The following is a 54,410-nucleotide window of genomic DNA, read 5'->3' as shown; positions in this document are numbered from 1 at the left end:
GGATGACGGCCGTGACGTCGTAGCCGACCGCGTCGTAGTCGACTCGCGGCGTGTAGCCGTCGATCACGCCCTGTTCCTCGAGATCCGAGAGGTGATTCGAGACGGTCGTCACGGAGACGTCGAGCTCCTCGGCGAGGCTCCGGAGGCTCGCCCGGCCGTCGCCGAGGAGTGCATTCACTAGTTTTGCATCGAGATTTTCGTACGTCATCACATCCTCCCTCTCATTGGAGCCTTTAGAACTTTACGAATATCCAGTTTGAAGGAGCACACCGAAGATTTGCTTGGAGCAGTAGGGTTTTAGTAGCAGAGTTACTTGGATAGCACGACGAGAAAGATGACAAGCGGAAACATCACTGAAGCCGAACAGGCTGTATTAGACGAGATCGAGGAGAAAGACGTCGATTTCCTCCGTCTCCAGTTTACTGACATTCTCGGCACGGTTAAAAACGTCTCCGTCCCGGCCCGGCAGGCCGAGAAGGCGTTCGCCGAGGGCATCTACTTCGACGGCTCCTCGATCGAGGGCTTCGTCCGCATCCAGGAATCGGACATGCGTCTGGTTCCCGACCCGGACACGTTCGCGATTCTCCCGTGGCGCCGGAAGGAGGACAGCGCTGCGGCCCGAATGATCTGTGACGTCTACAACACCTCGACGGGCGAACCCTTCGAGGGCGACCCGCGCCGCGTCCTCAAGAACGCGCTCGACCGCGCCGAGGAGATGGGGTACGAAGTCAACGCCGCGCCCGAACCGGAGTTCTTCCTGTTCGAGGAGGATGAGGACGGTCGCGCGACGACCAACACGAACGACTCCGGCGGCTACTTCGACCTCGCGCCGAAAGACCTCGCGAGCGACGTCCGACGGGACATCATCTACGGCCTCGAGGACATGGGCTTCGAGATCGAGGCCAGTCACCACGAGGTCGCCGAGGGCCAACACGAGATCAACTTCGAGTACGACGACGCGCTCTCGACCGCGGACAACGTCGCCACGTTCCGAACGGTCGTCCGCGCCATCGCGGCCCAGCACGGCCTTCACGCGACGTTCATGCCGAAGCCGATTCCGAAAATCAACGGCTCGGGCATGCACACCCACCTCTCGCTGTTCACCGAGGACGGTGAGAACGCGTTCCACGACGAGGACGACGAATTCAACCTCAGCGACGAGGCCCACGCCTTCACCGCCGGCATCCTCGAGCACGCGCCGGCGATCACGGCGGTCGCCAACCCCACCGTGAACAGCTACAAGCGCCTGGTGCCCGGCTACGAGGCGCCGGTCTACGTCGCCTGGTCGGACCGCAACCGCTCGGCGCTGATCCGCAAACCGGCCGCCCGCGTCCCGGCGGCCTCGCGCATCGAAGCGCGGTTCCCTGACCCGTCGTGTAACCCCTACCTCGCCCTCGCGGCGCTCATTCAGGCCGGTCTGGAGGGCATCGAGAACGATCTCGAGTGTCCCGACCCGGTTCGAGAGAACATCTACGAGTTCGATGAGCAGAAACGCGAGGAGTACGGTATCGACACGCTGCCGACCAACCTCGGCGAGGCCGTCGAGGCCCTCGAGGAGGACGACGTCATCTACGACGCGCTCGGCGAGCACGTCGGACCGAAGTTCGTCGAAGCGAAGAGCCAGGAGTTCGAGGAGTACCTCGTCGACGTCTCCGACTGGGAACTCGACCGCTACCTCGAGACGTTCTGAGGCCGACCGGTCGACGGTGATCGACGCCGTTTCGATCGGATTCGCTGGCGGTTCCGCTCTCCGTCTTTCGTTTTCCTTCTCGATCTCGACTCGTCCGGTGCTCGATCACCGAGAGCCGTCGCTCCCGAACTCGTGGTCGTGGCCCTCGAGTCGGAGCGAGCCGTCGACCGACTCGAGCGTGTAGTACCGTTCCCAGGCCGGCGCGAGGCTGACGACGCGCGTATCGCCGATTTCGGCCTCGCGGTGACGGTGGTGGTGGCCGACCAGACAGAGCGACGGCGAGAGCGCCTCGAGCAGGTCGTCGACGTGTTCGCAGCCGGGGTCGTAGCCGTAGGACAACAGATCGTTCGGGGCCTCGTGGGTGAGAAAGACGTCGACGTCGTCCAGTTCGGCCGCCCGGCCGACGTCCTCGTGGGTGAAGTGACGACGTCGGTCGCCCTCGAGTTCGTCGCGCGGGAGATCGTACCTCGTCGGCGAGTAGTTGCCCGAGAGGCCGGCCACGCGGATCCCGTCGACGGTCGCGACGGTGCTGGCGAGGAGGTGGACGTTCGCGGCCTCCGGCGGGTTCTCGCCCGCGCGAAACGCATCGATGACGTCGAAGTCCTCGTTGTTGCCCGCCACGAACCAGGTCGGCGCCGGGAGGTCGTAGTGCTCGAGGTCGCCGGCCTGAAGGACTCGATCGGGGTCGACGGTTCGATACAGTTCGAGAAGGGTCTCGCGGCGGTCCGGTTCGGCGGCGTGGGCGTCACCGAGAACGAGCATACGTAGACGAACGGCTCCGACAGGGAAACCCTTGTTCAGGCTTCGGCCTGTTCGATCCACTCCTCGGCCTCGCTCTCCGAGACGTCGGCGGCCTCGGAGACCGTTTCGGCGTCGGCGCGCACGAGATCGTCGACCGTCGAGATGCCGGCATCCGAAAGCTGGTCCCGGACGTCCGCGTCGATGCCCGCGACGGACTCGAGCGTGTGCTCCGGATCGGTCCGAATCTTCGTCTCCGCCTCGACCTGCTGCTCCTCTCGAAGCTGCTGCGTGACCTGTTCGGCTTGCTCCTCGAGTTGCGCTTGGAACTGCTCGACCTGTTCGGCCTGGCGCTCGAGCAGGTCGGCGACGTCGCCGGTCTGGCGCTCGAGTTGCTCCTCGAGCTGATCCTGCAGTTCCTGGGTCTGCTCGAGTTGCTGGTGGAGCTGTCCCGAGAGGCCGTCGACGTTCTCGACCGTCTGATCCTCGATGGATCGGGACATCTCGAGGAGCTGGTCGATCTGCTCGTCGAGTGCCTCGACGAACTCGTCGGAGAGTTCGGCGGCCGAGTCGACGTCTCGCTCGAGTTCGCGCTCGAGCGCCTCGTAGAACTCGGCGTGGGTCGTCTTCAGCCCGGCGAACGTCTCGTCGATGGTTCGGTGGGTGTCCGAGGACTCGTCGCTGGGGAACATCGCGGACGTCGCGCTGACGTAGCTGTGGGAGACGGCCTGCGCGAGCTCGAGTTGCTGGAGCTGGAGCGACTCCTGCCCTTTGAGGCCGGTTAGCGCCATCGTGTCCACGTTGCGCTGGGCGGACAGGCCCTGTTTGAACAGCTGCTGGCTCTGTTTGACCGCGGTTCGCTGCACGTCGAACATCGCTCGGATAGGGGACTCTGATTGGCTCATTGTCTTCACTCAATGATCGGTGCCGACCGGGGATAAATAGCGGGCTTGCATACCGCTGAATGGTTCTAATTGGTAATGAATGGTCTCGAAAGCTGAATCGTCGCCGACGCCGCGTTCGCTTCGCGGTTCGAGCGACCCCTACGGGACGGTGAGTGTCACGACGGCCCCCATTCAGTATTATGAGCGCGATCGTGGTCCGTTCACCATGGGTGACAGTCGAACCTACCCGTTCGAGGGAACGGAACCGTCAGTCGACGATGCCGCGTCGGTGAGTCGGGAAGCGACGCTGGTCGGCGACGTCCGGATCGCAGCGGAGGCGAGCGTCTGGCCGGGGGTCGTCCTCCGGGGCGACGTCGGTCCCGTTCGCGTCGGTCGACAGGCCCACATCGGCGACAACGCGACGGTTCGCGCCTCGGAACTCGCCGACCGAGTCATGGTGGGCCACGGTGCGGTGCTCAACGAGGCGACCGTCGAGGAAGGGGCGTTGGTCGGCTTCAACGCGACGGTCAACACCGACTCCACGATCGGTTCGGGCAGCGTCGTCGCGTCGGGGACGGTGATCCCCGACGCCTACGACATCCCGCCCGAGTCGTTCGTCCGCGGCGTCCCCGCTCGGATCACGCCGCTCGAGGAGACGGGAGTCGACGCGGAGGCCATCTTCGAGGAGTTCTCCTCGGGCGAGTACACGAACCTGGCCGGCCGCCACGACGAACTCTTCGACTGACGACCTCACGCGGCGTCGGCGCTCTCGGCAAACCGGCCGCCGTCCCACCCGCGATAGCGCGATCGGAGGAGGTCCTCGAGCGCCGCGGCGATCGCGAGGATCCCGAGGACGACGAGGTGAAACGGGTCGGCATGTGCACCTTCTGTACCCCGAACATCTGCGAATGGATGGTCGTAATCAAAAATAGCCCAAGTAGCGTCTTCGAACGCTATCAGGGGTTCGTCGTCCCGCTGTACCGACTCGTCGTGGACTGCAGGGCGCCGCCGCAGTCCGGACAGTTCGCGCGATAGGCGACGGGACGCACCGTCGACGAGCAGTTCCGACATTCGTATCGGTTCTCGTAGCGCGTCATTCGGCTTCACCCAGTCACGGTGACGGGAGATAGTGTGTTAAAGATTGTCACGGAAACGCTCCATCGCGGGGCTGGGGCGGCGTCGAGACGGCGGCCGTGACGGCAGCCGATCGAACGAAACCTATCGGTGCGACTCACCGGCCACGACGCCCGACTCGAGCAGCGCGTCGACGTCTTCGTCGTCGTATCCCGCCTCGAGGAGGTACTGACGGGTATGTTCGCCTTGGGCCGGGACGCGCTCGTCGCGGGCCGCCGACTCGCCGCCGAACCGGGCGGGAAATCCGATTCGCGGCGGCGCGTCCTCGGGGTCCTCGAGGAGTTCCCGAGCGCGGAACTGGGGGTGGTCGACCGCCTCGGCCGGCGCGTAGACGCCGGCGAACGCCGCGTCGACGCCTGCGAGGGCCGCCTCCCACTCCTCGCGGGTTCGCTCGCGGAAGAGGTCGCGGAGTTCCGCCTCGAGGGCGGCGCGGACGTCCGGATCCGCCGTGCCGTGTTCGTCGACGAGGTCCTCTCGGTCGACGGCCTCGCAGAACGCCCGCCAGAACTGCGGCTCGAGAGCCGCGAGGGTCACCCACTTTTCGTCGGCGGTCTCGTAGCAGTCGTACCACGGGAGCGCGCCGGTCAGCGACGTCGCGCCGGGTCGAGGTTCGTCGGGCTCGCCTGTAAAGGCCTGATGGGCAACCGACTGACTGAACGAGGCCACGACGTCGGCCATCGCGACGTCGACGTACTCGCCGCCGGTGTTTCCGAGTTCCCGCGAGAGTAGCGCTCCAACGATCGCGAAGGCGGTGAACAGGCCGCCGGCCATGTCGCCGATCGGATAGCCGGGGACCTGCGGCTTCTCGTCGGGCGCGTCGCGGGTCATGTCGAGCAGGCCGGCCAGCGCGACGTAGTTGAGGTCGTGGCCGGCCCGGTCCGCCCACGGCCCGTCCTGCCCGTAGCCGCTGAGCGAGCAGTAGACCAGTTCCTCGTTGTACTCGGTGAGCGTCTCGTAGTCGATCTCCAGCCGGTCGACGACGCCCGGTCGGAACCCCTCGAGGACGACGTCGGCCGTCTCGACGAGTCGATAGAAGGCCTCCCGCCCGGATTCGCGCTTCAGATCGATCGAGACGCTCCGTTTGCCGCGGTTCACCGCGTCGAAGATCGCGCCGACGTCGCGGGACGTGTACGGCGGCATCGCCCGCGCGTAGTCGCCGGCGTCGGTGTCCTCCACTTTCACGACCTCGGCGCCGCAGTCGGCCAGCAACTGCGTCGCGTAGGGGCCGGGCAGCAGCCGCGAACAGTCGAGCACGCGAGTGCCATCGAGTCGCATACCGTACGGGTCGACGCAGCGATACTTTACCGTACGGGCTCGAGTGCGGGACGGCGACGCGTCCCCGAAGTTCAGTCCGTCCTCGAGGCCCGGCGCGTCCTCGAAGCCCGCCGGGACGCCCAGTCGGGCACGAGACGCGTCGCCGGGCGACGAGCGTGCGTGTCGATCTCACCCAAACTGTTACCTGTCTCGGCGGAATAGCCGCTCCAGTCATGGATTTCGGACTCCAGGACCGGACCGCCGTCGTCACCGGCGGCGCCGGACGGATCGGAAGCACCGACTGTCGAATCCTCGCCGAGGAGGGCGCCGACGTGGTCGTCCTCGACGTGGACGCCGACGGGGCCGAGACGGTCGCCGCAGAGATCGACGAGACCGCCGACGGGGGCGACGCGATGGCCCTCGAGTGCGACCTGACCGACCCCGACGACGTCCGCGCGTCGATGGCCGAGGTGCGCGACGCGTTCGGCGGCGTCGACGTGCTCGTCAACAACGCCGCGATGGTCGACGCGCGCTCGCGGATCGGCGATTACGACGACGATATCTGGAATCGGGACGTCGAGATCAACCTCACCGGGACGTACAACATCAGCAAGGAGGTGTTCCCGCGGATGTGCGACCGCGGCTGGGGACGGGTCGTCAACATGTCCTCGATGGCGGGCTGGTACGGCGGCTTCGGCCAACTCTCCTACTCCGCGACGAAGGCCGCGATGATCGGGCTCGGCCGGACGATGGCGCTCGAGGGCGCTCAGTCGGGGGTCACGTCGAACGTCATCGCCCCGAACATCGTCGTCGGCGACTGGGCCGACATGGATCCCGACGAACTGCGCGAGGACGTCGACGAGTACTTCGCGCGAATCGCCGAGGCGACGCCGATGCGCCACCTCGGGACCGAGGCGGACGTCGCCAACATGGTCGCCTACCTCTGTTCGGAGCAGGCCGGTTACGTGACCGGGCAGGTGATCGGCGTCACCGGCGGCGTCGACCTCTTCAGTTTCTGATCCCGTTAGTCGGGATACGCATCGCGCCACGGCCGCCGGCGCTCGAGGGCGGCGCTGGCGGCGATGACGTCGGCGTCGGCGTGTCGTTCGCCCGCGATTTGCATTCCGACGGGGAGCCCGTCGACGAAGCCGGCCGGAATCGAGGCCGCCGGCTGGCCCGTGAGGTTGTACGGCTGCGTGAGCGCCCAGCCGCGGAGCGGTTCGATATCGACGCCGTCGATGGCCTCGGGCTCCTCCCCGTGGGGGAACGGCGTCGTGCCGACCGTCGCCGTCACGAGCAGGTCGTACTCCGCGAAGAGATCCGCGAACCCGTCGAGCACGCGCGTCCGGACGACGTCCGCGCGCTCGTACTCCCGCGTCGTCGGCTCCTCCGCGTCCACGATAAGGTCGACGAGATACGGCCGCAGGTGGCCGCGGTCGTCGCCCCGCGGATCGAACCCTTCCCGCTCCAGAGCATCGAGCAGCGACTGCCACCGGACGGTGGCCATCGTGTAGTAGGCGTCCAGACTTTCCTCGTTGTCGTGTCCGAGATCGGGGTCGACCGCGTCGACGGTCGCGCCGGCGCGTTCGAACGCCGGGATGGCCTCCTCGAGGACCTCGCGCACGTCGGGATCGACGGGGTAGATTCCCATGTCCGGGCTGTAGGCGATCTTCAGGTCGTCGACGGGACGGTCGACGGCGTCGCGGTACGACTCTCGTTTCGGGACCGAGAAGGGGTCGCGCGGGTGGGCGCCCGCCATCGCGTCCAGCGAGAGGGCTGCATCCTCGACCGTGCGGGCCATCGGCCCGACGGTGGAAAACGGCGTGTGGTTCGCGAACGCGTTCGGCCGGCTGACGTTCGGGAGCACGCCCTGCGTGGGTTTCAGGCCGTAGACGCCGCAGAAGCTCGCCGGAATCCGGACGGAGCCGCCCGCGTCCGACCCCGGCGCGAGCGGGACGAGTCGGTCGCCCAGCGCCGCGCCGGCGCCGCCCGAGGAGCCCCCCGACACGCGGTCGGGATCGAACGGCGTGCCGGTTCGGCCGGCGACGCGGTTGTCGGTCGTTACCCCGAGGCCGAACTCGGGCGTGTTCGTCTTTCCGACGACGACGGCGCCCGCCGCCTTCAGTCGAGCGACGAACGGCGAGTCCGCGTCGGCGATGCGATCCTCGAAGAGCAGCGAACCCGACGTCGTCCGGACGCCCTCGACGTCGTCGAGATCCTTGATTGCAACGGGGACGCCGTGCAGCGGCCCGAGCGGTTCGCCCTCGTCGATCGCCCGTTCGGCCTCTTCGGCCATTTCTCGGGCCAACTCGTCCGTGACGGTGACGAACGCGTTCGTCCTGTCGGCGCGCTCGCGGATGCGCTCGAGCGTGGCGTCGACGACCTCGGTGGGCGAGTACTCGCCGTCCCGGATCGCCCTCGCGAGCCCCGCAGCGGTCATCCGTGTGGGTACTGGGACCATAGCGGATCAGTCCGTGACCCCCATCGACTTCGCGATCGTGTTCAGCTGGATCTCGTCGGTCCCCTCGACGATCCGGAGGATCCGGGCCTGATGGAGGAGGTCCACGTACGGGTTCTCCTCGGCGAGGCCGTTCGCGCCGTTGACCTGCACGACGTCGTCGGCGAGTTCCCACATGACGTTCGTCGCGAACCACTTCAGGATCGACGAATCCATCACCGTCCGCTCGTCTCGCTCCATCTTCCAGGCGAGTTTCAGTCCCGCCGCGTCGGCCGCGTAGGTCTTGGCCTTCCCGCGGGCGAGCTTCGCCGAGACCTGCTGGAAGTCCCCGATCGACCGGCCGAAGGCCTCGCGCTCGGTGACGTACTCGGTCGCTCGCTCGAGCAGGTACTCCGAGTAGCCGACCGCTTCTGCACCCAGCTCGAGCCGGCCGAGCGAGAGGAACTCCATCGCGGCGTAGAACGCCTCGTCGACCGCGCCGAGGACGCGGTCATCGGGGATCCGCACGTCGTCCAGCACGATCTCGGCCTGCGACCCCTCGGCGCCGACGGCGTTGTTGTACGACCCGAGTTCGTACTCGTCGCGTTCGACGATGAAGCAGGTGATACCGCCGTAGCGACCCGCCTCCTCCTGTGGAGTAGTCCGAGCGAACACCTGCACGAAGTCGGCGTAGGGAGCGTTGGTGATCCACTGCTTGCGACCGTTGAGGACCCACTCGCCCCCGTCTTTTTCGGCCGTGGTCTCCATATTCGGCGAATCGGAGCCGTAGCCGGGCTCGGTCTGGGCGAACGCGGTCGACTTCTCGGCGCGGACCGTCGGCTCGAGGTACCGTTCGACCTGCTCCCCCTCGGCCTGCAGGAGAAGCGGTTTCGGGCCCTCGGGACCGGCGAGGGCGTAGCGCGCCAGTCCGGGGCCGTGGGACGCCAGCCGCTTCTTCGCCCGGTACCACGTCACCGCGGAGACGTCCTCGCCGCCGACCGATTCGGGCAGGTTCATCGCGTAGAATCCCGCCTCAGCGGCGCGGCGCCGAATCTCCTCGCGGGCCTCGAGCAGGTCGTCGCTCCAGCGGCCGTCCTCGCGGTGCCCCTTCCGCGGATTGGTGTACGCGTCGCCCAGCTCCTCGACGATCGGATCGACCTCCCGCTCGAGGAACTCCTCGAGGCTGTCGAGGATCAGTCCGGTCTCCTCGTCGACGGCGAAACTCACGCCAGCTGTGGTATCAGTTGGCATACGCGAACGACCGTGCGGAGCGGCTTAAGGTTCGGCCTCCTCCCCCTGCTCTGCCTCGAGCACGATATCGAACCGCTCGCGCAGCCGTTTCTTGTCGAACTTCCCGGTCGAGGTCTTCGGGATCTCGTCGACGAACTCGTAGACGTCTGGGAGCCACCAATCGGGGAACGTCTCGGCGAGGTGGTCCTCGAGTTCGGTTCCGGTCACGTCGGCGCCCGCCGAGGTGGTGATAACCGCCATCGGGCGCTCCTGCCAGCGCTCGTGCTCGACCGCGACGACCGTCGCCTCGGCGACGGCCTCGTGGGCCATCAGTTCGTTCTCGAGTTGCACCGACGAGATCCACTCGCCGCCGGACTTGATCACGTCCTTGTTCCGGTCGACGACGTCGACGTAGCCGAGTTCGTCGCGGGTGGCGATGTCGCCGGTCCGCAGGTAGCCGTCCTCGGTGAACGCCGCCTCGTTCTCCTCGGGTCGGTCGTGGTAGCCGTCCGTGACCCAGGGGCTGCGGACCTGCAACTCGCCCATCGTCTCGCCGTCGGCGGGTACCTCCTCGCCGTCGTCGTCCACGATGCGGGTCTGCATCCCCGGGACGGGGAGGCCGGCCTTGGCGCGGTACTCGTACTGCTCGTCGCTGGGTAGTTCGGCGGCCTCCTTTCGGAGCGTGCTGAGCGTGCCTAGCGGCGAGGTCTCGGTCATGCCCCAGCCCTGGATGATCGGCGCGTCGTACTCCTCGTCGTACTTCCGGATGAGCGACTCCGGCGGCGCGGACCCCCCGACCGTCAGCCGGTCGATGTTCGAGATGTCGACCTCGGGGTTCTCGTCCAAGAACTCGGCCATCCCGAGCCAGATCGTCGGCACGGCCGCCGAGAACGTTACCTCCTCCTCGTCGATCAGGCGAGCGAGGGGCTCCGGATCGGTGTGGACGGTCGGGAAGACCTGCTTCGCGCCGACGAACGTCGCCGCGTAGGGGAGCCCCCAGCCGTTGGCGTGGAACATCGGGACGACGGGCAACACGGTGTCGCGCTCGCTGACCCCGTTGGCGTCGACGTGGCCGCACATGATGCTGTGGAGGTACATCGCCCGGTGGGAGTAGGCGACGCCCTTCGGGAGCCCGGTCGTCCCCGAGGTGTGGCACATCCCGTACTCCGCATCCTCGTCGACGTCGGGCCAGCCGTACTCGGTCGAGTGTCCCTCGAGCAGCGATTCGTAGTCGGTCACCGGCTCGAGGTCGGTCTCCGGCAGTTCGTCCTCGCCGCAGAGGACGACGTACCGTTCGACGGTCTCGAGTTCGTCGGCGTTCGCCTCGACTTTCTCGAGTAGCCACGGGTCGACGAACAGCACCTCGTCCCCGGCGTCCTCGATGGTGTGGACGAAGTGGTGGTCGGGCAGCCGCATATTACACATGTGGATCGACCTCCCCGAGCAGGCTGGCCCGAAGTACAGTTCGAAGTGGCGGTAGTGGTTCGTCGCGACGACGCCGACTCGGGCCCCCTCCTCGAGTCCCAGTTCGTCGAGCGCGCCCGCGAGCTGGCAGATGCGCTCGTAGGCGTCCCCGTAGGTGTATCGGTGCATCTCTCCGTCGGGCAGTTTCGTCACCAGTTCCCGGTCGGGGAATAGGTCGACTGCCCGTTCGAGTATCTTGTCAAGTGTTAACTGTGCACCCATCATGGTCGCGGGGACTGTCAACGGCCGGAGTATTAGGTGTTTGGTCGCCCGCGATTCCGTGAGAACGGCGACGGCGCGATTCCGTGGCAACCGCGACGGCGTGACCCTGCGGCTCGAGGCGCGTCTTCCGGTGTGACGGCGACCTCGAGGCGCCGCTCGCTCGTCAGTCGTCGCCCTCGAGGCGCACCAGTTCGTCGACGTCGGGGATGTCGGCCGCGGCGTCGGTGATCTGGTGCATCCGATCGGTGTGCTTTTCGACCGCGTACTCGGCCAGCTCGCCTTCCTGCAGGCCGATGCGCTCTCCCTCCTCGGTGTCGGACTGGAACCGATCGTCCTCCGTGATGCCCTGCACGAGCGGGAGAAGCTCGTTGACCGTCTCCTCGACGAGCGTCGGATCGACGCCCTCCTCCCGAATGAGCTTCTTGAGCTGGTTCATCCCGAAGCCGACGTGTCGACCCTCGTCGCTGCGGATCTTCGTGAAGCCCTCGACGAGCCCCGGCAGGTGCGGCAACTCGTCGAACTCGCCGCCGTAGGAGGTCTGCATCCCGTAGTAGCCCGTCTGGGCGAGGATCCCCTCGACGGTGAGGTGGTAGTGACAGTACGCCTTCGCCCGATTCTCGGGGGTGTCTTCCTCGAGGAGTCGGAACTGCGCCTTTCGGTTGCGGTCGAACAGCTCGATGTACGGCTCGTTGAACCACCGCTCGTGGCGCGGGTTCGATCGCTCCCAGCCCAGCTCGTCCTCGACCGTCCAGACGACCTCGCGCCAGTAGCGATCGAAGAAGTCCGCGTGTTTGGCCTCCTCGTACAGTTGGGTCGTCAGGAACAACTGGTCGTCGATATCGTCGAGGACCGTGCCGAGCGGCGCGAGGTCCTCGGTGACCGCGTCCTCGCCGGCGCCGAACTTCGCGATCCCGTTGAGCGTCCGGTACCAGTACCCCTGATCGTACTCGTCGGCTCCTTCGATGTACTCGAGCAAGTTCCCGACGTCCCGCTCGAGGTCGATCTCTCCGGGATCCCAGTGGCGCTCGACCGCGTTCCGGTAGTAGCGGTTCGATCGGGACTCCCGATCCATCATCTCGGTAGGAGTGTATTCCGTTGACATACAACATACTACTCGCTCCGGCTATTAAATGTGATGTCGGTGATACCAGACGGGACGGGAGGCTGGGGGCGTCGACCGACGGGCTCGAGCGAGTCAGTCGTCCGGACGCTCGTCCGCGTCCCCGACGCGCTCGTGGGCGTCGAGGCTCGTCATCGTTCGATAGACCGCGATCCGGTCGACGCTCGCGAGCCGATAGCGGTAGTAGCCGTACGCGACGACGAACCAGCCGATGAGCACGACGCCGACCGTGGGACGCTGGAGCAACGTGACGATCCAGAACGCGCCGGTCACGACGGCGCCGCCGACGACCGCGAGGAGGAGCCCGCGATACCGCCGGAGCCGGAACGGGGCGTTCGCGTAGTGGTCGGGGAACTCCCGCGGGAGGTTCCAGAGACCGACCGCACAGAAGAAGTACGCGGTGAGACTGGCGAGGCCGATGAACGCGGCGAGCCCGACGATTTCGTCCGCGAGGGGAACGAGCGCGAACGGCGGGAGCCCGAGAGCCAGCACGGCGTAGTGGGGCGTCTCGAAGCGCGGGTGGATCCGGGCGAACTGTCCCGGGAAGATCCCGTCGCGACTCGCGCGCATGAGCGTCCGCGAGAAGACGAGCAACGTCGTGTTCACCGTCGTCACGACGGCGAAGAGGGCGCCGGCGGCGACGACGTACTCGCCCCACCACGGGAGAAACGCCCCGGCGGCGATCGCGAGGTCGGCCTCGCTGCCGAGTTCCGCGTAGGGGACGACGCCGACGAGGACGGCGATCAGCGCCACGTAGAACAGCGCGACGATGCCGATGCCGACGCCTAGCACGAGCGGAATGGTTCGCCCGGGATCGTCGATCTCCTCGCCGAGTTCGACCAGCAGGCCGAAGCCGAGAAACGGGTAGAACAGCGCGACCACCGCGAGCGCGAACCCGCCGTAGTCCGGGAGGAACGGGGCATAGTTCGCGGGCTCGACCGCGCCGAGGCCCGGAACGACGAAGACGAGCAGCGAGGCGACGAGGCCGGCGACGAAGACGAGCTGGACCCGCGCGACCGTCCTGAGTCCGATCAGGTTGACGACGAGGACGAACGCGAGCAGGCCGTAGACGAACAACGGCGACGGGGCGTCGACGAAGATCCGCACGTACTCGGCGAAGCCGGTCGCCGTGATGAGCAGCGACGCCCACGCGACCAGCGGGATCGTCCACGGGACGAGAAACCCCCAGAAGGGCGCCGTCAGCCGCGAGATGTAGACGTACAGGCCGCCGGCGACGGGCATCGCGGAGCCGAGCAGCGCGTTGTACAGGACGACGAAGCCCGCGGGAATCGCCGCTAGCACGGCCGCCAGCACGAGTGAGGGTCCCGCTGTCGCGGCCAGCGGCCCGGGCAGGACGAAGATCGGGACGGCGATCGCGTTCCCGACCAGCAACGCGAGTACCCCCACCACCCCGACGCTCGAGGAGAGCGTCGTCGAATCGCCCTCAGTGTCGTCGCTCATCGTCGATGGTGCGCTCGGTTCGCCGCTGTCGGAGTTTGTAGCGGCGAATTCGACGACCGACAACGAATCCGACCACGCCGCCGAGGACGGGGGTCAGTACCAGCAACGCGTCGGCGAGTACCAGCGCCAGGACGATACCGACGCCGATACCGATCACGAGACCGCCCTCGGGGTACTGGGCCGCGGCGACTTCGCGCTCGTCGTCGTCCATCTCGGCCGGTTCGTCGCGGTAACGCCCGATTGCCATGTTATGTGCTACCATACTTCGGAACAAATAAATTTCGATGTCTGACACGTTGCGCCCGTGCTCGCCGGGAGCTACTGAGATCGGACGCAACACCGTCTCGAACGGAGTCAATGAGTAATCAGCCTCGAGAACGGTTCGCGACCTGCCGAAGAATAGAGCTACTGCGACAGCGCGTGGTGAACCGGCGTTACGAGCGCTGGGTCGCGGAACCGATGTCGAAGAACTCCGCGTAGAGTCCCTTCGCGAGGGCGTCGAGGTTCTCCTCGGCCTCGCTGGCGTTCATCGCGTCGCCCATCCCCTGCCACTCGACCGAGAAGCGGCTGATCGGGACCAGCGCGAGGCCGCCGATTCGGATCTCGCCGTCGGGCGTGTGGACCGTCCACTCGGTCTGCATCCAGTCGGACGACCGGGTGACGTCTTCGATGTGGGCGCCGTCGTCGACCCATCGCTCGACGAGTCCGTCGGTGATCCGGCGCAGTTTCCGTTCGCCGAGCACGTGGGCGACGACGCCGCCGCCGACGAGCAGGCCGAACGCCGCGAGGGCCATCGGGAGCCCGCCGTAGGGGATGTTCAACGACGCCGCCAGTCCGCCCACCACGACGACGAGTCCGAGGACCCGCGCGTCGACGGCGCTGGGGACCGTCCCGCTCCAGCCCGACTCCTGCGTCGACTGCTCGACCTGGGTCGGCTGTTCGAGTTGCATGTTACCCGAGAGAGGGGACGACTACGGGGTAGCCGTTATCCTGTCCCTGTTCCGCCTTTATGGTAAAATAGTCACTCACAATCGAGTAATTCGGCGTCGCCGTGTGGTTCGTGAGGACCGCGAGCGCGCGCCGCTGGTCCTCGAGTCGGAGTCTCGGCTCGTCGTAGGCGTGATCGAACACGCCGCGCGGATCGGCCGCGACGGCCTCGGTGGCCTCGGCGCGCTCGAGGGTCCCCTGAATGCCTCCATCGTGGCAAGCCACCCACATACCGATTCCCGTCGCGGCGGGTTCGCCCGGCGAAAAACCGCACCACTTCTTTAGGGATCTCCGTCGAAGCGCGAGTATGGAGGATTCCGACGTCACCGTCGATGTCGAGGTAGAGGTCGAAGTCGACAGCGAGGAACTCGAACTCGAGGCCGCGGACCGCCGCGAGTTCGAGGGCGAGTTCGAGACCGACGGGCTGACGATCGAGGTCGAAGCCGAGATCGAGGTCGAAGGGGAAGAAGAGACGGAAGGCGAAGCGGAAGACGAGGAGTAGGCCGACGCCGGCCGATATCGGGTCGCGCCACGCGTCGCGGAATCGGGGGGAAAATCACCGCTCGGTTTCCACCGACGCCAGTTCTCGCCGAGCGGTGTCGAAAAACGCTATGTCCTGGCTCCGGAAGCCCCGCGTATGACCTGGACGGTGATGCCGTCGTTCGACACCCACGCGCAGGCCCGCGAGGAATTTCGATGGAACCTCCCCGAGGAGTTTAACCCGGCCGTCGACTTCCTCCGGAAACACGACGACACGAGTCGAACCGCGCTTCGCTACGAGGTTCCCGACGGCGGCCTCGAGACTTACTCGTTCGACGACCTCGACGACGCTTCCGACCGGATCGCCGCCGCGCTGGCCGATCTGGGCGTCGAGACGGGCGACCGAGTCGGCGTCGTCGTCCCCCAGAAGCCCCAGAACCCGATCTCGCACCTCGCGAATTGGAAGCTAGGGGCCGTCTCCGTACCCCTCACCGTGCTCTTCGGGCGCGACGCCCTGCAGTACCGGCTCGCGGACAGCGAGGCGGCGGCGGTCGTCGTCGACCCGAGCGTCCGCGAGACGATCGAGGAGATCCGCGAGGAGTGTCCCGACCTCGAGCACGTGATCGAACTCGGCGGCGCCGAATCGGTGGCTGGCGATGCCCACGCCTTCGACGACCTGCTCGCTGAGTACGACCCCGGCATCGACGTCTACGACGCGACCTCCGAGACGCCCACGGCGATCATGTACACCAGCGGCTCCACGGGGCCGCCGAAGGGCGTCCGCCACTCTCACGCGCTGTGGCTCGGCCGGGCCGCGGCGGCGTACAACTACTTCGACCAGGGGCTCGAGCCGGGCGAAACGACGCTGTGGACGCCCGCGGACTGGGCCTGGGGTGCCGCCCTCGGCGGGACCCTCTTCGCGGCGTGGCACCACGGCTGTACGATCGTCGGCTGGCCCCGCGACGGGTTCGACCCCGAGGAGGCGTACGACCTGATGGAGCGCCACGGCGTAACGAAGGCGTTCATGCCGCCGACGGCACTCCGGATGCTGATGTCGGTCGACGACCCCGAGGAGCGATTCGATCTCGACCTCGAGACGTTCGCCTCCGCGGGCGAACCCCTCACCTCGGAAGTCGTCGACTGGGTCGACGAAACGTTCGCGGACATCGCGATCAACGAGTTCTACGGCCAGACCGAACTCAACCTCGTCGTCGGCAACTCGTCGTCGTGGTTCGACACCCGTCCGGGGAGCATGGGTAAGCCGTTCCCCGGCTACGAGGTGACTGTACTCGACCCCGAGACGCGTGAGGAACTCGAGGCGGGCGAGGTGGGCGAACTCGCCGTCAAGCCCGACGACCGACGCGTCTTCTTCGACGAGTACTGGAAGCTCCCGGAGAAGACCGAAAACAAGCGGACGGAGGACGGATGGTTCCTCACGGGCGACCTCGTGGAGCGCGACGACGACGGCTACTGCTGGTTCGTTTCCCGGACCGACGACGTGATCCTCACCAGCGGCTACCGCGTCGGGCCGATGGAGGTCGAGGAGGCGATTTTGCACCATCCGCAGACCGAACAGGCGGGCGTCGTCGGCGTCCCCGACGAGACCCGCGGCGAGGCGATCAAGGCCTACGTCCAGCCGGCGACCGACGACTACGACCCCGACGCGCTCCGCGAGGAGATCCGCGACCTGGTCCGGGAGCGCCTCGCGGAGTACGAGTACCCCAAACACGTCGCGTTCGTCGACGAACTGCCGACGACGACCACCGGCAAGATCCAGCGGCGCTCGCTGCGCGACGGCGAGTAGACGCGACGCGCTAGGGGGACTCATCGACGTCACCGCGCTGACTCCGCAGCTACCGTTCCACTCCTGTGATCGGTCTCGCGTCCGCCGTTTCACCCTTGCACTCGATCTCGCGGAGGCCTTTTCATCGCCTCGCGTTCGTTCCAACGAACCGGTTCCGTGAGTCGGTTTTATTACGTGTCCGTGTGAAATTCGGTTCATGTATCGCGTTTTAGTCCCCGTCGACACCAACGAGGACCGAGCGCTCGAACAGGCGAAGTACGTCACGTCGCTACCCGACGCGGCCGAATCGGTCGAAGCGTACGTACTGTTCATCTTCGACGAGGAGAGCGCGGACCTGCCCGAAGAGTTCGAGCAGTTCAAATCCGCGTCGCGGATCGGCTCCGTCCGCAGAGCGAACGAACGCCTCGAGGCGGCGGGCGTCGAGACGACGATTCTCGAGGGCAGCGGCTCCGTCGAGGACGGCGACATTCTCGAGGCCGCGGCGGACCACGACGTCGACGCCATCGTCCTCGGCGGCCGGAAGCGCTCGCCGGTCGGCAAGGCGGTGTTCGGCAGCGTCACGCAGTCGGTGATCCTCAACACCGACCGGCCGGTCGTCGTCACGGGCGGCGGCAGCGAAGACTGAAACCGCGCCTCGAGGCGTTCTACTGACCGCTCAGACCCGCAGTGGCGACGCTGCGTCGATCGACGAGCGCCCGTTCAGCGATGGCCGTGCGGCCCGTTTCGGCGTCCTCGACGCTTCCGCACCTCCTGAGCGTCTGTCATTCCGCTTCGTTCTCGTTCGACTCCCGAGATTTGATATCGCGGCAATTAGTTTATAGTCGTGATAGTAACTGAGTCTGATTGGTATGCCGAACCGGCGCGCTGGCGGCGCCGAAGACGCGCTACGGACCGAATCGTCGCCATCCCTGCCGGTTTCACCGCTACTTATCCCCCGACAGATGAATGACAGTATATGGCACTCGAGAACCCGGACCTCTCCGGGAAGACGGCGTTCATCACGGGCACGACCCGCGGCATCGGGAAATCGATCGCGCTCGCACTGGCCGAGAAGGGCTGTAATATCGTCTCGACGGGCAAGACGAGCGAAACGGACGATGATTTCGAGGACAACGACCTCGAGGGGACGATCGAGCAAACGGCCCGCGAAGCCGAGGAGCGCGGCGTCGACGCGCTCCCCGTTCAGTTGGACGTCCGGGACCCGGCGGCCGTCGAGGCCGCGGCGGAGCGCGCCATCGACGAGTTCGGGACCGTCGAGATCGTGATCAACAACGCGAGCGCGATCCAGATCGCGACCGTCGAGGACCTCCCGCCGAAGCGCTTCGACCTCCTGACGGACGTCAACGTGCGCGGGACGTATCTGGTCGCGAGGGCCTTCGCCGACCACCTGCGGGATGTCGAGGACGCGTGGCTGCTCGCGAACGCGCCGCCGGTGACGATCGATCGCGCTCCGGGATCGGCACCCTACGCCTGGTCGAAACTCGGGATGTCCTTCGTCACGCTCTCGATGGCGGAGGAACTCGCGGCCGACGACGTGGGTTGCAACGCCTTCTGGCCCGTAACGGCCATCGACACCCGCGCGACGCGGTACTTCGGGATGGGGACCGAGGACGACTGGCGGACGCCCGAAATCGTGAGCGACGCGGTCCTCGAGATCCTCTCCCGGGACCCCGCCGAGTTCACCGGGAACGCCGTCTACGACGAGGAACTACTGCGCGAGGCGGGCGTCGAGGACTTCTCGCGGTACAACCTCACCGAAGGCGATCCGGATCCGCGGTCGGCGCAGTTGTTCGATCCCGACTATCGCCGGTCGGAGTGACGAATTCCGGACGTCGCGTGACAGGCCCGGTGGCGAGTGACGAACTCCGGGCGTCGACTGTTGGACCCCGGTGGCGAGTGGCGAATACGAGGTGATTCTACCGGATGACTCGAGGAGGTGTGACTGGTGCGATCGACTACGATTCCGCCGGCTCCCGCCTTCCGATCCGGCCGGCGACCGCGAGCGGCACCGTTCCGGCGGCGATCGAGGGGGTTTCGCCGTCGCCGCTGGCCGTGTCGCCGTCGCTCTCCTCGATGACGTAGCGCTGGCCCAGCATCGGATCGAGTAGGCTGTCGACCTCGCCGCGGTCGTCCCGGAGGACGGGCGCGTCGGTGGCCTCGAGGGCGCCCAGGCGGTTGTCGATTTGCTCCGCGAGGTCGACGGGGAGGTCGCGCTCGGCGTTTCTGTCGTCGAGTTCGGCCGCAGTGAAGTCGGTCTCCTCGTTCGTGGCCACGATCTCGATGTTCTGGATGGCGTTGGCGTCCGAGGTGCGGAAGGCGTACGTCTCGCCGAAGGCCTCGTCCATCGTCTTCCGCTGGGCGCGGTAGAACTCGCCGGCCGATCCCGTCGGCGCGGCGATGACGTTGGCGTGGAAGCGCCCGTCGTCGGCCAGGCGATCGGAGACCAGTTCCATGAACTCGACGGTGGTCAGGTGGAAGGGAACCTGATCCTTCTTGTATGCGTCGAGGACGATCAGGTCGTACTCCTCGCCCGTGTTCTGGAGGTACTGCCGGCCGTCGGTCGTGTGCGTGGTCATGTTCTCGCCGTGCTCGAGGCCGAAGTACGCCTCGGCGGTGTCGGTCACCTCGGGATCGATCTCGACGACGTCGACGTCGACGTCGTAGCTGCGTTCGAAGTCCTTCGGCCCTGTGTAGCCGCCGCCCCCGATGAACAGCACGTCGCCGACGTCGTCGACGTCGTCGGCCATGAGCATCGGCAGGTGGAAGTACGTCGTGTACTCGAAGACGTGGCGGTCGGGATCCTCGAGGTCCATCGCGCTGTGCCGGGCGCCGCCCAGGTATAGCGTGCGGACGTCGCCGTTGTCGACGACCTCGAGTTCCTGGTAGGCGGTCTGGGTCTGGTAGACGACGTCGCCGCGGTAGTCGAGCGCGACCGGGCCGACGCCGGTCGCGGCGACGAGCAGGACCGCGACGCCGACGCTCGCGAGCGTCGGTTTCCGGGGCAGCGCGGGCGCTTCGAGGAAGAGCGCGGTTCCGACGAGGGCGACGCCGAAGACCAGCCCGATCGTGTCGACGGTCAGCGCGGGGATGAGGACGAACGTGGTCGCGGCCGACCCGAGGATGCTGCCGATCGTCCCCAGCGCGTAAACGTGGCCAGACGCCTCGCCGGTGCTCTTCTTCTGGGAGAGTTCGGCGGCGTAGGGGCTGATGAACCCGAGCAGGTACGTCGGCGGTCCGAACAGGGCGATCGACGCCGGGAGGGCGGCGTACCGCGGCGACAGCGGCAGCGACGACGTCTGGAGCAACAGCAGGTCGCTGGCGAAGATCACGACGCCGATGTAGGTCGCCGTGGCGAGTAACAGCCACGTTATCTGCCGATTCGTCGCGTCCGGTGCCCGCTTACCGCCCTGCCAGTAGCCCAGGCTCAACGCCGCGAGACAGACCGTCATGATGCCCCCGACGGTGTAGATGTGGTTCCCGAACTGCGGCGCGACGATCCGGAGGGCGAGAATCTCGATACCCATGCTGGTGATCCCCGAGACGAAGACGGCGAGTTCGGGGTTCGTGGGCCGATAGGAAAGCGCGCTCCGCGCGGTCATTATCGGACGAAGGCGGCCCGGCGACGTGTACCTGTCGCCTCGGTCGCGACCTCGCGATCGGTGATCCAGGCGACGTCGTTCGGTCCCGCGGTGATGCCGTTCAGTCCCGCGGTAACGCTGTTCGGTTCCGCGGTAACGCCGCTCAGCGCCGCGTCATCACGAGCGTGAGCACGAACAGCGCGACCGCGGCGACCGCGACGGTCGGGAGGTCGTACTCGAGAGTGCCGACGATGGACGCGCCCCAGACGATCAGCGCGGCGAACACCGTCGACAGCACCGCGTTCATCGCGAGTATCACCCGCGGGTCGCCCTCCGAGGACTCGAGTCCCTCTTGGAGCCCGTCTCGCTCGCCGTTAGGGCCGGCTGACATGGCCGAATACGGGGCCGTGGATCACTTAGTCGTTTCCCACGCCGGGTCGCGAGCACGTCCACAGCATCCGTCGACGTCACCGGTATTTATGCCGGTCCCCGCGAACGTGCCCGGTATGCGCGAGGTGACGGCGTCTCGAGTCGTCGACGCGACGCCCGCGGAGCTCTCGGAGTGGCTGGATCCCCCGACGATCGTCCGCGCGGAGGGGAGTTTCGACGTCGAATCCGTCGAGAACCGCGACGACGCGGTGGTCGTCGTCGCCAGCGGGCCCGGCATGGCGCTGCCGCTGCGATTCGAGGACCGCGACGGGGCGATCTACTACACGCAGGCGGGCGAGCAGGGACCGTTCTCGGCGATGGAGACGTGGATCGAACTCGAGGACGCCGACGCTGACTCGGGCACTCGGGTCACGGTCCGGTCGTCGGCCTCGCTGGCGGCGCCGCTGCCCTTCGGCGACCGGATCGCCGCCTGGAAGCGCGGCGGCGAGGTGACGCGGCTGCTCGAGGCCGTCGAAGACGCCTTCGACTGATCGCTCTGTCCCGTCCCGCCCGCTTGCCGGGGCGACCGCTCAGCCGATCAGGACTCGCGTATCACGACGGCATCGTCGCCTTCGTCCGGAAACGGGTTCTCGAGGGCGTCCGCGCGATCCCACTCCTCGTCCGTGACCAGACAGTCCTCGAGTTCCGAGCGGAGCCGTTCCTCCTCGGTGTCGGTGCCGATGAAGACCAGTTCCGACCGGCGGTCGCCGTGGTCGTCGTGCCACTCGAGGTCGGGTCGATTCGACCGGTAGAGATCCCGTCGCACCTCGGGGAGGGCGGCGATCCACGGGCCGCGGACGCTCGCGCGAACCGAGGGGCCGGCCTGCGCGACGTCGATTTTCACGTCCCGACCGGCGACCCACGCGACGCCCTTCGAGCGCACGACGCCGTCCGGAAGCCCCCGCAGGAAGGCGGCGAACCGCTCGGGGTGGAACGGCCGTCGCTCGCGGAAGACGAACGAATCGACGCCGTACACCTCGTCCGGGTGGCGGTGGTCGTGGCCGTTATCGTGGGCGTTCTGGCCCTCGCCATCGTCGGCCAGCGCGCGCTGCCAGCCGGCGGCCTCGCCCGTCCGGCCGGGATCGAACAGGTCGACACCGAGCACGCGGTCGGGGTCGACCGCGCTGAACTCCGTGCGGATCGTCTCCGCTGAGGGTCGGAGCGCGCGGACGAGCGCTTCGGCCTCCTCGAGTTCCGCCGGATCACAGCGGTCACACTTGTTGAGCAGGACGAGGTCGGCGACCTCGAGTTGCTCGAGCAGCAGGTCCGAGAGCGGCCGGGTCTCGTCGGCGTCGCCTCCCGATTCCGTCCCGTCGGCATCGTCGCCGTCCGTGCCCGTCCCGTCGGGGGACTCGCCGCTCGCGCCCGCTTCGGCCGTTCTCTCACCGCGGCGTTCGGGAACGCCCTCGCCCGCGAAATAATCGAGGAAGAGCCGGGTGTCGAGCACCGTGACGAGCGCGTCGATCCGATAGCTCGCGGCGACTCGCGAGGTGGTCGTGAACAGGCGCGCGACCGGTTCGGGCTCGGAGATTCCCGAACACTCGACGAGCAGGTGGTCGAAGTCGCGCTCGCGGGCCAGTCGGACGACCGCCGTCTCGAGGTCGTCCTGCAGTTCACAGCAGATACAGCCGTTCGAGAGTTCCGCGACGCCGCCCTCGACCTCGAGGTCCGACCCCTCGGCGACGAGTTCGGCGTCGACGTTCACTGCACCCATGTCGTTGACCAGGACGGCGAGGTCGCGGTCGCCGGCGTTCCGCAGGAGGTGGTTGACCAACGTCGTCTTCCCCGCTCCGAGGGCCCCCGAGAGCACGGTGACCGGGATGGCGTCCGATTCGGCGTTCATGCCGGGTGGTTGGGACTCGAGGGTCAAGAAGCGTCGTATCGCCGGCGCCGCGGTGCTCGATCGGTGCTAGCCGATGCCATTATTAGCGTGCAGTTGTGACTAGTTACCACGGGAGCTTCTCGAAACAAGACACACCACCCGCTCCCGTTTTCAGGGCACGGAACCGGTGAGGAGCCGTGATGCCACCGGAGCGGGCGGACCGCGGGTCGGCGACAGGGTGTGCGCGAACTGTCGTTCCACGGCCACACTGGTAACTGTTGGGTAGACGTTCGTCTGCCGAGATTCGACCGATAAAGTGCGCACTGCGCGACAGGGGCAGCGATTTCGCGTCGAACCGCCGGACGCGATATCTTTTTGTCTCCGGGCCCGAGCATGACCGACGATGACACTCGCCGATCGGATCGCCGCGTTTCGGACCACCCTCGAGGAGTGGCTCCGGGGGCTCTACCACGGGATGTTCACCCACCCCGCCTACGAGAAGGTCGAGGCCGAGGCCGAGGACACGGAGGACGCGTTCATGCTCGCCTGCTTCCCGGACGCGTTCGGGATCCCGAGCCCCGTCTCCTACTACACGGCCGAACTCCTCCCCTACCTCGAGGACGAGTACCAGGCCTGGGAGCGCCGGATGTGGGACCGCCAGTCGGTGATCGAGCGCAAGGGCCACCAGTACCACTTCTGATCGATGACGACGCTTACCATCTAACGCGATGACACGGTTCACCTTCTTCGGCGGCAAAGGCGGCGTGGGGAAGACGACCGTCTCGAGCGCCTACGCGCTCGAGTGTGCTAACGCAGGGCTGGAAACGCTCGTGGTCTCGACGGACCCGGCCCACAGCACGGCCGACGTCTTCGACCAGGAGTTCGGCGACGACCCGCGGCCCGTCGAGGGGTACGACGGGCTCTCGGCGATGGAGATCGATCCCGAGCAGGAAGTGCAGGACCACCTGATGGAGCTGCGCCAGCAGCTGAACGCGCAGCTCTCGGCGACGATGGTCAACGAGGTCGAACTGCAACTCGAGATGGCCCACCAGACGCCCGGCGCCTACGAGGCCGCGCTGTTCGACCGGTTCGTCGAGGTGATGCGCACCGCCGACGACTACGACCGCGTCGTCTTCGACACCTCGCCGACCGGCTCGACGCTGCGGCTGCTCGCCCTCCCCGAGCTGCTCGAGCGCTGGATCGACCGGCTGATTGACAAACGCGAGCGCAGCATCGACCTCTACGAGAAGGCCGCCATCGGAAATCAGGAACCCCGGCGCGTGATGGAGGGCGACCCGATCCTCGCTCGGCTCCAGGGACGCAAGGAGCGCTTCGAGTTCGCGGGCGAGGTGCTTCGCGAGGACGCGTCGTTCTACCTCGTGTTGAACCCCGACGAACTCTCGATCCGGGAGACGGCCCGATCGCTCGAGACGCTCGCCGAGGCCGACCTGCCCGTTCGCGGCCTGGTCGTCAACCGGCTGACGCCCGAACCGGAGGCCCACGAGGAGGGACGCGGCGCGACCTACCTCCGCGACCGCGTGGCGACCGAGCGCGAGCGCCTCGAGCGCATCGAGCGCGAGTTCGAACCGCCGGTCGTGGCGACCATCGAGACGCGCGTCGAGGAGGTCCGGGGGAGCCTGCTCGAGGACGTGGCGAACGACCTCGAGATCGGAGTCGCGGACGATCGGCCCCAGACGGAGTAATCGCGCGTTCGGTTGCTCGAGTGATAGGCAATCTCTCGTAAATCGAATACCGATTACATATAGGGCGGTTTACGCGCGGTAACGAACATATGATCAGGCCTAGTACAATCCACAATAAATTATATTTATAATCCTCCCGTCCCATCGATTCCTAGAGAGAGGGTAACATGGCAGGTGTAATATGGATCGTGGCACTGGTGCTGGTGACGTTTTCCGTCTCGTACATCGGGTACGGGCGGTATCTCTCCCAGTTCGTGGGGTTAGACGACAGCCGAGAGACGCCAGCACACAAGTACCAGGACGGACAGGAGTACGTACCGGCGAAGAAGCCGGTGCTACTGGGGCATCACTACTCGAGTATCGCGGGCGGGGCACCGATCGTCGGACCGATCACGGCCGCGCTGGTCTGGGGCTGGGTGCCGGCCGTGCTGTGGGTCGCGATCGGGAACCCGCTGCTCGGCGCGGTTCACGACTTCATCTCGCTGTCGGGCAGCCTCCGACACGAGGGGAAGTCGATCGGCTACATCATCGGCGAGTACGTCGGTGAACGGGGGAAGGACATGCTGCTGTGGTTCGCCTTCCTGCTGACGATCCTCGTCGTCGCGGTGTTCGCGCTCGTCATCGGCGTCGTGCTGAACGCGTACCCGTCGGCGGCGACCGCGAGCCTGCTGTACGTCACGCTCGCGTTCGTCTTCGGGGTCTGGCTCTACCAGTTGAACCTCCCGTTCTCGGTCGGGACGGTCGTCTTCGTCGGCGGCGTTTTCGCGTCGGTCTGGGTCGGCATCCAGTACCCGCTCGCGATCGTCCCCGGCGACTACTCCAGCGGGACGATCGTCTTGCTCGACTCGGCGTCGTTCTTCCCGTCGCTGCTCGGAAGCGCCAACATCGGTGCGTGGGTGCTGGTAATGCTCCTCTACGGTGGGGCGGCGAGCGTCCTGCCGGTGTGGATGCTGCTACAGCCGCGCGACTACCTCTCGTCGTTCCTCCTGTACGCGGGGGTCGGCGGGAGCCTGCTCGCGGTCATCGTCGGCACACTCATCACCGGGATGGGAAGCGACGCCGTCCACCCCGAGACCGGTGCGCAACTGAGCCTCGACATCACGACGGGTGCGTGGTACGGCTTCCTCGGAGGGGGCGGTCCCCTCGCGGGGGACCTCCCGCTCATGCCGCTGTTCCCGCTGTTGTTCCTGACCATCGCGTGCGGGACGATCAGCGGCTTCCACGCGCTGGTCTCGTCGGGGACGACGGCCAAGCAGTTGGACAAGGAAACCGACGCCAGACTGATCGGCTACGGCGGAATGCTCGCCGAAGGCCTGCTGGCGGCGGTCGCACTCTGCGCGGTGACGGTCGTCGCGATTCCGGCCAGTAGCGGCGGGATCGGGCTCGCGTTGCCCAACTTCGCGACCGGCGGCGGCGCCATCCTCACCGCGCTCGGAATCCCGTTCGAGTACGCCGCGCCGTTCATGGCGCTCGTGCTCGCGAGCTTCCTGCTGACGAGCATGGACACGGCCGTTCGACTGGGCCGATACATGTTGGAAGAGATCGTCGGCACGCCGGAGACGACCGTCGAGCAGTACGCGGCTAACCGCTACGTCAACACGACGCTCATCGCGGTCGTCGCGTTCTTCCTGCTCGGCAGCGGTCGGTGGGAAGACCTCTGGACGCTGTTCGGCGGTGCGAATCAGCTGCTGGCGTCGCTGGCGCTGCTGACCGGCACCGTCTGGCTGGCTAACTGGAGCAAGTCCAAGCAGCTGATCTCTACCGGCGGCCCGATGGCGCTGATGGGGACCATCACGATCATCGGCCTCACCTGGACCGGGCTCTATCAGATCCTCGGCGGTCGGCTGCTCGGAATCACCGCCGACGCGGAGACCGAACTGCTCGCTCAGGCCTCGGCGGTCGTACAGCTCGTGATCATCGCCATTCTCATCGGGCTGGCGCTGTCGCTGTTCAAGATCGGCTATGACAACATGAAGACGGCCCGTCGCACGGGCGACGGCGTCGCGGCCGACGTCAGTTCGGACGACGACTGAGTCGGGTCGCGACTGCGGATCGCGATCGCCGATTGCGGACCCTTCTTTCGACGATTCGAGCCCAGAAGAGTGGGGAGCACGCAGCCGTTTCGCTCCGGTTTCGCCTCGAGTGACGCGTCGGCGGCTGGACGGCGTCGGGCTACAACTGGAGCCGCCGCGAAAGCAGTCCGAGCAGTCCCGACTCGTCCGTCTCGATCGGATCCCAGAGCCGGAAGGCGGTCGCGACGTCGGCGTTCTCGCTCGCGACCAGATCCTCCGTGTCGGGCGAGACGACGGCCAGGTTGATCTCGTAGTGACCGTGATACCCGTACTTCAGCAGCGTTCGCCCGTCGTAGCCCGCGACGCGCTCGCGGACGGCTTCGGGGATCGAGGGCGCGATCGCGACGAACGTGAAGTCCGTCGAGAAGTGTTCCTCGTCGGGGTCGATCCAGTCGTCGGCCAGTCGCTCGCCGAGGTCGACGAACCGATCGAGCGTCCGGTCGTCGACGCGGTCGACCCGCCGCACGAACAGGTGTTCGGTCGACTCGTGTTCGGCCAGCGAGAGCGCGGGGTGGAGGAAGTGCTTCTTGTTCACCAGTTCCATCCGGCCGTAGAGCGTGAAGCGCTCCCCGTCGGCAGCGTAGTCCTTCTCGAGGTCGTAGTTGTGAAACAGTCGGTCGCTCACCCGGTCGACGTACCCGTCGTCCCAGTCGGGAACGTCCTCGAGGGCGTCGTCCGCTGCCCTCGCCGGCGCCGGTGGCGCCGCGTCGGCGGTCGCATCTTCGGGCGAGTCGGTCGCGGTCTCGTCGGTATCGGTGTGCGGATCACTCATGGCTGGCCCCGGTCGAAGTATTCCGGACGTCCCGGACGAACGATCGTCGTCCGACGGTCTGATCGTTCATGCGAAGTGATGCCACGTCGCGACCAAAAGTCCGTCGGCACCGCAGCGCCGCGGCGCGCGCCGTGATTTAAGTGTCGTCGACTCCTACACTGCCGTAGATACCCATGGTAACGGACCGCGAAGCGTGTGGCCGATGTTCGACGTCCGTCGCGGTCGAGGTCGCCAACACCGACCGCGGGGACGATGAACGTGCCGAACGCAACCCGTACGGCGAGGAACGGATCGAGGTGGATGAGAACCAATTGCGCCTCTTCTCACCCGACGGGTGGATTTCGGGCCTCTCGAGTCGACTCGACGACGCGATGAGCCGATTCACGTGGCAGCGATAGTGGTAGGAACGTCAGCTTCGAGCGGCGGCGCTCCCCCGTCAGTTCGTCGTGATGACTTCGATGACGTCCCGCGACTCGACCTCGTACCCCTTCCCTAACTGGCGGTTCGACCGGCAGTCGATGGCGTGAAGGAAGCCGTCGCCGATGTCCGAGTGGAGGTTGTACGCGAAGTCCTCCGCGGTGGAGTTCGGCGGGATCAGGTAGCAGTCGGGCAGCACCTCGCCGCGTTCGTTCCCCAGTCCGTTCGCGCCGCCGGGGAACACCGGCACGACGCCCAGCACGTCGAACAGCGCGGTCTCCAGCGCCGCCTGGATGCCCGTCGCGCCGTACTCGGCGAGGAAGTCCCGAATCTGCTCGAGACCCTGTTCCTGCTCGCCCGAGACGTCGCCCGTGATCTCGAAGTCCGAATCGCCGGGTCGGTAGTCGACCACGCCCGCCTTGTCCGCGGACTTCAGGGCCTTCTCGGCGTGGGCGCTGCAGGGAACGATCGTCAGGTGGTCGTACGCCGGATCGCTCGCGATCTCCTCGTAGTTCTCCTGGGCCGCGGGCGTGTCCATCTTGTTCGCCGCGATGACCAGCGGCTTGGTCTCCTTGCGGATCTCGCGGGCGAGTTCGAGTCGGTCCTCCTCGTCCCACTCCTCGGGATCGAAACCGACCTCGGTGCGCCGGATGAGGCGCTTGATCTCGTCTTCGTTCGTCCGGAACGCGCTCATCTGTTCTGCGAGTTCCTCCTCGATGGCGTCCTCCTCGGTCGTGTAGCCCGTTTCGTAGCGCTCGATACCTTTCTCGAGGACGCCCAGGTACCACTGGTCGAGTTCCTCCTCGAGGAAGGCGATGTCCTCGCGGGGGTCGTGGCCCTCGGTGGGTTCGCCCTCGGCGTCGGTCGTGCCCGAGAAGTCGACGACGTGGACGAGCACGTCGGTCTCGTTGAGGTCGCTGAGGAACTGGTTGCCCAGCCCGTTGCCCTCGTGGGCGCCGGGGATGAGTCCGGCGACGTCGACGAGTTTCGTGGGAACGAACCGCGTTCCGTGGTCGCAGTAGCCGACGTTCGGCGTACACTCCTCGTCGAACTCGGGGGCTGCACAGTCGACGCGGACGTAGGCTTCGCCGACGCTGGGGTCGATAGTCGTGAACGGGTACGCGCCTTCGGGCACGTCGTTCATCGTGGCCGCATTAAAGAAGGAGGACTTGCCGACGGAGGGTTTGCCGACGAGTCCGATCCGGTAACTCCGACTCATTGTCCGTCCGAGGAGCGGGGTGATTAAACGGCTTTTCCTTCAGACTCGAGCGTGCTATGAGAAACCTTATCTCGATCGGTCCGAACCGAGTGGACGGGAGCGAACTGTCCCGGTTGCTATCGTCGTCTCTCGGTTCGAGACTGCAGCCAACACGAGGCCCGATCACCGTCAGATTGTAATACGAGTATCGCATACGTACAACTAGTAATGTCGAGTAGTACTCGAGATCCGGAGGTCGTCCGTGTTTCTCAGAAGGGGCAGGCGACGATCCCGAAATCGTTGCGGGAGAAATTCGGAATCGAGGCGCCAGGTGAGGTGTTCATCTACGAGGACGAGGGTCGAATCGTCGTCGAACCGATCCCCTCGCTCGATGAACTCGGCGGCATCCACGCCGATGCGGACCGTGAACGCGGTGCAGTACTCGATCGGACTCGGGAGTTGCGGGCCGAAGAGCGGGAGCGAGAGGCGGAACGCGCCGCTCGTCTTCGGCCCGGGGATGAGGACGAATGACGGAAACGTACGTCTTCGATACTGAGGCGATCATCGCATACCTCTATGATGAACCGGGACGCGATTCCGTCGAGACGCTCCTTACCGCGGTCAACAGTGGCGATGCTGACGGTCTTCTTACCGAAACGAACGCCGCGGAGGTACTCTACCTCGTCGCCCGGTTCGAAGGCGTCGACGAAACGCCGACGTCCGCCTCGCTTCGAACTGCCGATCGCGACGTTCGAGCCCTCGAGCGGTGGGGGCTGGACCTCGAGCGCGCCGACTGGCGTCTCGCAGGCGAGGTGAAAGCCGACGGTCACATTTCGTTAGCTGACGCCCACGCGGTGGCGCTCGCGTTCGAGCACGACGCCACGCTCGTCGTCGGTGGCGACGACGATTTCGACGCGCTTCCGCTCGACATCGACGTCCTCCGCTTTCGAGCGGAGAGCGTGTAAATCTCGACGACACGACAGCGTCTCTTGACTGCGGAAACCAGTATACCTATCACGAACCGGTACTGACGAGCGACCATGAAGGTTGGCGCACACGTATCCATCTCCGGCTCGCGCGTCTCTTCCGACGACGAAACGCCGCCGTACGACGACATCCGCAACGCGGTCCACCGCCAGCGCGCCTTCGGCGGCAACTGCGGACAGATCTTCACCACCTCGCCGCAGGTCTGGACTCAGCCCGAAATCGGCGACGAGGCCGCCGACGGCTTTCGGGAAGCGTCCGACGAGCAACTCGAGGGGCCGTGGGTGATCCACTCGGCGTACCTCGTGAATCTCTGCACCCCGAAGGAGGACCTGCGGCAGAAATCGAAGGAGAGCATGCAGGCGGAACTCGACGCCGCCGATCGACTCGGGATTCCGTACGTCAACGTCCACCTCGGGGCCCACACCGGTGCGGGCGTCGAGGGCGGCCTCGACAACGCCGCGAGCGTCATCGACGAACTCGACGTCCCCGACGGCGTCCAGATCCTCATCGAGTCCGACGCGGGCAGCGGCACGAAACTCGGCGGCGAGTTCGCACACCTCGCGGGGATCATCGACCGCACCGAGACGGAGATCGGCATCTGTATCGACACCGCCCACACCCTCGTGGCCGGCAACGACCTGACGACTCCGGAAGCGGTCGACGAAACCGTCGGTCGATTCGACGACGAGGTCGGCCTCGAGCACCTCGAGTACATCCACCTCAACGACTCGAAACACGACGTCGGCACGCACAAGGACGAACACGCCCACATCGGCGAGGGCTACATCGGCGAGGACGGCATGAAGGCGATCGTGAACCATCCGGACCTGCGGGATCTGCCGTTCGCGCTCGAGACGCCCACCGAGGACGGCCGCGGCTTCGCGTGGAACATCGAGAAAGTCAAAGAATTGCGAGATGACGACTGACCGCCCATCAGCGCGGATAACGGCCCCTCACTTTGGGTAACGGGACCTCCGTCCGGGTAGCGGACCCCCATTCTTACGTACCGGTGAAACCAATGACAGGTATGGCCCGTGCTCCGCGTCCACATTCCAGGCGGCGCCTCCTCCAGTCGACCGTTGCCGCCGGAGCGACGGCGCTCGCCGGTTGTTCGGTCCGGTCGCTCGGGATCGGCTGCGCGGCGGAGACGACGTTTTCGATGCAGACGGTACGCGACGCGCACGTCTCGAACGAGTACAGCACGCCGCTCGAGTTCCTGTCCCCGGTAACCCGGTCGCTCGTGGCGGACGCGATCGACGACGGTGACGCGACACGGCGCGGGTACTACGCTCCAGACGTCCACACGGAATTCGTCAGTACGACCCCCAAACGGACCTACTATCGCGTGACGACCGGGGCGCACGATCGGGCGTCCACGACCGGATACGAATACGCGCTCGAGTTCGGGAACGGGATGCGTGGGCCGACGGACGACGACACGGTGTATCGGTTCGACGCGTTACCGGCCCACGACCGCGAGTCGCTTCTCGGCGTGATCGGTATCGGACACCGCGTCCGCGACGGACACGGAACGACGCTCAGCGTCGTGTTCGCGTACGAACGCGAGCGGGAGCGCGAGCAGTCCGTCTTCGTTCCGGAGACGGACGTTCAGTACGTGCGGTGGGAGGGGATCCCGCTTCGCATCACGTTCGACGGAGAACGATCCGTCTCGGTCGCCGACCACACCGTCACCGCCGAACGCGTCGCGGATTCGACGACGGCGTTCGCCGAGCGACTCTTCGAGACGCGAGGGGTCGTGCTCGACGACCTCACGGCGGCCCAGCGCGACATCGTCTCGCAGGCGCGGAACGGAATGTACGAGGCGTGTAAACCCCATTCCGACGGGTTCGCCGACCTCCTCGACCGTCTCACGCTCGCCGGAGGAGAGTTCGCGTCGTTCGCCCGGTACGAGGGCGACTGGTATTTCGCTGCCGTGCGGCGGTAACGCAGGGGCTGGGGACGACGGACGCCGTACTCGAGCGAACTGCGCGGCGAGAGTTCGCCACTCCCCGAGCGGCGAAGCGAGACCTGAAACCGACCCGTTTTTACTCGAGACCGCTCTACGAGCGGCCGTGCGCGAGTTCTCCGAGGACTACCTGCGTCGGACCCGCGAGGGGATGTGGGACGACTCCCGCGAGGCCCTCAAGCCCCTCGACCTCGAGTCCCGCGACCGAATTCTGGACGTTGGCTGTGGCACCGGCGAGTTGACCCGCGTCCTGCGCGAGGAGGCGCCCGACGACGCAACCGTGGTCGGCTGCGACGCCGATCGCGAGTTGCTCGAAATTGCGGTCGGCGACGACGAATCGATTCCGGTCGTCGCCGGCGACGCCCTCCGATTGCCGTTCCCCGATGACAGCTTCGACCTCGCGGTCTGTCAGGCGCTGTTGATCAACCTCCCCGATCCGGCGGCCGCCGTCGCGGAGTTCGCGCGCGTCTCGACCGACCTCGTCGCGGCCGTCGAACCCGACAACGCGGCCGTCGAGATCGACTCGAGCGTCGAGCGCGAGGATCACCTCGAGCGGCGCGCGCGCCGGGCCTACATCGACGGCGTGGGAACGGACGTCGCGCTCGGCGCCGATGCGCGGGAGGCGTTCGAGGAGGCGGGCCTCGAGGTGTGCGAGACGCGCCGGTACGACCACGTTCGAACGGTCGAACCCCCGTACGGGGAACTGGCGTTGGTGGCGGCCCGCCGGAAGGCGACCGGCGCGGGGCTGGCCGACGACCGCGAGACGATGCTCTCGGGGGCGTTGACCGAGTCCCAGTACGACGACCTCCGGGGGGCGTGGCGGGAGATGGGCCGGGACGTGATCGACCAGATGGAAGGGCGGGAGTACAGACGCGAGGAGTCGGTGCCGTTTTTCGTCACGGTCGGACGGGTCCCCTGAGGAATCTCGAGTCGACCGGTTTCGGGGTCCCAGGAGTCGGACAGTGAGAAGTGAGTGTGCGCGTTACCACGGGAGCAGCGCCCGGACGCCAGCGCCCAGCAGGCCGCCGACGAGGCCGTCGACGACGGTGAGCAGCGCGAAAGCCGCGATGATCAGCAGGGCGCTCGGCAGTCCGAGCCCCGAGAGCATCGGGCTGACCGGGCCGATGCCGCTGAGCACCAGCAGCGGCGGTTCGTTGAAGAGGCCGATGGTCACGCCGAGCAGCGCCGTCACCGTTCCCGCGACGCCGCCGACGAGCGTGCTCGCGATCGCCGCGTGGAGCAACCCCATCGCGAATCGGCCGACGGCGTAGGCGGCGAGGAACCCGGCGACGATCCCGCCGCCGATCTGGCCGAGCAGCGGCACCATCAGCGCCGTGAGATTGACCAGCGCGCCGACGACGACGGCGCCGACGACGACCCAGCCGTGGAACCACTCGAACGATACGTCCTCCGGGTCGAACTCGTAGCTCTCGTACTCACTCATGGCGCTCACGCGATTCGCTCTCCTGGCTGTCGGGAACCGGCCCGTCGTCGCCGACCGCGCTGATTCGAATCATGTGCCTAAACGTTACTCGTCGGCGCCCTCCCGTTGGACGCGCCCGGTTTCGCCGCGCAAGCGAGCGACCGACTTCCCGACGACCCCCAGCACACTCCCGCGGACCCGAGCGGCGGCTCTGTCGACCTTGCTCGGCTCCGTCACGGTGTCGTCGACCGCTTCCGCGTCGGGCTGCCACGCGAGACAGAGGTTGCCGCCGAGAATCCCGAGCAGCATCCCGACGAACAGCCCGCCGAGGGAGCCGAACAGCGAGAAGATCGACAGGACGACGCCGATGACGCCGATCTCGTCGGACAGCGTCGGCTTGTACAGCGCGTAGATGCCCGTCAGGAAGACGAGCACGCCGAACAGGGCTCCGATGGCGAGAAAGCCCGCCACCTGGCCGCCGATGAAGATGAGGTCGGGCAGGATCTGCATCGGCACCCAGGTGATCAGGATCCCGGCCAGACACAGGAGCACGCCGCCGAGGAACGGCCGTTGCGTCCGCCAGTCGTTGAATCGGCTCAACCGACTCGAGAGGCGGTCCGAGATCGTTTCGGAGCCGTCCTGACTATGTTGCGTTGCCATTGGCGATCACTTCTTCTTCTCGTCGACGTTGCTGTTCGTCTGGGTATCGCCGTTACCGCCGTCGTCGCCGCCGTCGGTGTACTCGATATTGACGTCGAGCCCGGGCAGGGTGATCTCGTTCGAGGCCAGGTACACCATGTCGATGGAGACGTTCTCCTGGACCATGCCGGGCGACTCACCGGAGATGTTGGTGAGCCGACCCTGTTCGGGTTCGGAATTTTCGCCGGCCGTCTGCATGAAGTTGTCTGCGGGTTCGCCCGGCTGAGAGTTGATGACCTGGCCGTTGAACTGCGCATTTTCGGCGCTCAACCCGGTGAGTTTGAGGTACTGCTGGTCGGCTGTGACCGTGTCGCTGGAGGTGAATTCAATTACCACCGTTCCCATGCCCGGAATGTTCTGCTCCCTCGACAGGACCAGCCCGTCGATCTCGACGCCGCGCTGTTCGACGACGGCGACCGGCGTCTCTCCGGCGTCGTTCTCCCCGGTAGAGGGGTACATCATGAATTCGTCGGATCTGATCTCGTCGGCCTCGACGGTGAATCCGTTGCCGTCGGCCAGCGGCGCCGCGTACGCCGTCCCCGTCGAGAGGACGACGAGTCCGACGAGGGCGACGACCAGGAACGAGAGGCCGGTCCCGGCCAGCAGTCGCTTTCGGTTGTACATATTATTTCCTCCTGATACACTGTATTCCGTTGGTTTTCGATCGACTCCCCGGACTGTCACCTGCCCCGTTCACGGATCGGCCGTGCTGGGGGTCCATCTTGTGTGGCACAGGAACACACCCAACACGACTTATAATTATTTTATCTCCTTGTATGCGGGGGAGTTTATACCTGAATCGGCCACAACCGTTATACGTGTGATACCAATCGAACGACTGCTCGTACGGTAGAGAGCGGGTCACGCCCCGAATTAGAGCTACTGGTCAGGACGCGAGAGCGCCCTCATTTAACCCGGCCACACGGTGGGACGTGTGTGGTCAATCTCCCGATAGGGAAGCGCCCGCGACTTCGCCGAGCGAGCTCACGCAACCCCAGACAATAATCGTATCGTGTATATAATTAGTTGATATTTTACTTGAATAGTTCGGAAATACAGTGACAAGCGGTAACAAGAAGTACGTTCACGATGAGGGGACTGTCGTCCGATGAGATACGCAAAGTGCATTATCATCCCCGACGACGATGGATTGCATCCCGTGGACAAGCGGGTCGCAGACCACCCCGACATCGCGCGCGACCTCCTGCACAACGTCAACCTGCTCGCGGACGATACGATCGTCACGCTCTACCAGCTCTCGGGCGACCGCGTAGCCCTCGAGGCGATCTTAGAGGAGTCCCCGATGGTACACCAGTATCAGCTTTCCGGGTCCGGCGACGCGATCCACGCGTACATGCACGTCGAGGCTCACGACAGGCTCGTTGGGCTGCTGAGCATGCTTCGGGAGTTCGAGTTCATCTTCGACACGCCCTTGGAGTTCACGCGCCGCGGCGGGCTGCGCGTGACGATGATCGGCGACGTGGGCAGCTTCCAGAAGGCCGTCCCGGACGTTCCCGACGGGATCAGGCTCAAGCTCCTCAAGACGGGGAGCTACGAACCGGATACGGATCGCCTGTATTCCCAGCTCACCGACCGGCAACAGGAGATCCTCCAGACCGCCGTCGATATGGGCTACTACAGCGTTCCGCGGCAGGTGACCCACGAGGACATCGGTTCGGAACTCGGCTGTACAGGCGGGACCGTCGGCGGTCACCTGCGGAAGATCGAGTCGAAAATCCTCACGCAGATCGTTCCGTGACGGTCCGAACGCGGCGAAACCGGATCGGATCGTAACCAGGGATGATGTGGCTCTGCCGACGCGACTCGAAGGGGGGTCGCCGATCGCAGGTCTCTCGAGGAGACGACACGCTCTGAGCCGCGCGTCCGACGACTCGAGCCGTGCAGCCGTCCGTCGAAATGAGAGACGGCCCTCGAGGTCGGTCGCGCGAGGCCGTCGTCGCTCAGAAGCTGAAGAGATCGACGCCGCCGGTGACGCCGACGACCTGTCCCGTGATGTAGTCGGCCCGTTCGGAACAGAAGTACGCGATCAGGTTCGCGACGTCCTCCTCGCGGCCGAGCCGTCGCATCGGCGTGGCCTTGGCGATCCGGGCGAAGTGTTCGTCGACCTGTTCCAACTGTTCGATATCCATGTCCGCGAGCGCGCCGACGACGATGCTCGGCGCGACGACGTTGCTCGTGATGCCGTGCTGGGCGCCCTCGAGGGCGAGGGTCTTGCCGAAGCCGATCAGGGCGGATTTCGTCGCGCTGTAAGACGCCTGCCCGAACCCGCCGTACCAGCCGGCCATCGACGACATGTTGATGATCCGGCCCCACTCGCGGTCCTTCATCCCGGGGTAGACCGCGCGGGTGACGTTGTAGGTGCCCGTCAGGTTGACCGAGACGTCGCGGTCCCAGATCTCGTCGTCGAACTCCTCGACCCTGTCGCGGGCGTCGACCAGTCCGGCGTTGTTGATCAGGATGTCGATGCCGTCGGTCTCCTCCTCGACGGCCGAGACCGTCTCCGCGACGGCTTCTCGGTCGGTCAGGTCGCACTCGACCGCGTGGGCACGGCCGCCCGCGTTCTCGACGTCCTCGGCGATCGTTTCGGCCGCGGAGACGTCGACGTCCAGCGCGATCACCTCGGCACCTTCTTCGGCGAGTACCTCGCAGTCGACGCTCCCGATGCGGCCGCCCGCCCCGGTGACGAGCGCGGTCTTGTCGTCCAATCCGAAGTCCATGTCTCGAGGGATAGCGGCGACGACGAAGGCAATTGCTCGGCGGATGGCAGGCCGTTTATAGCACCGGTCGGCTCGCGATCGCGTCCGAGGCCGGCGAAGACGCCGGAAAACGGCCCCGTGTGTGAGCGTTCCCCGTGTGCGGACGGGAACGACTCGACGACCGCGCCGCGGACTGCCGGCGCCAGCCTTCAAGCCCCGCGTATCCCAGTGAGTACGCTTTAGCGAGTGAGAGACGGTACCGTGAACGAATGTCTCGAGACGCGACACTCTGGTCGACGGAGTACGAGCGGTTCGGCATCCCCGAGTCGCTCGAGCCGTACCCCGACGAACCGGTTCATCACTTCCTCTACGACGCCGCCGAGGACCACCCCGAGCAGGGGATCGTTCAGCTGGGTCGCCGCTTTACGTATCCCGAACTCCGGGAGGACGTCGACCGGCTGGCGACGGCGCTGCGCGAGCGCGGCGTCGAGAAGGGCAGCCGCGTGGCGACGATCCTGCCGACCTCCGCGCAGTTCGTCGTCGCCACGAACGCCATCTCGCGGGCCGGCGGCGTCCACATCCCGAACGACTTCCTCGACGCCGAGGACGACCTCCAGTATCGCCTCGAGCGGGGCGAGCCCGAGGTGCTCATCGGCCACGACGAACACCTCGACCTGGTGCTGTCGCTGCGGGACGAACTGGACATCGAGCACGTCATCCTCACGTCGCTCGAGGACTACTCGGACGACCCGCCGCGCGAGCACGAGGCGATCACGGGTGCCGAGTGGCTCCCCAACGTCATCGAGGAGGCCGACCCGAACCCGCCGGACGTCGATTTCGATCCGGAGAACGACGTCCACACGTTGCTGTTCACCGGCGGGACGACCGGGCTGCCGAAGGGCTGTCTGTTGACCCATCGAAACCTCGTCGCGAACGCGCTCCAGGGCGTCGCCGCGCAGTCGCGAATGGCCCAGATGATGCGCGGCAGCGAGGCGGGCGTGATGGCGCTGCCGATGTACCACGCCTACGGCTACTCGATCACGAACAGTCTGCTCGACCTGGCCCTCGATATTCTGATCGTCCCCGACGCGCGCGACACGGCGCAGATGAGCGAGCTGGTGCGGACCCACGAGCCGCTGATCATGCTCGGCGTCCCGACGCAGTTCATGGAACTGGTCAACGAGGAGTTCGAGTCGGAGGTCATCGGCATCTCGGGCTCCGCGCCGCTCGCCAACGAGACGAAATCCGAGTTCGAGCGCGAGGCCGGAGGCGTCTCCCAGGGGTACGGCCTCTCGGAGATGTCGCCGATCACCCACTTCGACGTTCACGGCCTCTACGAACTCCTCGCCGGAAGGGACGGCGACGACGGCCTCGATCACCCGACCATCGGCGTCCCGGTCCCCGACACCGAGGTCAAACTCCGCGACGTCGACACCGGCGAGGCGATCCCCGTCGAGCGCGCCGCCGAGGAGGGGCTCGAGGGCGAACTGCTCGTCAAGGGTCCCCAGCGGATGAAGGGCTACCTCGACGCGGAGCAGGATCCCTTCGACGACGAGGGGTACGTCGAAACCGGCGACGTCGCGAAGGTCGATTCGAAGGGCCGGTTCTACATCGTCGACCGCGTCAAACACATGATCAACGTCTCGGGGCTGAAGGTCTACTCCGAGGAGGTCGACGAGGTCCTGTTCGCCCTCGAGGGCGTCAAACGACCCGCGACGGTGGGGATTCCCGACCCCGATCGACCGGGGAGCGAGCGGGTCGGCGTCTACATCGAACCGGAACCGGACGCGGACTTGACCGAGGAGGACGTCCGCGACCACCTCGATGGGAAGGTGCCGAAACACGCGATGCCCTCGGAGGTGACGTTCGTCGAGTCGATTCCGCTGACCGACATCGGGAAGACGGACAAGCAGACGCTGCGCGACGGGGCGACGGGAGACGCCGGGGCCGACTGAACCGGTCTCCGCGTCGCGTCGCTGATGCGGACGAATCCGTGGCGCTGGGACCGGACGCATCGACGTTAGTTGCCCCGCTGCCAGTTTGACGAGGCGGAGACCCACTCTATTGAGGCGGAACGGACATACCCGGTAACGAGGTTGGCCCGGTGTATGGGCGATCGGATCTACAGCATCGACTCGATGCGGATCGTCGCGATGGCGTTCGTCGTCGCGATCCACACGGACCCGTTCAGGGGACTCGGCGCGTACGGAAACACGCTGAACTTTCTGATCGACTCGACAGCGCGATTCGCGGTTCCGTTCTTCTTCGTGACCTCGGGATACTTCTTCGCCCGCAAGACCGAGACGCGCGAGCCGATCGGCTACTTCGCCGATCGAGCGGCCACGATCGCGTCGATCTACGCGTTCGGGCTGTTGCTCTCCACGCCGGTGTTCCTCGCGGGTGCGATCGTCCGTGCGGGGGGCGATACCGATATCGCGAGCATCGTGCTTCGCGAATTGATCGAGTTTACGTCGCCGCTAACACTGGTCTATTACGGGAACTCGGTCTCCGAGATCCTGTGGTTCCTCCCGGCGCTCCTGTTCTCGCTCGGGTTGATCTGTCTCTTCGTTGCCGCGGACAGAACGGCGCACCTGGTGCCGGTTGCGCTCGGATTCCACGTTATCGGTCTGCTGGGGGCGAGCTACACGATGTTCGTCGACGTCCCGTTCGAGGTCAGGGACGCGCTATTCTTCGGCTTCTTCTACACCAGCCTCGGCTACTGGCTCCACGCCGGCGACTGGCGGCCGAACGCCGATCGAAGCCCGTCCTATCTCGGTGCGACCGTCCTCTTCGGCGCGCTCCACGTCGCCGAACGGTACGTCCTCGGATACGCGTTGACCGGAGAGAGCGTCGGTCAGAGCGTCTACGCCCCGAGTTACTCGATCGCGACCGTGCTGGTCACCCTCTCGCTGTTCGCCTTCCTCCTCTCGCGACCGACTCTCGGACGGTCCACCCCGTTACCCTCGTGGGGAGCGTACGCCGTCGGGATCTACGTCACTCATCCCGCGGTGTTGTACGTGCTGGAGTTGACCCGCGACCTGCTCGAGGGGGCCGGATACGGCGTCGAAAACACGATCCTCTGGCATCTCGCGTTGACTCCCGCGACCTTCTTCGGGGCATTGCTCGTCTCCCTCGCCGCTCACAGGCTCGGTGCGATCGAGATCGGCGGCTCCCACCTGCCGGTCCCGAGCCGGATTCGAAACCACGACTCGGGCTGAGGGGAGCGCACCTTCCTGTTCCGTCCGTGCACCGCTGTCGCTGGCCCCGGGACGGTCGCCCCCGAACGGGGACGAACCCGCGCGTTCGGCCGTTGGAACCCGTCGTTCGCCGCGTCCCGTGACGGTGTCACTCCTCCAACCGTCACGGCACCCAATATAAACCTCCGCGTATTCCACGGATCAAACTGTTCGACACTCGTTCCCTATCCACGTGTAGCGGGACTCACCCACCCGGTGGGCCCGAACCGATAGCCATGACGAACGACGATCTGATTCAGGACATCGACGCATCGCTCGAGAAACCCGACGACGAACTCGAGGACGACCTCCCCGACCTGCTCGGGCGGATGGAGGGCCAGACGGAGGAACTCGTCCGGGAGTACCCGGAGACGTTCGGCCGCGTGGTCCAGCGGATGGAGACGATGGACATCGCCTCCTTCGTCTCGGAGAACCCCGACACGGCCGACCAGTTTCAGGAGCTTCTCTGGGCCGGCATGAACGTCCTCGTGGAGACCTCCCCCGACGTTCAGGAGAGCATCGACGAGGACATCACCGTCAACTTCGAGGCCGACGACTGCCCGATGGAGGGCCACCTCGAGGTCGACGAGGCCGAGCAGACGATGCGCGGCGGCGCGGGCAAACTCGACGACCCGATGCTCGAGATCACCGGCCCCGCCGACACGCTGGTCGGCCTCATCGTGGGCAGCGTCGATCCGATCCAGGGCTTCATGCAGCAGAAGTACCAGATGGACGGCCCGGTCTACAAGGGCACCCAGCTCGCACCGATCATGAACTCCCTGTCCGATCAGGTCCCCGCGGAGTCCTAACATGCGCCTGACCGACGACCAGCAGGCGTTCCGCGACGATCTCCGGGATTACCTCGAGTCCGAGATCGAACCGATCGTCGACGAGAAGGACCGCAACGGGCCGATGAACCGCGACGATCTGGTCGGCTACCTCGACGACCTGCAGGATCTCGACATCGGTTTCACCCCCGACACCGTCCACCAGTACTTCGGCGACGTCTGGCGGTTCGTCATCGCCAGCGAGGAGATCAGCCGGGTCTGGCCCAGCCTGAACGTCGCCCTGCAGATGTCGTTCCCGGCGCTGTTCGTCCGCTACGCCGCCGACGAGACCCAGCAGGCGATGCTCCCGAAGCTCGAGGAGAACCGCTGTATCGGCTGTCTCGGCGTCACCGAACCCGAGGGCGGCAGCGACACGGCCCACCCGAACACCGTCGCCCGGAAGGACGGCGAGGAGTTCGTGCTCAACGGCGAGAAGGTCTGGGTCGGCAACGCCCAGATCGCCGACGTCGCGCTCGTCGTCGCTCACGACGCCTCGGAGGACACCCAGGACATGTTCCTCGTCGACCGCGAGAACGCCGACTTCGAGACCGAGGAGATGAACAAGCTGGGCTGGAAGGGCGTCCCGAACGGGCGCATGGTCTTCGACGACGTGCGCATCCCCGTCGAGAACCGGTTCTCGACCATCTTCGGCGACGCCATCGCCGACGGGCACGACATCCACGAGATCGTCCCGTTCCCGGAGAGCGTCAGCCAGCTGTTCTTCGAACACAAGCCGCTCAACGTCATGTTCTCGTTCATGCGAACGGGGATGGCGTTCATGGCCGTCGGGATCATGCAGGCAGCATTCGAGGACGCGCTCGAGTACGCTCAGGAGCGAGAGACCTTCGGCGAGCCCATCGCCCAGCACCAGCTGATTCAGGAGAAGCTCTACGACGTCCGGGCGAACATCGAGGCCTCGCGGGGCATGTCCCGCCGCGCCGCCGAGGCGCTGGTCGACGGCGACCCCGACGCGCGCCTGCTCTCCTCGCTCGCGAAGGGGTACGCCTGCGAGCGCTCGATCGAGGCGACCAGCGACGCGCTCCAGGTGCTCGGGGCCGCGGGACTCGACCTCGAGAACCGGATGGAGCGCTACTACCGCGACGCGCGCGTGATGACGATTCCCGACGGCACCACCGAGATCCAGAAACTTATCGTCGGGAAGGAACTGACCGGGATGAGCGCCTACTGAGCCGTCGACTCGCTCGCGTTTCCGTTTACTCGTGCCCGTTTTCGTTTTGCCAGCGCCTCCGGGTGCTGAACCCGTTCGTCGGCGCCGGTATCGGACCCTAGTTGCCGACCTGGACGACGATCTGATCCCGCACCGTCTCGATTCGACCGAAGGGAATGTGCATTCGGCCCTCGTCGTCGAGTGGCTTGTTGCGCTTCGAACGACCGTCCCCGCGAGGTTCGACGACGAGGTCGCAGAGCGCACCGGATTCGGGGTCCATGGTGATGGTGGACAGCGTGCCGAAGACGGTGCCGTCGGTCCCGACGATCGACTTTCCGACGAGTCGCCGCGTCAGTATCTCGGTCATATCTTCCGGCCCCACAGGGAGATAGTAAACCCTTGAGGACTGTCGCAGTTTGCGAGAATCGAGTCGTCCGAGGCGTCCGATGCCGGCGGTTATGGGGCCCGTGACGACGCGTCCGACATAAAGAGCCCCGGATCCGCGGAACAACACTGAGGAATGCCACCGTAGACCAGTAGTGGTAGGCACCAGTATGGCAGACACCGACACCAGCACCGGAACTGACGCCGGATCGAACCCCGACGGCGGCGACTCGCCGTTTCGCGACGCACTGACGGCGCTGTCCGAGGCGGTCGACTCGCTCGAGTTCGACGCCCGGGAGTTCGAGGCGGCCGTCGCGGGCGGCCTCGCCGGAGGGTTTCAGGCGGCGGTGGTTCTGCAGGTCCACGACACCGACTCGATCCGGCGGGTCGGTGCGGTCTTCGGTGCCCCGACGCTGGACGGCGGCTGGCTCGCGATGTTCGCGCTGGGCGTGCTGTTCGCGCTCCCCTTCAGCCTGTTCGTCTCGAGTTCGATCGACTCGTTCGTCCAGAAGGTGATGCTGCTCTCGAGTAAAAATGACCACCTCCGGACGGTCCTCGTGCCGCTGCTCAAGCGCTCGGCGCTCACGACGACGACGCTCGGCCTCGGCAACGGCTACGGGGCCGCCGTGGGCGTCGTCGTCTCCCTGTTCCTGATGCCGATCTGGCTGACGGTCGTGATGGACGTCCCGACGATGATTCCGAACCTCACGGTCGACGGCCTCTTCGGGGTCGTCGCCTGGATCCTGTACGGCGGCACGCTCGGACTGGTGTACGGGTTGTTGCTCGAGTATCGGTAGCGCCGTTGCCTCCGATCGAGTCCGTCTCGCGCGTATCGACCAGCGAGCGATCTCTCAGCTTCGAGTCTCGTTCGTAGTAGTGTGCTGAATGCAGGGCGCGTATGTTTCGCACCGATACATTCTGAAATCTCCGGTAGCTACGAGCGCTTATACTATCGGACGAAGCCACGATACATTCCGCCGGGGTACGGCCCGGCGGAGAGTATCAAAGTTCTGTCCGATAATAGAATTAATCGTGGTAGAAACCGTGGTTCATGAGACATGTCTGAAGAAACTACAACTACGTTCACGCCGCCTCCGAACGAGGACGGATCCAGCCTGCGGATCGGTGTCGCGGGGTTGACACTCTCCGGAATCCCGTTTTTCGTCGGCGGAGTTCTCGTCATCGAGGCCGAAACACCGCCCTCAGGAGCCCCACTGCTCGGGATGCTCAGTCACGCGCTGTGGGCGCTCGCTATCGTGATCCTGACGGTCGGCGTCGTCGCTCTGCTTAGAGCGATTCCCGCACTCAGACGGGGACTGGCTGGCTATTTAGGGTCGGGCGTCCTCGGGTTAGGTGTTCTTCACGGACTCCAATGGGTGACCTGGGCCTACGTGGACGTACGCGGTGCGCGAGAGACGGACCGGAGCGAACTGCTCCTTGACGCGATTATCGTTCCGTTCGGTGCCGGCCACCTGCTTATGTACGCGATCCTCATGGGGGCTGGCATCGCGTTATTCGGGTGGGCGATCCGTCAGACGGAGTTCGTCTCCCGGTACGTCGCTGGGACGGGTGTCGGACTCGGGGTGATTACAATCCTTACTGCCCTCTACCCGCTGCTCCTTGGCCTCGGTGGCGGCTCGGAAGGACACGTGCTGTTCGACATCGCGACGTTACTGATTCCGGTGCTATACGTGTGGACAATGGTCGTGGGTGTTCTCGTCTATCGCCGGAGTTAGCAACCTATTTTCTATCAGTAGTGTCAAAAAATCGCCACCGAGGGCCGGCGGCTGGCAGACCGCCCGCAGTTAGCGGGGAGTCAGAAGATGAACCGCGAGTCGACGTCGCCGGAGATCTCCGCGAGGTCGACCGCCGCGTCGGAGTACTGCAGGATCTTCTGCATGTCGCCGTCGATCTCGAACTCGCCGGACATCAGCATGTCGATGACGTCGCCCTCGCCGCGGACGAGTTTCGTCCACTTCTCGTAGTCGCCGATGAGCCGGAACCCGTACTCCTGATTATCGAGGTCGATGATCGTATCCACCTCGCGACACTCGCCGTCGTAGAGGTCCAGATAGGAGTAAACCGTCCCGTCGTCGGTGACGTTCTCCTCGAGTTGGACGATCAGTTCGTCGAGGAGGTCGGGCAGTTCCGCTCGCAGTTCCGGCCACGTGCGGTCGGGAATTTCCGCCATCGTTGTCGACTTAATCTCCTCGGCGACCCGTTCCTCGAGGGAGCCGTCGCGGCTCTCGATGCTTTCGCGGATCTCGTCCGGCGCCGTCTCGAGTACGGTTTCGATCTCGTCCTCGGAGAGCGCCGAGAGGCGGTCGTCGGTGGCCTCGACGATCTCCTGTGGCAAATCGGCGACGGTGTGGGACTCGAGGGGGACGTCCTCGATCTGGAAGACGAACCGGCCGTCGAAGTCGACGCCCCAGCCCGCGCAGTTCTCGGCGTAATCGTCGTCGTCGTTGATCGCGTCCCGATACTCCTGCAGCCACGGTTCGGTCGGGAAGTACTGTTCGATCGGTCGGAGTTGCTGTGTACTCATGGGTGGTGACCGGGCCTCGGCCGACCCGATATATGACGGTGCTCATTGTGAACTGTTGTTGTGGTTTCTCCGCGCATCCGAGGGGATTTATCACGATTTATTGCGGAGATGACGGATCATCGCGTGATGGTGGGGTGAGGTAGGGTGAGGTGAGGTGGGATTGCCGCGGGACCGGTGCTCGGTCGCGTCGCTCGCCGACCCCGTCGTCTCCCCACATATACCGCCTCGGATCCGGGGACGAACGCTCAAGCCGCCGAATCCAGTGTGTGAACGTATGACGGAGTGGTTTCCCTCACGAGAGTGGCTCGAGAGTTACCGCGCGACCCTCGACGAAGACGAGACGTACGCCGCCGAGAGCGAGGGCTGGGGCGTCGACTTCGACGGCGACTTCCTGTTCGTCCTGACGCGACTACCCATCGAGGAGATGACCATCGGTGACCTCCCCGACGAGTTGACCGCCAACCTGTTCGACCGCATCGACGCGCTCGGACCCGACGAGTTCGACCGCCTGCGGGAGACGGCGACGCCCGCCTTCGAGGAGCGACTCGCGTCGGCCGACGGCGAGGACGACCGAGAACGGTTCCGGGAGGCGCTCGCGGGCGTTACCCTCGCCGACGTCCCGGAGGTCACCTGGCCGGCGCTCGAGGAACACATCCGAGGGGACCTCGACTCGCTGCTCGACCAGCTGGAGACGTACGTCGTCGACGACACCCGGGTTCACGCCTACGTCGAACTGGAGGACGGCGACTGTCTGGGTGCCGAACTCGTCGAAGACCCGTCGGCGTGCGACCCCGGGTTCGAACTCGAGGCCCCCTACGAGACGTGGACGGAGCTGCTCGAGGGCGCGGACGTCATCGAATCGGTGATGTCCAACGAGATGGACCTCGAGGGAGACGTGACGCGCGTGTTGCACTACGGCGACGCCGCGGCGGCGATGGGCGACGTCGCCGGCGAGACCGACGCGCGATACCTATTCTGACGAGCGCCTGTTCTGACGGGCGGTCCGGACGATACGTTCGCGTCGAGACGGTCCGACCGACACGCTCGCGCCGAGACGATCCGGCCCACTCGTTCGAGTCGAGACGATCCGGCCGACGCGCTGGCGACGGCGCGACTTCAAGGACCGCGTATTCGAACGGATAGGCTCATTCCCGAATCGGCCGAAGTGAAGTTGTGTCACAGGTTACCAAGACACCCGGATTTCAGGCGGAACGGATCGATACGCAGAGCAAGTGGTACGACCTCTTCCAGAAGGGGGTCGAACTCGGCACGTGGAACGTCGAGAAGCTGTTCGAGGAGGTCGGCTTCGAGGAGGACCGCGAGATCTGGAACTCGCTCGACCCGGTCGAACAGAAGCAGATTCGGTACCTCGTCTCGGGCTTCCTCGACGGCGAGTTCGCGGTCGGCGAGGACGCCAGTCACCACCTCCAGCGGATCATGGGCGCGCCGTGTTTCGACGACAACGAGGAGATGGAGATGTACATGACGATGTTTACGCTGACCGAGCACAAACACACCCAGTTCCTCGACGTCTACATGCACGAGGTGATGGGCGAACAGGACGTGTTCGCCGATCTGAACCCGAAACGGGGCGGCGCCCGGATCCCCATCGTGCAGGCGACCGGACTCGGCGAAATCTTCGACCGGCAGGGACAGCTCACGGCCAGGGCGGCCCACTCCCAGGACCCCGTCGACATCGCCGAGGCGCTGACGGTGTATCACATGATCGTCGAGGGGCTGCTCGCCCGCGGCGGCTTCTACTCGATCAACAAGCTCTCGCAGAACGCCCCGCTGCCGCTGTTGAACCACGGCTTCAAGTTCATCAGCACCGACGAGGGGCGCCACATCACCCACGGCGTCGAGGTCCTGAGCGAACTGATCGAGAAGGAGCGCGCCGGCGAACCGGAGTTCCAGGGCGTCAGTCAGGGCATCGAGAACGTGCTCTACGAGAACGTCGGATCGGTCGCCGACTTCGGCTACATGTTCACCGACGCCGTCGGCGACCCCCTCGAGATCGACTTCGACGACCTCCTGATGCGGGTCGGCAACCTCATCGACGGCCAGTTCAACGAGGCGCTGGATCTGGACATCGACCACCGCAAGGTCGTCGGCATCGTCGCCGACCGCCACCAGGAGTGTCTCGAGAAGGACATCGACGAGGAGGTGCGGGAGTACCAGGAGATCTACCAGCGCAAACGCGGCGGCGCCGTCGCCGCAGACGGGGGCCGATAACATGAGCGAAGACACCGATACGACGACCGACGCATCGACCGACACCGAACTGACGGAACTGTCACGCGGCGCGGAGTTCACCGCGTCGGAAGACGAAGTGGTCGAAGCGATCGAGGAGGCCGCCGACGAGCTCGGCCAGAGTTTCGAGGAGGTCCGCGAGAACGTCGCCTACATCATGGACTCGACGTTCGAGGAGGAGGGCGTCAGCACGTCGTTCAACGAGAGCATCAGCGGCGCCAGCCTCGACCACGACGAGGTCGGAACCGGCGATCCGCGACTCGAGGCGCTGGAACTGTACAAGCTCCGCCAGCGCATCTAGCCTGGCCATGTACGAGATCACGTTCCACTTCGAGGACGGGACGGAGACGGTCGAGGTCGGCCCGGACGAGTACGTCCTCGACGCGGCAGAACGCGCCGGCCTCGAGCTCCCCCACTCCTGTCGGAACGGGATGTGTACCTCCTGTGCCGGCGAGTTGCTCGAGGGCGACCTCGACGGGCACGAGGGGACGGCGCTCTCGCCGGCCCAGGAGGACGACGGCTACGTGCTACTGTGCTGTTCGTATCCGCGTGCGGACAGCGAGATCCGCGTCGGCGAACGCGTTCAGAACGATCTCCTCGGCCTCGACGCCCTGTGAACGGAATCTCCCACCGTCGTAACTCGCCTTCACGGTCGTTTTTCGGACGGTTTTCGCCCAGTATCGACTCGAGCGCCCGACTCGCCGTCAGCCACGACCCGCTCCGATGGGGCTAATTTCGTTTTGAATAATCGTACTCTCTCCACCGGAGTACCAACACACTTGGTGACTACCTTTTACCGCGTCCGACTCATCAAAATTGTCGTACCTACCAGTCAATGTCTACTACTATTCTGTTAGTTGACCCGAACCCCGACGATGCGGACCGCATCAGGGGCGAATTCGAGGACACGGGACCGTCGAACACGGTCCACGTCGTCCACACGGGAGACGACGCGCTCGATTTCATTCACCAACGCGACCAGTACGAGGACGCTCCCGCCCCGGATATCGTCCTCCTCAACCCGCACTTGCCCCAGATGGACGGCTACGAACTGCTGAACGAACTCAAAAACGAACCGGTCTTCAAACTGATCCCGGTCCTCATCCTCTCCGACTCCGAGGTCGCGGACGAGATCATCAACTCCTACAGCCTCCACGCGAACGCGTACCTCCGGAAACCGGACGACCCGGACGAACTCGAGGAACTCGTCGAGGCCATCGAAACGTTCTGGTTGACGATCGCTCGACTCCCGCCCGTCGAGTGATCGCTTCTGCGAAGTTAGAGTGGACGACCCGCTCGCCCTTTATAGATAACCGCGTTTCCAAGGGATCACGCTGACGATTCTCGGTATCATTGGCACGGCTATATCCTATGTGTGCCAATTCCACACAGTCTTCGGGCAGATCGAGACGCGCCGACGACTTCGGCGGGCCGACCACCGCCGCTGGCGGCGTACCGGTCGTGTACACGCGCAGACCCGATCCGATCGCCGAACGGAGCCGATCCGCGACGGAGGGACGGTGATCCCATGCAGGCGGAGTACTACGACCGGGACCGGTACGAGGTCGGCGACGGCGTCCTCGAGCGCCACCGGTCGGCCGCGACCACGGCCCTCTCGCGGGACCGCTACGGCCACCTGATCGGCGGCGAGTGGGTCGACGCCGCCGACGGCGAGGAGGGGCAGGCGATCGACGCCACCACGGGCGAACCGCTCGCGACGGTTCAGATCGGTTCTCCCGCCGACGTCGACCGGGCCGTCGAGGCTGCCCGGGAGGCCTTCGAGGGAAGCTGGGGCCAGCTCTCGCCCCGACAGCGCGCCGAACGGCTCGAGGAGATTGCCGACCGGCTCGAGGACCGGAAGACCGAGATCGCGAAGGTCGACAGCCTCGAGGCGGGGAAACCCAACCTCCACGCGCTGTTCGTCGACTGCGAGGTGTTGATCGAGCAGTTCCGCCACTTCGCGGCGCTCGCGCGGTCGACCGACGAGGGCCGGGTCGTGCCGACCGGCGACGAGAAACGCGTCTTCACGCGCCGCGAGCCCTACGGCGTCGTCGGGGCCATCTCCGCGTGGAACTTCCCCGCGATGTTCGTCGCGTGGAAGCTCGGCCCGGCGCTGGCGACCGGGAACACCGTCGTCCTCAAGCCGTCCGAGCGGGCCGCGCTCTCGTCGCTCGAGGTCGCGCGGATCTGCGATCGGGTCCTCCCGCCGGGGACGGTCAACGTCGTCACGGGCTTCGGCGAGGACGTGGGCGCGGCGATGACCGCCCACGACGACGTCGACAAACTGAGCCTGACCGGGTCGCGCGGGGCGGGCGTCGCCACCCTCGAGAGCGCGGCCCAGACGATCACGCCAACCTCGCTCGAACTGGGCGGCAAGAGCCCGAACATCGTCTTCCCCGACGCCGACCTCGAGCTGGCGATCGAGGGAACGCTCGTGAGCATCTTCTTCAACTCCGGCCAGCAGTGCACCGCCGGCTCCCGGCTGTACCTCCACGAGGATATCCGGGACGAGTTCCTCGAGCGCCTGCGGACCGCGGTCGAGGGGCTCACCGTCGGCGATCCGCTCGGGCCGACGACGGACGTTGGGCCGATGATCGACCACGCCCACGCGGAGTCGGTCCGCGACTACGTCGAGACCGCCGTCGCGGAGGGCGCCACCCCGTTCATCGGCGGCGACGACGCGACCGCAGCGGTCGACGACGACCTCGCGGGGGCGCCGTTCGTGCGGCCGACGGTGCTGACCGACGTGGACGACGAGGCGACCGTCGGCTGCGAGGAGGTGTTCGGTCCCGTGCTCTCGGTCTTCGAATGGAGCGACCGCGAGGAGGTCCTCCGGCGAGCCAACGACACGAGCTACGGACTCGCGGCGGGCGTCTGGACCGAGGACCTCCGCGCGGCCCACGAGTTCGCGACCGACCTCGAGGCCGGGACGGTCTGGATCAACACCTACAACGACCTGTTCGATCCGGCCCCCCACGGCGGCTACAAGGAGAGCGGCACGGGCCGGGAACTCGCGGAGGAGGCGCTCGAGGATTATTCGCAGGTGAAGACGGTCAAAGTCAACCTCGGCGGCGTCCCGAAGATGGGGTGACCTGTTCGGTCGAGCAACACGTCAGCGAGGGCTCGTTCGGCCGATAGCGGCTGCTCTCGGCACAAATACAACTATTAATCATTAACTTTATTGGGGAACCCGTCGTGCGAGCGGCTATGAAAGCCGTCGTCTTTCAGGGCGCGGAGGAACCGCTCGAGGTACAGGAAGTAGACCGACCCGACTGTCAGGAGCACGGCGTCGTCGTCGAGACGGAAGCCTGTGGCATCTGTCGCAGCGACTGGCACGCCTGGCAGGGCGACTGGGACTGGATCGGCCTGATGCCCACGGAGGGGCTGGTCTTCGGCCACGAACCCGTCGGCCGCGTCGTCGAGGTCGGGAGCGGCGTCGAGCGCTTCAGCGAGGGCGACCTCGTGACGAACCCGTTCAACCTGAGCGACGGCACCTGTCCGTACTGCCGGGCGGGGCGGGCCAACATCTGCGAGAAGTCGGTCCCGATGGGGTTCGTCCCGTTCCAGCAGGGCGCGTTCGCGGAGGAGTACCCCGTCCGGAACGCCGAGCAGAACCTCGTGACCGTCCCCGAGTCGGTCGATCCGGCCGAAGTCGCCGGACTGGGTTGTCGGTTCGCGACCGCGTTCCACGGGATCGTCCACCGCGTCGACGTCACGGCCGGCGACTGGGTCGCGGTCCACGGCTGCGGCGGCGTCGGGCTCTCCGCGGTCCACGTCGCCAGCGCCCTCGGCGCGAACGTGATCGCCGTCGACGTGATCCCCGACAAACTCGAACTGGCTCGCGAACTGGGCGCCGTCGAGACCGTCGATCCCGAGAGCGTCCAGGACGTGTCCCAGGCCGTCAAGGGCTTCACCGAGATGAGCCGCGGCGTCGACGTCTCGGTCGACGCGCTCGGCATCGCGGAGACGGTCCGCAACTCGGTCGACTCGCTCGCCCCGGGCGGCCAGCACCTCCAGATCGGGATGACGACGTCCGAGGAGGGCGGCGAAGTCTCGATCCCGGTCGACACGATGGTCACCGAGGAGCGCGAGTTCTACGGCTCCTACGGCATGCCGCCCCACGAGTACGACGAGATCTTCAAGATGATGGACGGCGGGAAGATCGATCCCGGGAAGATCGTCACGGAGACCTGCTCGCTCGAGGACGTTCCCGACGTGATGGACCGACTCGGCGAGTACGACACGATGGGCATTCCGGTCTGTACCGAGTTCTGACGCCGGGGATCGCCTCGCCCCGCGCCCCCTCCTCGAGGGGCCGTGAAAGTCGTTGCCGTCCCGCTCGAAACTATCGATCGGTTACATAAGCGCTGGTGACGAAACTATCCCATGGCAGCGATCGAACTCGAGGGGCTCACGAAGGACTACGGGGCGGTCCTCGCCAACGACGGCGTGACGTTTTCCGTCGAGCGCGGCGAGATCTTCGGCTACCTCGGACCCAACGGCGCCGGGAAGACGACGACGATCCGGACGCTGCTCGGCTTCCTCTCGCCGACGAGCGGGTCGGCCCGCCTGCTCGGCCGCGACGTCACCGCCGAGGACGAACTCGTCGAGGCCAAGCGCCGCCTCGGCTACCTCCCCGACAACCCGGCGTTCGACGAGCACGCGACCGGCAGGGAGATCCTCGAGCTACACGCCTCGATCAAGGGCGACGAGCGCAGCGACGACCTGCTCGAGCTGTTCGCCCCGCCGCTCGACCGGCCGGTGCGGGACTACTCCCACGGCAACGTCCGGAAACTCGGGCTCGTGACGACGTTCATGCACGAGCCGGAGCTGGTGATCTTAGACGAGCCGACGAGCGGGCTCGATCCGCTGATGCAACACCGGTTCGCCGAGTTTCTCCGGGCCGAACGCGACCGGGGCGTGACCGTGTTCTTCTCCTCGCACATCCTGAGCGAGGTCCGGCGGCTCTGCGACCGGGTCGGGATCATCCGCGACGGCCGACTCGTGACGGTCGAACCCGTCGAATCGCTGCTCGACCGCAGCGGGAAGGTGGTGCGGCTCCGCGCCGCGGACCCGATTCCCCGCGAGGCGTTCGATATCGACGGCGTCCACGACCTCAAGGGGAGTCTGGACCGCTCTGCGGATCGCGTTCGCGGTCCGGATGACGACGAATCGGCAGCCGAGAGCGCCGAGCGGGCCGTCACCGAGTGCACCTTCACGTTCACCGGCGACGTCAACGCGCTCCTCGAGCACCTGCGGGACCACCGGCTGCTCGACCTGTCGATCGATGAGGCGCCGCTCGAGGACGTCTTCATGCGGTTTTACGGCGAGGATGGGGATGCCGCGGCGGGCGAACGGCGAGCGCGCCCGACGGAGGTGGCCGACGATGTTTGAACTCAGCCGCTACGACGGTCGTCACCGGCTGAAGGGCAGCGTCTCCCTCTCGATCGCCATGTCGCTTCTGGCCGTCATGGTGATCTGGATCTACCCCTCGTTCAGCGGCTCCTTCGAGGACGTCGACGAGGAGTTCCTGCAGGCCTATCCGGAGGGTGTCATTCAGGTGTTCGACATCCGGACGATGGCCTCGCTCGAGGGCTTTCTCGCGTTCGAACTCTACATCTTCGGCTGGACGATTTTGCTCGGGCTCTACCTGGCCTACCTCGCCGCCGGGACGGTCGCTTCTGACGTCGAACGCGGACGGATGGACATCCTGCTGTCGATGCCGGTCTCGCGGGCGCGGGTCGTCGGGGAGAAGTTCGCCTCGCTGGCCGTGCCGATCGTCGTCGTCAACGTCCTGACGCCGATCGTCATCTACGCGGCCGCGGCGCTGGTCGACGAACCGCTCGCGGTCGCGGGCGTCGCGGCGATCCACCTGCTTTCGATCCCCTACCTCTTCGCGTGCGCGGGGATCGGGCTGGTCGCCTCCGTCGTCGTCGATCGCACGGGCATCGCCCAGCGACTCGCGCTCGGGATCACGTTCGGCCTGTTCATGCTCGAGTCGCTGCTCTCCGGCACCGACTACGAGGCGATCGGGGCTGTCGCACCGATGCGGTACTTCGACCCGAACGAGGTACTGATCGACGGCACGTACGACCTCGTCGGCGCGGGCGTGCTGGTCGCGATGACCGTCGTCCTGCTCGCGGCCAGCCAGCTCTGGTTCCGACGCCGCGATATCTGACGGGGCCGGGGAACGAACCGCGGTAGCGTCAGCGCACTCGAGACGACGCTCGGTTCCGGCCGGCGCCGGTGGTCGGACGAAGCCGGATAAATGATACCGCAGGCCGTCGGTGAGATCGCGGACTGTGCGATCGGTGTGTGAATCGGTTCCGTTGGTACGATCGCGGATCGCGCCGCTCGCTCGCGTTCGCACCCGCGTGCTCCGATTCCGACCGATACCGGAAGACCAGCTCAGACCACGTCGCCGCGCACCGTCACGCCGTCCTGCTCGTCGCGCCAGGCGTGGAGCTCTCGCGCCGCCTCCCGGGCCTCCGTTTCCTCGAGGCCGAGCATCTCGAGGGCGCTCGAGAGCGTCGGCAGCGCCAGTTCGCTCTCCCGGAGTTTGCGGAGGGCCTCGTCGCTGCGGGTGCCGTCGGCCCACAGGCAGACGCCGCGGGGGTCGAGCAGTCGCGTGTAGTCCTCGCGCAGTTTCGCCCCGCGCAGGCGCTGGGAGACGTTGTCCTCGAACGGCGAGTTACAGACCTCGAGGTGGATCGGTTCGTCCTCGCCCAGCAGGTGGGCGGCCAGGCACTTCTCCGGAGCGGCGTGGCCGCTGGCGTTAGCTCGCAGGTACTCGGGGTGGTCGGCGGCCCAGTCGGCCCGGACTGACTTGCCGATGCCCGCGACCCCGTACTCGTTCTCGAGCGCGGCCGCGCTTTCGTCGTCCCCGTCGCTGTCGTCTCGCATCAGGACGTCCTTGGTCAGGTAGACGTCGAGGCGCTCGACCGGATCGACGCCGAGCGCGACGTCGCCGAAGGCCCAGACCTCCCGGACCGGGACGGGCATGCGCTCGGTCTCGACGGTCTCGACGAGGGCCTCGAGCCGGTCGACCGCGTTGCGACGGGAAAATCCACTCATTACGGCAGTGTGGGGCCTCGAGTCGCAAAACGGTTTCTTCGACGCGTGCCGACGTCGCCGCGGGAGAGCGCGCTCGCCGTCGAGTCAGGCCGTCTTCGACTCGTCGGTCGAGACGTAGACCGTTTTCCGGACCGTCGCGTGGACGATCCCCTCCGCGTCGACGAGGTCGACGGTGTAGTGGCGGTCGATCGAGTCCGTCCCCTCGGTCGCGAGTTCGGCGCGGATCGCCTCGAGTTCC

At 66.1% G+C, this 54,410-nt stretch carries 59 protein-coding genes (2 of these 59 cut by a window edge); 33 read left to right on the top strand and 26 right to left on the bottom strand.

The window, feature by feature from the left end:
• Positions 1–208, bottom strand: partial view of an HTH-type transcriptional regulator Lrp gene (gene lrp, locus J0X25_RS21585; RefSeq protein ID WP_207289507.1) — the 5' end (the start) only. Its footprint begins 254 nt before the window's first position; 208 of the gene's 462 nt are visible here — the first part of the coding sequence; the start codon lies at positions 206–208; its stop codon lies off the left edge, out of view.
• Between the two features lie 126 nt (positions 209–334).
• On the opposite strand from lrp, the gene glnA reads away from it, so the two are divergent.
• On the top strand, positions 335–1,690 hold the full coding sequence (gene glnA, locus J0X25_RS21580) for a type I glutamate--ammonia ligase (protein ID WP_207289506.1): 1,356 nt from the start codon (positions 335–337) through the stop codon (positions 1,688–1,690).
• Positions 1,691–1,795: 105 nt separating this feature from the next.
• Here glnA and J0X25_RS21575 read toward each other — a convergent pair whose 3' ends face one another.
• Both J0X25_RS21575 and J0X25_RS21570 read right to left on the bottom strand, forming a co-directional pair.
• Complete coding sequence (locus J0X25_RS21575) at positions 1,796–2,452, bottom strand: metallophosphoesterase family protein (protein ID WP_207289505.1); 657 nt, start codon at positions 2,450–2,452, stop codon at positions 1,796–1,798.
• A 35-nt stretch (positions 2,453–2,487) separates the two neighbouring features.
• Complete coding sequence (locus tag J0X25_RS21570) at positions 2,488–3,303, bottom strand: helix-hairpin-helix domain-containing protein (protein ID WP_207290841.1); 816 nt, start codon at positions 3,301–3,303, stop codon at positions 2,488–2,490.
• 235 nt (positions 3,304–3,538) lie between these two features.
• Between J0X25_RS21570 and J0X25_RS21565 the strand changes: the two genes are divergently transcribed.
• A complete protein-coding gene (locus J0X25_RS21565; protein ID WP_207289504.1) occupies positions 3,539–4,057 on the top strand; it encodes a gamma carbonic anhydrase family protein in 519 nt (172 codons plus the stop codon).
• Positions 4,058–4,268: 211 nt separating this feature from the next.
• On the opposite strand, the gene J0X25_RS21560 is transcribed toward J0X25_RS21565, so the two are convergent.
• Together J0X25_RS21560 and J0X25_RS21555 are read right to left on the bottom strand one after the other, a co-directional pair.
• Positions 4,269–4,409, bottom strand: a complete 141-nt coding sequence (locus J0X25_RS21560; protein ID WP_207289503.1) for a rubrerythrin-like domain-containing protein — start codon at positions 4,407–4,409, stop codon at positions 4,269–4,271.
• A 121-nt stretch (positions 4,410–4,530) separates the two neighbouring features.
• Positions 4,531–5,721, bottom strand: coding sequence for a CaiB/BaiF CoA transferase family protein (locus J0X25_RS21555; protein ID WP_207289502.1), 1,191 nt, complete (start codon positions 5,719–5,721; stop codon positions 4,531–4,533).
• Between the two features lie 212 nt (positions 5,722–5,933).
• Here J0X25_RS21555 and J0X25_RS21550 point away from each other — a divergent pair, with 212 nt between their 5' ends.
• The gene (locus J0X25_RS21550; RefSeq protein ID WP_207289501.1) at positions 5,934–6,719 is read left to right on the top strand and encodes an SDR family NAD(P)-dependent oxidoreductase; all 786 of its coding nucleotides are present in this window, start codon (positions 5,934–5,936) and stop codon (positions 6,717–6,719) included.
• Positions 6,720–6,724: 5 nt separating this feature from the next.
• Here J0X25_RS21550 and J0X25_RS21545 read toward each other — a convergent pair whose 3' ends face one another.
• The 8 genes from J0X25_RS21545 to J0X25_RS21510 form a co-directional block, all read right to left on the bottom strand.
• Positions 6,725–8,161, bottom strand: a complete 1,437-nt coding sequence (locus J0X25_RS21545) for an amidase (RefSeq protein ID WP_207289500.1) — start codon at positions 8,159–8,161, stop codon at positions 6,725–6,727.
• 6 nt (positions 8,162–8,167) lie between these two features.
• Complete coding sequence (locus tag J0X25_RS21540) at positions 8,168–9,388, bottom strand: acyl-CoA dehydrogenase family protein (RefSeq protein ID WP_207289499.1); 1,221 nt, start codon at positions 9,386–9,388, stop codon at positions 8,168–8,170.
• Positions 9,389–9,412: 24 nt separating this feature from the next.
• A complete protein-coding gene (locus tag J0X25_RS21535; RefSeq protein ID WP_207290840.1) occupies positions 9,413–11,053 on the bottom strand; it encodes a long-chain fatty acid--CoA ligase in 1,641 nt (546 codons plus the stop codon).
• A 163-nt stretch (positions 11,054–11,216) separates the two neighbouring features.
• Positions 11,217–12,155 carry a ferritin family protein gene (locus tag J0X25_RS21530; RefSeq protein ID WP_207289498.1) on the bottom strand — a complete coding sequence of 313 codons (939 nt, stop codon included), beginning with the start codon at positions 12,153–12,155 and terminating at the stop codon, positions 11,217–11,219.
• Between the two features lie 93 nt (positions 12,156–12,248).
• Positions 12,249–13,634, bottom strand: a complete 1,386-nt coding sequence (locus tag J0X25_RS21525; protein ID WP_207289497.1) for an APC family permease — start codon at positions 13,632–13,634, stop codon at positions 12,249–12,251.
• Entirely contained in the window at positions 13,618–13,881 is a 264-nt protein-coding gene (locus J0X25_RS21520) for a hypothetical protein (RefSeq protein ID WP_207289496.1), read from the bottom strand. The genes J0X25_RS21525 and J0X25_RS21520 overlap by 17 nt, the downstream gene beginning before the upstream one ends.
• A gap of 187 nt (positions 13,882–14,068) precedes the next feature.
• The gene (locus J0X25_RS21515) at positions 14,069–14,584 is read right to left on the bottom strand and encodes a hypothetical protein (RefSeq protein ID WP_207289495.1); all 516 of its coding nucleotides are present in this window, start codon (positions 14,582–14,584) and stop codon (positions 14,069–14,071) included.
• A 1-nt stretch (position 14,585) separates the two neighbouring features.
• The gene (locus tag J0X25_RS21510; protein WP_207289494.1) at positions 14,586–14,852 is read right to left on the bottom strand and encodes a hypothetical protein; all 267 of its coding nucleotides are present in this window, start codon (positions 14,850–14,852) and stop codon (positions 14,586–14,588) included.
• Between the two features lie 76 nt (positions 14,853–14,928).
• Here J0X25_RS21510 and J0X25_RS21505 point away from each other — a divergent pair, with 76 nt between their 5' ends.
• The 4 genes from J0X25_RS21505 (at position 14,929) to J0X25_RS21490 (ending at position 18,724) form a co-directional block, all read left to right on the top strand.
• Positions 14,929–15,123: a hypothetical protein gene (locus tag J0X25_RS21505; protein ID WP_207289493.1), complete on the top strand. Its 195-nt coding sequence runs from the start codon at positions 14,929–14,931 to the stop codon at positions 15,121–15,123.
• A gap of 135 nt (positions 15,124–15,258) precedes the next feature.
• Entirely contained in the window at positions 15,259–16,905 is a 1,647-nt protein-coding gene (locus tag J0X25_RS21500; protein WP_207289492.1) for an acetate--CoA ligase, read from the top strand.
• A gap of 196 nt (positions 16,906–17,101) precedes the next feature.
• Positions 17,102–17,530, top strand: a complete 429-nt coding sequence (locus J0X25_RS21495) for a universal stress protein (RefSeq protein WP_207289491.1) — start codon at positions 17,102–17,104, stop codon at positions 17,528–17,530.
• 330 nt (positions 17,531–17,860) lie between these two features.
• Positions 17,861–18,724, top strand: a complete 864-nt coding sequence (locus J0X25_RS21490) for an SDR family oxidoreductase (protein WP_207289490.1) — start codon at positions 17,861–17,863, stop codon at positions 18,722–18,724.
• A 136-nt stretch (positions 18,725–18,860) separates the two neighbouring features.
• Here J0X25_RS21490 and J0X25_RS21485 read toward each other — a convergent pair whose 3' ends face one another.
• Positions 18,861–20,504 carry a spermidine synthase gene (locus J0X25_RS21485; protein ID WP_207289489.1) on the bottom strand — a complete coding sequence of 548 codons (1,644 nt, stop codon included), beginning with the start codon at positions 20,502–20,504 and terminating at the stop codon, positions 18,861–18,863.
• Between the two features lie 142 nt (positions 20,505–20,646).
• Positions 20,647–20,874 (bottom strand): DUF8107 family protein, encoded by a 228-nt coding sequence (locus tag J0X25_RS21480; protein ID WP_207289488.1) that lies wholly within the window; start codon positions 20,872–20,874, stop codon positions 20,647–20,649.
• A gap of 115 nt (positions 20,875–20,989) precedes the next feature.
• On the opposite strand from J0X25_RS21480, the gene J0X25_RS21475 reads away from it, so the two are divergent.
• The gene (locus tag J0X25_RS21475; protein WP_207289487.1) at positions 20,990–21,403 is read left to right on the top strand and encodes an SRPBCC family protein; all 414 of its coding nucleotides are present in this window, start codon (positions 20,990–20,992) and stop codon (positions 21,401–21,403) included.
• A gap of 47 nt (positions 21,404–21,450) precedes the next feature.
• Here J0X25_RS21475 and J0X25_RS21470 read toward each other — a convergent pair whose 3' ends face one another.
• Positions 21,451–22,755 carry a CobW family GTP-binding protein gene (locus J0X25_RS21470; protein ID WP_207289486.1) on the bottom strand — a complete coding sequence of 435 codons (1,305 nt, stop codon included), beginning with the start codon at positions 22,753–22,755 and terminating at the stop codon, positions 21,451–21,453.
• 382 nt (positions 22,756–23,137) lie between these two features.
• Between J0X25_RS21470 and J0X25_RS21465 the strand changes: the two genes are divergently transcribed.
• From J0X25_RS21465 to J0X25_RS21455, 3 genes are all read left to right on the top strand, one after another.
• On the top strand, positions 23,138–23,434 hold the full coding sequence (locus J0X25_RS21465; protein WP_207289485.1) for a DUF7990 family protein: 297 nt from the start codon (positions 23,138–23,140) through the stop codon (positions 23,432–23,434).
• 28 nt (positions 23,435–23,462) lie between these two features.
• Positions 23,463–24,437, top strand: a complete 975-nt coding sequence (locus tag J0X25_RS21460; RefSeq protein ID WP_207289484.1) for an ArsA family ATPase — start codon at positions 23,463–23,465, stop codon at positions 24,435–24,437.
• A 167-nt stretch (positions 24,438–24,604) separates the two neighbouring features.
• Positions 24,605–26,470: a carbon starvation CstA family protein gene (locus tag J0X25_RS21455; RefSeq protein WP_207289483.1), complete on the top strand. Its 1,866-nt coding sequence runs from the start codon at positions 24,605–24,607 to the stop codon at positions 26,468–26,470.
• Positions 26,471–26,609: 139 nt separating this feature from the next.
• Here the strand turns inward: J0X25_RS21455 and J0X25_RS21450 are convergent, their stop codons facing one another.
• Entirely contained in the window at positions 26,610–27,281 is a 672-nt protein-coding gene (locus J0X25_RS21450) for a DUF8052 family protein (RefSeq protein ID WP_207289482.1), read from the bottom strand.
• A gap of 173 nt (positions 27,282–27,454) precedes the next feature.
• Here J0X25_RS21450 and J0X25_RS21445 point away from each other — a divergent pair, with 173 nt between their 5' ends.
• Positions 27,455–27,679 (top strand): DUF8007 family protein, encoded by a 225-nt coding sequence (locus tag J0X25_RS21445; protein ID WP_207289481.1) that lies wholly within the window; start codon positions 27,455–27,457, stop codon positions 27,677–27,679.
• A 38-nt stretch (positions 27,680–27,717) separates the two neighbouring features.
• Here the strand turns inward: J0X25_RS21445 and J0X25_RS21440 are convergent, their stop codons facing one another.
• Positions 27,718–28,917 carry a redox-regulated ATPase YchF gene (locus tag J0X25_RS21440; protein ID WP_207289480.1) on the bottom strand — a complete coding sequence of 400 codons (1,200 nt, stop codon included), beginning with the start codon at positions 28,915–28,917 and terminating at the stop codon, positions 27,718–27,720.
• Between the two features lie 207 nt (positions 28,918–29,124).
• On the opposite strand from J0X25_RS21440, the gene J0X25_RS21435 reads away from it, so the two are divergent.
• From J0X25_RS21435 to J0X25_RS21415, 5 genes are all read left to right on the top strand, one after another.
• Positions 29,125–29,427, top strand: coding sequence for an AbrB/MazE/SpoVT family DNA-binding domain-containing protein (locus J0X25_RS21435; protein WP_207289479.1), 303 nt, complete (start codon positions 29,125–29,127; stop codon positions 29,425–29,427).
• Complete coding sequence (locus tag J0X25_RS21430) at positions 29,424–29,861, top strand: PIN domain-containing protein (RefSeq protein ID WP_207289478.1); 438 nt, start codon at positions 29,424–29,426, stop codon at positions 29,859–29,861. Before J0X25_RS21435 ends, J0X25_RS21430 begins: the two co-directional genes overlap by 4 nt.
• A gap of 75 nt (positions 29,862–29,936) precedes the next feature.
• The gene (locus J0X25_RS21425) at positions 29,937–30,809 is read left to right on the top strand and encodes a deoxyribonuclease IV (RefSeq protein ID WP_207289477.1); all 873 of its coding nucleotides are present in this window, start codon (positions 29,937–29,939) and stop codon (positions 30,807–30,809) included.
• Between the two features lie 32 nt (positions 30,810–30,841).
• Positions 30,842–31,828, top strand: a complete 987-nt coding sequence (locus J0X25_RS21420) for a hypothetical protein (protein ID WP_226776986.1) — start codon at positions 30,842–30,844, stop codon at positions 31,826–31,828.
• Positions 31,829–31,955: 127 nt separating this feature from the next.
• The gene (locus J0X25_RS21415; RefSeq protein ID WP_207289475.1) at positions 31,956–32,768 is read left to right on the top strand and encodes a class I SAM-dependent methyltransferase; all 813 of its coding nucleotides are present in this window, start codon (positions 31,956–31,958) and stop codon (positions 32,766–32,768) included.
• A 63-nt stretch (positions 32,769–32,831) separates the two neighbouring features.
• On the opposite strand, the gene J0X25_RS21410 is transcribed toward J0X25_RS21415, so the two are convergent.
• From J0X25_RS21410 to J0X25_RS21400, 3 genes are all read right to left on the bottom strand, one after another.
• A complete protein-coding gene (locus J0X25_RS21410) occupies positions 32,832–33,293 on the bottom strand; it encodes a hypothetical protein (RefSeq protein WP_207289474.1) in 462 nt (153 codons plus the stop codon).
• Positions 33,294–33,377: 84 nt separating this feature from the next.
• Positions 33,378–33,932, bottom strand: coding sequence for a DUF6114 domain-containing protein (locus J0X25_RS21405; RefSeq protein WP_207289473.1), 555 nt, complete (start codon positions 33,930–33,932; stop codon positions 33,378–33,380).
• Between the two features lie 6 nt (positions 33,933–33,938).
• Positions 33,939–34,595, bottom strand: coding sequence for a DUF6230 family protein (locus tag J0X25_RS21400; RefSeq protein WP_207289472.1), 657 nt, complete (start codon positions 34,593–34,595; stop codon positions 33,939–33,941).
• 484 nt (positions 34,596–35,079) lie between these two features.
• Between J0X25_RS21400 and J0X25_RS21395 the strand changes: the two genes are divergently transcribed.
• Positions 35,080–35,730: a helix-turn-helix domain-containing protein gene (locus tag J0X25_RS21395; RefSeq protein ID WP_207289471.1), complete on the top strand. Its 651-nt coding sequence runs from the start codon at positions 35,080–35,082 to the stop codon at positions 35,728–35,730.
• A 202-nt stretch (positions 35,731–35,932) separates the two neighbouring features.
• Here the strand turns inward: J0X25_RS21395 and J0X25_RS21390 are convergent, their stop codons facing one another.
• Positions 35,933–36,709, bottom strand: coding sequence for an SDR family NAD(P)-dependent oxidoreductase (locus J0X25_RS21390; RefSeq protein ID WP_207289470.1), 777 nt, complete (start codon positions 36,707–36,709; stop codon positions 35,933–35,935).
• Positions 36,710–36,957: 248 nt separating this feature from the next.
• On the opposite strand from J0X25_RS21390, the gene J0X25_RS21385 reads away from it, so the two are divergent.
• The 4 genes from J0X25_RS21385 to J0X25_RS21370 all read left to right on the top strand — a co-directional run bounded on the left by J0X25_RS21385 (position 36,958) and on the right by J0X25_RS21370 (position 41,940).
• Positions 36,958–38,643, top strand: coding sequence for an AMP-binding protein (locus J0X25_RS21385; protein ID WP_207289469.1), 1,686 nt, complete (start codon positions 36,958–36,960; stop codon positions 38,641–38,643).
• A gap of 153 nt (positions 38,644–38,796) precedes the next feature.
• A complete protein-coding gene (locus J0X25_RS21380; RefSeq protein WP_207289468.1) occupies positions 38,797–39,906 on the top strand; it encodes an acyltransferase in 1,110 nt (369 codons plus the stop codon).
• 254 nt (positions 39,907–40,160) lie between these two features.
• The gene (locus J0X25_RS21375) at positions 40,161–40,733 is read left to right on the top strand and encodes an SCP2 sterol-binding domain-containing protein (RefSeq protein ID WP_207289467.1); all 573 of its coding nucleotides are present in this window, start codon (positions 40,161–40,163) and stop codon (positions 40,731–40,733) included.
• Position 40,734: 1 nt separating this feature from the next.
• On the top strand, positions 40,735–41,940 hold the full coding sequence (locus tag J0X25_RS21370) for an acyl-CoA dehydrogenase family protein (RefSeq protein ID WP_207289466.1): 1,206 nt from the start codon (positions 40,735–40,737) through the stop codon (positions 41,938–41,940).
• Between the two features lie 97 nt (positions 41,941–42,037).
• On the opposite strand, the gene J0X25_RS21365 is transcribed toward J0X25_RS21370, so the two are convergent.
• Positions 42,038–42,286 (bottom strand): PRC-barrel domain-containing protein, encoded by a 249-nt coding sequence (locus J0X25_RS21365; RefSeq protein ID WP_207289465.1) that lies wholly within the window; start codon positions 42,284–42,286, stop codon positions 42,038–42,040.
• Positions 42,287–42,473: 187 nt separating this feature from the next.
• On the opposite strand from J0X25_RS21365, the gene J0X25_RS21360 reads away from it, so the two are divergent.
• Both J0X25_RS21360 and J0X25_RS21355 read left to right on the top strand, forming a co-directional pair.
• Positions 42,474–43,100 carry a hypothetical protein gene (locus J0X25_RS21360; RefSeq protein WP_207289464.1) on the top strand — a complete coding sequence of 209 codons (627 nt, stop codon included), beginning with the start codon at positions 42,474–42,476 and terminating at the stop codon, positions 43,098–43,100.
• 261 nt (positions 43,101–43,361) lie between these two features.
• Entirely contained in the window at positions 43,362–44,039 is a 678-nt protein-coding gene (locus J0X25_RS21355) for a hypothetical protein (RefSeq protein WP_225896712.1), read from the top strand.
• A gap of 80 nt (positions 44,040–44,119) precedes the next feature.
• Here the strand turns inward: J0X25_RS21355 and J0X25_RS21350 are convergent, their stop codons facing one another.
• On the bottom strand, positions 44,120–44,848 hold the full coding sequence (locus J0X25_RS21350) for an SCP2 sterol-binding domain-containing protein (protein WP_207289463.1): 729 nt from the start codon (positions 44,846–44,848) through the stop codon (positions 44,120–44,122).
• Positions 44,849–45,122: 274 nt separating this feature from the next.
• On the opposite strand from J0X25_RS21350, the gene J0X25_RS21345 reads away from it, so the two are divergent.
• The 9 genes from J0X25_RS21345 to J0X25_RS21305 all read left to right on the top strand — a co-directional run bounded on the left by J0X25_RS21345 (position 45,123) and on the right by J0X25_RS21305 (position 53,276).
• The gene (locus J0X25_RS21345) at positions 45,123–45,827 is read left to right on the top strand and encodes a sterol carrier protein (RefSeq protein WP_207289462.1); all 705 of its coding nucleotides are present in this window, start codon (positions 45,123–45,125) and stop codon (positions 45,825–45,827) included.
• 194 nt (positions 45,828–46,021) lie between these two features.
• Positions 46,022–47,080, top strand: a complete 1,059-nt coding sequence (locus tag J0X25_RS21340; RefSeq protein ID WP_207289461.1) for a ribonucleotide-diphosphate reductase subunit beta — start codon at positions 46,022–46,024, stop codon at positions 47,078–47,080.
• Position 47,081: 1 nt separating this feature from the next.
• The gene (locus tag J0X25_RS21335) at positions 47,082–47,399 is read left to right on the top strand and encodes a hypothetical protein (protein ID WP_207289460.1); all 318 of its coding nucleotides are present in this window, start codon (positions 47,082–47,084) and stop codon (positions 47,397–47,399) included.
• A 7-nt stretch (positions 47,400–47,406) separates the two neighbouring features.
• Positions 47,407–47,715 carry a 2Fe-2S iron-sulfur cluster-binding protein gene (locus J0X25_RS21330; RefSeq protein ID WP_207289459.1) on the top strand — a complete coding sequence of 103 codons (309 nt, stop codon included), beginning with the start codon at positions 47,407–47,409 and terminating at the stop codon, positions 47,713–47,715.
• A gap of 218 nt (positions 47,716–47,933) precedes the next feature.
• On the top strand, positions 47,934–48,362 hold the full coding sequence (locus J0X25_RS21325) for a response regulator (RefSeq protein ID WP_207289458.1): 429 nt from the start codon (positions 47,934–47,936) through the stop codon (positions 48,360–48,362).
• 264 nt (positions 48,363–48,626) lie between these two features.
• Positions 48,627–50,189, top strand: coding sequence for an aldehyde dehydrogenase family protein (locus J0X25_RS21320; RefSeq protein ID WP_207289457.1), 1,563 nt, complete (start codon positions 48,627–48,629; stop codon positions 50,187–50,189).
• A 116-nt stretch (positions 50,190–50,305) separates the two neighbouring features.
• Positions 50,306–51,373, top strand: a complete 1,068-nt coding sequence (locus J0X25_RS21315; RefSeq protein ID WP_207289456.1) for a zinc-dependent alcohol dehydrogenase family protein — start codon at positions 50,306–50,308, stop codon at positions 51,371–51,373.
• Positions 51,374–51,484: 111 nt separating this feature from the next.
• Positions 51,485–52,492, top strand: coding sequence for an ABC transporter ATP-binding protein (locus tag J0X25_RS21310; protein ID WP_207289455.1), 1,008 nt, complete (start codon positions 51,485–51,487; stop codon positions 52,490–52,492).
• Positions 52,485–53,276 (top strand): ABC transporter permease subunit, encoded by a 792-nt coding sequence (locus J0X25_RS21305; RefSeq protein ID WP_207289454.1) that lies wholly within the window; start codon positions 52,485–52,487, stop codon positions 53,274–53,276. Before J0X25_RS21310 ends, J0X25_RS21305 begins: the two co-directional genes overlap by 8 nt.
• Before the next feature lie 230 nt (positions 53,277–53,506).
• On the opposite strand, the gene J0X25_RS21300 is transcribed toward J0X25_RS21305, so the two are convergent.
• Both J0X25_RS21300 and J0X25_RS21295 read right to left on the bottom strand, forming a co-directional pair.
• The gene (locus J0X25_RS21300) at positions 53,507–54,172 is read right to left on the bottom strand and encodes a DUF7095 family protein (RefSeq protein WP_207289453.1); all 666 of its coding nucleotides are present in this window, start codon (positions 54,170–54,172) and stop codon (positions 53,507–53,509) included.
• 84 nt (positions 54,173–54,256) lie between these two features.
• Positions 54,257–54,410: the 3' portion of a DUF4442 domain-containing protein gene (locus J0X25_RS21295; RefSeq protein ID WP_207289452.1), read on the bottom strand. 320 nt of this gene lie beyond the right edge of the window; only the last 154 of its 474 coding nucleotides appear in the window; the start codon falls outside the window, past its right edge — the gene reads right to left on this strand; the stop codon is at positions 54,257–54,259.

The organism is Haloterrigena alkaliphila, from assembly GCF_017352155.2.
In the GTDB taxonomy this organism is placed as follows: domain Archaea; phylum Halobacteriota; class Halobacteria; order Halobacteriales; family Natrialbaceae; genus Haloterrigena; species Haloterrigena alkaliphila.
The sequence above is the reverse complement of the archived record's forward strand: the minus strand, read 5'-3'. Positions and strand labels throughout refer to the sequence as shown.

Bases quoted from the DNA above. Each gene is read 5' to 3' on its own strand.
- glnA (WP_207289506.1), top strand. From the start codon at position 335: ATGACAAGCGGAAACATCACTGAAGCCGAACAGGCTGTATTAGACGAG.
- J0X25_RS21575 (WP_207289505.1), bottom strand. From the start codon at position 2,452: ATGCTCGTTCTCGGTGACGCCCACGCCGCCGAACCGGACCGCCGCGAG.
- J0X25_RS21570 (WP_207290841.1), bottom strand. From the start codon at position 3,303: ATGTTCGACGTGCAGCGAACCGCGGTCAAACAGAGCCAGCAGCTGTTC.
- J0X25_RS21565 (WP_207289504.1), top strand. From the start codon at position 3,539: ATGGGTGACAGTCGAACCTACCCGTTCGAGGGAACGGAACCGTCAGTC.
- J0X25_RS21560 (WP_207289503.1), bottom strand. From the start codon at position 4,409: ATGACGCGCTACGAGAACCGATACGAATGTCGGAACTGCTCGTCGACG.
- J0X25_RS21555 (WP_207289502.1), bottom strand. From the start codon at position 5,721: ATGCGACTCGATGGCACTCGCGTGCTCGACTGTTCGCGGCTGCTGCCC.
- J0X25_RS21550 (WP_207289501.1), top strand. From the start codon at position 5,934: ATGGATTTCGGACTCCAGGACCGGACCGCCGTCGTCACCGGCGGCGCC.
- J0X25_RS21545 (WP_207289500.1), bottom strand. From the start codon at position 8,161: ATGGTCCCAGTACCCACACGGATGACCGCTGCGGGGCTCGCGAGGGCG.
- J0X25_RS21540 (WP_207289499.1), bottom strand. From the start codon at position 9,388: ATGCCAACTGATACCACAGCTGGCGTGAGTTTCGCCGTCGACGAGGAG.
- J0X25_RS21535 (WP_207290840.1), bottom strand. From the start codon at position 11,053: ATGGGTGCACAGTTAACACTTGACAAGATACTCGAACGGGCAGTCGAC.
- J0X25_RS21530 (WP_207289498.1), bottom strand. From the start codon at position 12,155: ATGTCAACGGAATACACTCCTACCGAGATGATGGATCGGGAGTCCCGA.
- J0X25_RS21525 (WP_207289497.1), bottom strand. From the start codon at position 13,634: ATGAGCGACGACACTGAGGGCGATTCGACGACGCTCTCCTCGAGCGTC.
- J0X25_RS21520 (WP_207289496.1), bottom strand. From the start codon at position 13,881: ATGGCAATCGGGCGTTACCGCGACGAACCGGCCGAGATGGACGACGAC.
- J0X25_RS21515 (WP_207289495.1), bottom strand. From the start codon at position 14,584: ATGCAACTCGAACAGCCGACCCAGGTCGAGCAGTCGACGCAGGAGTCG.
- J0X25_RS21510 (WP_207289494.1), bottom strand. From the start codon at position 14,852: ATGTGGGTGGCTTGCCACGATGGAGGCATTCAGGGGACCCTCGAGCGC.
- J0X25_RS21505 (WP_207289493.1), top strand. From the start codon at position 14,929: ATGGAGGATTCCGACGTCACCGTCGATGTCGAGGTAGAGGTCGAAGTC.
- J0X25_RS21500 (WP_207289492.1), top strand. From the start codon at position 15,259: ATGACCTGGACGGTGATGCCGTCGTTCGACACCCACGCGCAGGCCCGC.
- J0X25_RS21495 (WP_207289491.1), top strand. From the start codon at position 17,102: ATGTATCGCGTTTTAGTCCCCGTCGACACCAACGAGGACCGAGCGCTC.
- J0X25_RS21490 (WP_207289490.1), top strand. From the start codon at position 17,861: ATGGCACTCGAGAACCCGGACCTCTCCGGGAAGACGGCGTTCATCACG.
- J0X25_RS21485 (WP_207289489.1), bottom strand. From the start codon at position 20,504: ATGACCGCGCGGAGCGCGCTTTCCTATCGGCCCACGAACCCCGAACTC.
- J0X25_RS21480 (WP_207289488.1), bottom strand. From the start codon at position 20,874: ATGTCAGCCGGCCCTAACGGCGAGCGAGACGGGCTCCAAGAGGGACTC.
- J0X25_RS21475 (WP_207289487.1), top strand. From the start codon at position 20,990: ATGCGCGAGGTGACGGCGTCTCGAGTCGTCGACGCGACGCCCGCGGAG.
- J0X25_RS21470 (WP_207289486.1), bottom strand. From the start codon at position 22,755: ATGAACGCCGAATCGGACGCCATCCCGGTCACCGTGCTCTCGGGGGCC.
- J0X25_RS21465 (WP_207289485.1), top strand. From the start codon at position 23,138: ATGACACTCGCCGATCGGATCGCCGCGTTTCGGACCACCCTCGAGGAG.
- J0X25_RS21460 (WP_207289484.1), top strand. From the start codon at position 23,463: ATGACACGGTTCACCTTCTTCGGCGGCAAAGGCGGCGTGGGGAAGACG.
- J0X25_RS21455 (WP_207289483.1), top strand. From the start codon at position 24,605: ATGGCAGGTGTAATATGGATCGTGGCACTGGTGCTGGTGACGTTTTCC.
- J0X25_RS21450 (WP_207289482.1), bottom strand. From the start codon at position 27,281: ATGAGTGATCCGCACACCGATACCGACGAGACCGCGACCGACTCGCCC.
- J0X25_RS21445 (WP_207289481.1), top strand. From the start codon at position 27,455: ATGGTAACGGACCGCGAAGCGTGTGGCCGATGTTCGACGTCCGTCGCG.
- J0X25_RS21440 (WP_207289480.1), bottom strand. From the start codon at position 28,917: ATGAGTCGGAGTTACCGGATCGGACTCGTCGGCAAACCCTCCGTCGGC.
- J0X25_RS21435 (WP_207289479.1), top strand. From the start codon at position 29,125: ATGTCGAGTAGTACTCGAGATCCGGAGGTCGTCCGTGTTTCTCAGAAG.
- J0X25_RS21430 (WP_207289478.1), top strand. From the start codon at position 29,424: ATGACGGAAACGTACGTCTTCGATACTGAGGCGATCATCGCATACCTC.
- J0X25_RS21425 (WP_207289477.1), top strand. From the start codon at position 29,937: ATGAAGGTTGGCGCACACGTATCCATCTCCGGCTCGCGCGTCTCTTCC.
- J0X25_RS21410 (WP_207289474.1), bottom strand. From the start codon at position 33,293: ATGAGTGAGTACGAGAGCTACGAGTTCGACCCGGAGGACGTATCGTTC.
- J0X25_RS21405 (WP_207289473.1), bottom strand. From the start codon at position 33,932: ATGGCAACGCAACATAGTCAGGACGGCTCCGAAACGATCTCGGACCGC.
- J0X25_RS21400 (WP_207289472.1), bottom strand. From the start codon at position 34,595: ATGTACAACCGAAAGCGACTGCTGGCCGGGACCGGCCTCTCGTTCCTG.
- J0X25_RS21395 (WP_207289471.1), top strand. From the start codon at position 35,080: ATGAGATACGCAAAGTGCATTATCATCCCCGACGACGATGGATTGCAT.
- J0X25_RS21390 (WP_207289470.1), bottom strand. From the start codon at position 36,709: ATGGACTTCGGATTGGACGACAAGACCGCGCTCGTCACCGGGGCGGGC.
- J0X25_RS21385 (WP_207289469.1), top strand. From the start codon at position 36,958: ATGTCTCGAGACGCGACACTCTGGTCGACGGAGTACGAGCGGTTCGGC.
- J0X25_RS21380 (WP_207289468.1), top strand. From the start codon at position 38,797: ATGGGCGATCGGATCTACAGCATCGACTCGATGCGGATCGTCGCGATG.
- J0X25_RS21375 (WP_207289467.1), top strand. From the start codon at position 40,161: ATGACGAACGACGATCTGATTCAGGACATCGACGCATCGCTCGAGAAA.
- J0X25_RS21370 (WP_207289466.1), top strand. From the start codon at position 40,735: ATGCGCCTGACCGACGACCAGCAGGCGTTCCGCGACGATCTCCGGGAT.
- J0X25_RS21365 (WP_207289465.1), bottom strand. From the start codon at position 42,286: ATGACCGAGATACTGACGCGGCGACTCGTCGGAAAGTCGATCGTCGGG.
- J0X25_RS21360 (WP_207289464.1), top strand. From the start codon at position 42,474: ATGGCAGACACCGACACCAGCACCGGAACTGACGCCGGATCGAACCCC.
- J0X25_RS21355 (WP_225896712.1), top strand. From the start codon at position 43,362: ATGTCTGAAGAAACTACAACTACGTTCACGCCGCCTCCGAACGAGGAC.
- J0X25_RS21350 (WP_207289463.1), bottom strand. From the start codon at position 44,848: ATGAGTACACAGCAACTCCGACCGATCGAACAGTACTTCCCGACCGAA.
- J0X25_RS21345 (WP_207289462.1), top strand. From the start codon at position 45,123: ATGACGGAGTGGTTTCCCTCACGAGAGTGGCTCGAGAGTTACCGCGCG.
- J0X25_RS21335 (WP_207289460.1), top strand. From the start codon at position 47,082: ATGAGCGAAGACACCGATACGACGACCGACGCATCGACCGACACCGAA.
- J0X25_RS21330 (WP_207289459.1), top strand. From the start codon at position 47,407: ATGTACGAGATCACGTTCCACTTCGAGGACGGGACGGAGACGGTCGAG.
- J0X25_RS21325 (WP_207289458.1), top strand. From the start codon at position 47,934: ATGTCTACTACTATTCTGTTAGTTGACCCGAACCCCGACGATGCGGAC.
- J0X25_RS21320 (WP_207289457.1), top strand. From the start codon at position 48,627: ATGCAGGCGGAGTACTACGACCGGGACCGGTACGAGGTCGGCGACGGC.
- J0X25_RS21315 (WP_207289456.1), top strand. From the start codon at position 50,306: ATGAAAGCCGTCGTCTTTCAGGGCGCGGAGGAACCGCTCGAGGTACAG.
- J0X25_RS21310 (WP_207289455.1), top strand. From the start codon at position 51,485: ATGGCAGCGATCGAACTCGAGGGGCTCACGAAGGACTACGGGGCGGTC.
- J0X25_RS21305 (WP_207289454.1), top strand. From the start codon at position 52,485: ATGTTTGAACTCAGCCGCTACGACGGTCGTCACCGGCTGAAGGGCAGC.
- J0X25_RS21300 (WP_207289453.1), bottom strand. From the start codon at position 54,172: ATGAGTGGATTTTCCCGTCGCAACGCGGTCGACCGGCTCGAGGCCCTC.